The sequence below is a fragment of the Nocardia sp. NPDC052001 genome (assembly GCF_040680615.1).
Classification (GTDB): Bacteria; Actinomycetota; Actinomycetes; order Mycobacteriales; family Mycobacteriaceae; genus Nocardia.
On sequence record NZ_JBFAXC010000012.1, the window covers coordinates 57,672 to 115,342 of the forward strand.

At 64.6% G+C, this 57,671-nt stretch carries 54 protein-coding genes (2 of these 54 cut by a window edge); 38 read left to right on the forward strand and 16 right to left on the reverse strand.

Annotation, left to right across the window (positions count from 1 at the left end; genetic code table 11):
* The 6 genes in view from AB0L82_RS36345 to AB0L82_RS36370 are tightly spaced (at most 26 nt apart) and all read right to left on the reverse strand, a layout consistent with a single transcriptional unit that may run on beyond the window.
* On the reverse strand, positions 1–1,213 hold the 5' portion of the coding sequence (locus AB0L82_RS36345) for a radical SAM protein (RefSeq protein ID WP_364647244.1). 254 nt of this gene lie to the left of the window's left edge; 1,213 of the gene's 1,467 nt are visible here — the first part of the coding sequence; its start codon is at positions 1,211–1,213; its stop codon lies beyond the left edge, outside the window.
* On the reverse strand, positions 1,213–2,211 hold the full coding sequence (locus AB0L82_RS36350; RefSeq protein ID WP_364647247.1) for a radical SAM protein: 999 nt from the start codon (positions 2,209–2,211) through the stop codon (positions 1,213–1,215). The genes AB0L82_RS36345 and AB0L82_RS36350 overlap by 1 nt, the downstream gene beginning before the upstream one ends.
* Positions 2,212–2,237: 26 nt before the next feature.
* Complete coding sequence (locus tag AB0L82_RS36355; protein ID WP_364647250.1) at positions 2,238–3,485, reverse strand: FxsB family cyclophane-forming radical SAM/SPASM peptide maturase; 1,248 nt, start codon at positions 3,483–3,485, stop codon at positions 2,238–2,240.
* On the reverse strand, positions 3,482–3,658 hold the full coding sequence (locus AB0L82_RS36360; protein ID WP_364647253.1) for a hypothetical protein: 177 nt from the start codon (positions 3,656–3,658) through the stop codon (positions 3,482–3,484). Before AB0L82_RS36360 ends, AB0L82_RS36355 begins: the two co-directional genes overlap by 4 nt.
* Positions 3,659–3,680: 22 nt before the next feature.
* Complete coding sequence (locus tag AB0L82_RS36365) at positions 3,681–4,928, reverse strand: amidohydrolase family protein (RefSeq protein WP_364647256.1); 1,248 nt, start codon at positions 4,926–4,928, stop codon at positions 3,681–3,683.
* Entirely contained in the window at positions 4,928–5,872 is a 945-nt protein-coding gene (locus AB0L82_RS36370; protein WP_364647258.1) for an LLM class flavin-dependent oxidoreductase, read from the reverse strand. The genes AB0L82_RS36365 and AB0L82_RS36370 overlap by 1 nt, the downstream gene beginning before the upstream one ends.
* Before the next feature lie 565 nt (positions 5,873–6,437).
* Here AB0L82_RS36370 and AB0L82_RS36375 point away from each other — a divergent pair.
* From AB0L82_RS36375 to AB0L82_RS36385, 3 genes are all read left to right on the forward strand, one after another.
* Positions 6,438–6,803, forward strand: coding sequence for a hypothetical protein (locus AB0L82_RS36375; protein ID WP_364647261.1), 366 nt, complete (start codon positions 6,438–6,440; stop codon positions 6,801–6,803).
* Between the two features lie 8 nt (positions 6,804–6,811).
* Entirely contained in the window at positions 6,812–9,517 is a 2,706-nt protein-coding gene (locus AB0L82_RS36380; protein WP_364647264.1) for a tetratricopeptide repeat protein, read from the forward strand.
* Positions 9,518–9,650: 133 nt separating this feature from the next.
* Positions 9,651–10,238 carry a hypothetical protein gene (locus AB0L82_RS36385; RefSeq protein ID WP_364647267.1) on the forward strand — a complete coding sequence of 196 codons (588 nt, stop codon included), beginning with the start codon at positions 9,651–9,653 and terminating at the stop codon, positions 10,236–10,238.
* A gap of 363 nt (positions 10,239–10,601) precedes the next feature.
* Here the strand turns inward: AB0L82_RS36385 and AB0L82_RS36390 are convergent, their stop codons facing one another.
* The gene (locus AB0L82_RS36390; protein ID WP_364647270.1) at positions 10,602–11,429 is read right to left on the reverse strand and encodes a TIGR02391 family protein; all 828 of its coding nucleotides are present in this window, start codon (positions 11,427–11,429) and stop codon (positions 10,602–10,604) included.
* A gap of 437 nt (positions 11,430–11,866) precedes the next feature.
* Positions 11,867–12,442, reverse strand: a complete 576-nt coding sequence (locus AB0L82_RS36395) for an NUDIX hydrolase (RefSeq protein ID WP_364647273.1) — start codon at positions 12,440–12,442, stop codon at positions 11,867–11,869.
* A 103-nt stretch (positions 12,443–12,545) separates the two neighbouring features.
* Between AB0L82_RS36395 and AB0L82_RS36400 the strand changes: the two genes are divergently transcribed.
* From AB0L82_RS36400 to AB0L82_RS36440, 9 genes are all read left to right on the forward strand, one after another.
* A complete protein-coding gene (locus AB0L82_RS36400) occupies positions 12,546–12,752 on the forward strand; it encodes a hypothetical protein (RefSeq protein WP_364647276.1) in 207 nt (68 codons plus the stop codon).
* A 40-nt stretch (positions 12,753–12,792) separates the two neighbouring features.
* Entirely contained in the window at positions 12,793–13,050 is a 258-nt protein-coding gene (locus tag AB0L82_RS36405; RefSeq protein WP_364647279.1) for a hypothetical protein, read from the forward strand.
* Positions 13,051–13,966: 916 nt separating this feature from the next.
* Positions 13,967–15,010 (forward strand): hypothetical protein, encoded by a 1,044-nt coding sequence (locus AB0L82_RS36410; protein ID WP_364647282.1) that lies wholly within the window; start codon positions 13,967–13,969, stop codon positions 15,008–15,010.
* Positions 14,998–15,756 carry a class II glutamine amidotransferase gene (locus tag AB0L82_RS36415; RefSeq protein ID WP_364647285.1) on the forward strand — a complete coding sequence of 253 codons (759 nt, stop codon included), beginning with the start codon at positions 14,998–15,000 and terminating at the stop codon, positions 15,754–15,756. The genes AB0L82_RS36410 and AB0L82_RS36415 overlap by 13 nt, the downstream gene beginning before the upstream one ends.
* Positions 15,757–16,229: 473 nt before the next feature.
* On the forward strand, positions 16,230–17,246 hold the full coding sequence (locus AB0L82_RS36420) for an amidoligase family protein (protein WP_364647288.1): 1,017 nt from the start codon (positions 16,230–16,232) through the stop codon (positions 17,244–17,246).
* Positions 17,234–18,004, forward strand: a complete 771-nt coding sequence (locus tag AB0L82_RS36425; RefSeq protein WP_364647291.1) for a hypothetical protein — start codon at positions 17,234–17,236, stop codon at positions 18,002–18,004. Before AB0L82_RS36420 ends, AB0L82_RS36425 begins: the two co-directional genes overlap by 13 nt.
* A 157-nt stretch (positions 18,005–18,161) precedes the next feature.
* Complete coding sequence (locus tag AB0L82_RS36430) at positions 18,162–18,647, forward strand: hypothetical protein (RefSeq protein WP_364647294.1); 486 nt, start codon at positions 18,162–18,164, stop codon at positions 18,645–18,647.
* Entirely contained in the window at positions 18,641–18,901 is a 261-nt protein-coding gene (locus AB0L82_RS36435; RefSeq protein ID WP_364647297.1) for a hypothetical protein, read from the forward strand. Before AB0L82_RS36430 ends, AB0L82_RS36435 begins: the two co-directional genes overlap by 7 nt.
* Before the next feature lie 211 nt (positions 18,902–19,112).
* Positions 19,113–19,772 (forward strand): hypothetical protein, encoded by a 660-nt coding sequence (locus AB0L82_RS36440; protein WP_364647300.1) that lies wholly within the window; start codon positions 19,113–19,115, stop codon positions 19,770–19,772.
* A gap of 78 nt (positions 19,773–19,850) precedes the next feature.
* On the opposite strand, the gene AB0L82_RS36445 is transcribed toward AB0L82_RS36440, so the two are convergent.
* Positions 19,851–20,429: a hypothetical protein gene (locus tag AB0L82_RS36445; protein WP_364647303.1), complete on the reverse strand. Its 579-nt coding sequence runs from the start codon at positions 20,427–20,429 to the stop codon at positions 19,851–19,853.
* Between the two features lie 283 nt (positions 20,430–20,712).
* Here AB0L82_RS36445 and AB0L82_RS36450 point away from each other — a divergent pair, with 283 nt between their 5' ends.
* From AB0L82_RS36450 to AB0L82_RS36480, 7 genes are all read left to right on the forward strand, one after another.
* Positions 20,713–21,825 carry a DUF4192 domain-containing protein gene (locus AB0L82_RS36450; protein WP_364647306.1) on the forward strand — a complete coding sequence of 371 codons (1,113 nt, stop codon included), beginning with the start codon at positions 20,713–20,715 and terminating at the stop codon, positions 21,823–21,825.
* A 64-nt stretch (positions 21,826–21,889) separates the two neighbouring features.
* Positions 21,890–22,375, forward strand: a complete 486-nt coding sequence (locus tag AB0L82_RS36455; RefSeq protein WP_364647309.1) for a single-stranded DNA-binding protein — start codon at positions 21,890–21,892, stop codon at positions 22,373–22,375.
* Between the two features lie 347 nt (positions 22,376–22,722).
* Positions 22,723–24,147, forward strand: coding sequence for a hypothetical protein (locus AB0L82_RS36460; RefSeq protein ID WP_364647312.1), 1,425 nt, complete (start codon positions 22,723–22,725; stop codon positions 24,145–24,147).
* 83 nt (positions 24,148–24,230) lie between these two features.
* Positions 24,231–24,395, forward strand: a complete 165-nt coding sequence (locus AB0L82_RS36465) for a hypothetical protein (protein ID WP_364647315.1) — start codon at positions 24,231–24,233, stop codon at positions 24,393–24,395.
* A gap of 307 nt (positions 24,396–24,702) precedes the next feature.
* A complete protein-coding gene (gene mobF, locus AB0L82_RS36470; RefSeq protein ID WP_364647318.1) occupies positions 24,703–30,237 on the forward strand; it encodes a MobF family relaxase in 5,535 nt (1,844 codons plus the stop codon).
* Positions 30,238–30,306: 69 nt separating this feature from the next.
* Positions 30,307–30,513: a hypothetical protein gene (locus tag AB0L82_RS36475; RefSeq protein ID WP_364647321.1), complete on the forward strand. Its 207-nt coding sequence runs from the start codon at positions 30,307–30,309 to the stop codon at positions 30,511–30,513.
* Between the two features lie 88 nt (positions 30,514–30,601).
* A complete protein-coding gene (locus tag AB0L82_RS36480) occupies positions 30,602–31,021 on the forward strand; it encodes a hypothetical protein (protein ID WP_364647324.1) in 420 nt (139 codons plus the stop codon).
* Positions 31,022–31,054: 33 nt separating this feature from the next.
* Here the strand turns inward: AB0L82_RS36480 and AB0L82_RS36485 are convergent, their stop codons facing one another.
* The 4 genes from AB0L82_RS36485 to aroQ all read right to left on the reverse strand — a co-directional run bounded on the left by AB0L82_RS36485 (position 31,055) and on the right by aroQ (position 34,883).
* The gene (locus AB0L82_RS36485; RefSeq protein WP_364647326.1) at positions 31,055–31,402 is read right to left on the reverse strand and encodes an Lsr2 family protein; all 348 of its coding nucleotides are present in this window, start codon (positions 31,400–31,402) and stop codon (positions 31,055–31,057) included.
* 305 nt (positions 31,403–31,707) lie between these two features.
* Entirely contained in the window at positions 31,708–32,517 is an 810-nt protein-coding gene (locus AB0L82_RS36490; protein ID WP_364647329.1) for a class I SAM-dependent methyltransferase, read from the reverse strand.
* 188 nt (positions 32,518–32,705) lie between these two features.
* Positions 32,706–33,638, reverse strand: coding sequence for an Ig-like domain-containing protein (locus AB0L82_RS36495; protein WP_364647332.1), 933 nt, complete (start codon positions 33,636–33,638; stop codon positions 32,706–32,708).
* A 675-nt stretch (positions 33,639–34,313) separates the two neighbouring features.
* Positions 34,314–34,883, reverse strand: coding sequence for a gamma subclass chorismate mutase AroQ (gene aroQ / locus AB0L82_RS36500; RefSeq protein WP_364647335.1), 570 nt, complete (start codon positions 34,881–34,883; stop codon positions 34,314–34,316).
* Between the two features lie 256 nt (positions 34,884–35,139).
* On the opposite strand from aroQ, the gene AB0L82_RS36505 reads away from it, so the two are divergent.
* Entirely contained in the window at positions 35,140–35,712 is a 573-nt protein-coding gene (locus tag AB0L82_RS36505; protein WP_364647338.1) for a TetR/AcrR family transcriptional regulator, read from the forward strand.
* Here the strand turns inward: AB0L82_RS36505 and AB0L82_RS36510 are convergent.
* Positions 35,673–36,497, reverse strand: coding sequence for a thioesterase family protein (locus tag AB0L82_RS36510; RefSeq protein WP_364647341.1), 825 nt, complete (start codon positions 36,495–36,497; stop codon positions 35,673–35,675). The two genes, AB0L82_RS36505 and AB0L82_RS36510, sit on opposite strands and share 40 nt — an antisense overlap.
* Positions 36,498–36,740: 243 nt before the next feature.
* On the opposite strand from AB0L82_RS36510, the gene AB0L82_RS36515 reads away from it, so the two are divergent.
* The 6 genes from AB0L82_RS36515 (at position 36,741) to AB0L82_RS36540 (ending at position 42,348) form a co-directional block, all read left to right on the forward strand.
* Positions 36,741–37,157, forward strand: coding sequence for a zinc ribbon domain-containing protein (locus AB0L82_RS36515; RefSeq protein WP_364647344.1), 417 nt, complete (start codon positions 36,741–36,743; stop codon positions 37,155–37,157).
* A complete protein-coding gene (locus AB0L82_RS36520; RefSeq protein WP_364647347.1) occupies positions 37,154–38,296 on the forward strand; it encodes a thiolase family protein in 1,143 nt (380 codons plus the stop codon). The genes AB0L82_RS36515 and AB0L82_RS36520 overlap by 4 nt, the downstream gene beginning before the upstream one ends.
* Before the next feature lie 34 nt (positions 38,297–38,330).
* Positions 38,331–39,872 (forward strand): AMP-binding protein, encoded by a 1,542-nt coding sequence (locus AB0L82_RS36525; protein ID WP_364647350.1) that lies wholly within the window; start codon positions 38,331–38,333, stop codon positions 39,870–39,872.
* Complete coding sequence (locus AB0L82_RS36530) at positions 39,865–40,662, forward strand: crotonase/enoyl-CoA hydratase family protein (RefSeq protein WP_364647353.1); 798 nt, start codon at positions 39,865–39,867, stop codon at positions 40,660–40,662. Before AB0L82_RS36525 ends, AB0L82_RS36530 begins: the two co-directional genes overlap by 8 nt.
* Before the next feature lies 1 nt (position 40,663).
* Entirely contained in the window at positions 40,664–41,581 is a 918-nt protein-coding gene (locus AB0L82_RS36535; protein WP_364647356.1) for an SDR family oxidoreductase, read from the forward strand.
* Positions 41,582–41,673: 92 nt separating this feature from the next.
* Positions 41,674–42,348: a TetR/AcrR family transcriptional regulator gene (locus AB0L82_RS36540; RefSeq protein WP_364647359.1), complete on the forward strand. Its 675-nt coding sequence runs from the start codon at positions 41,674–41,676 to the stop codon at positions 42,346–42,348.
* A gap of 89 nt (positions 42,349–42,437) precedes the next feature.
* Here AB0L82_RS36540 and AB0L82_RS36545 read toward each other — a convergent pair whose 3' ends face one another.
* Together AB0L82_RS36545 and AB0L82_RS36550 are read right to left on the reverse strand one after the other, a co-directional pair.
* Entirely contained in the window at positions 42,438–42,824 is a 387-nt protein-coding gene (locus tag AB0L82_RS36545; RefSeq protein ID WP_364647362.1) for a hypothetical protein, read from the reverse strand.
* 122 nt (positions 42,825–42,946) lie between these two features.
* Positions 42,947–43,915 carry an alpha/beta hydrolase family protein gene (locus AB0L82_RS36550; RefSeq protein WP_364647567.1) on the reverse strand — a complete coding sequence of 323 codons (969 nt, stop codon included), beginning with the start codon at positions 43,913–43,915 and terminating at the stop codon, positions 42,947–42,949.
* Positions 43,916–44,318: 403 nt separating this feature from the next.
* Between AB0L82_RS36550 and AB0L82_RS36555 the strand changes: the two genes are divergently transcribed.
* From AB0L82_RS36555 to xdhB, 12 genes are all read left to right on the forward strand, one after another.
* On the forward strand, positions 44,319–45,095 hold the full coding sequence (locus AB0L82_RS36555; protein ID WP_364647365.1) for an SDR family oxidoreductase: 777 nt from the start codon (positions 44,319–44,321) through the stop codon (positions 45,093–45,095).
* Positions 45,096–45,165: 70 nt separating this feature from the next.
* Positions 45,166–45,669: a cupin domain-containing protein gene (locus AB0L82_RS36560; protein ID WP_364647368.1), complete on the forward strand. Its 504-nt coding sequence runs from the start codon at positions 45,166–45,168 to the stop codon at positions 45,667–45,669.
* A 66-nt stretch (positions 45,670–45,735) separates the two neighbouring features.
* The gene (locus AB0L82_RS36565; protein WP_364647371.1) at positions 45,736–46,677 is read left to right on the forward strand and encodes a helix-turn-helix domain-containing protein; all 942 of its coding nucleotides are present in this window, start codon (positions 45,736–45,738) and stop codon (positions 46,675–46,677) included.
* 202 nt (positions 46,678–46,879) lie between these two features.
* Positions 46,880–49,651 (forward strand): LuxR family transcriptional regulator, encoded by a 2,772-nt coding sequence (locus tag AB0L82_RS36570; RefSeq protein WP_364647374.1) that lies wholly within the window; start codon positions 46,880–46,882, stop codon positions 49,649–49,651.
* Positions 49,652–49,741: 90 nt separating this feature from the next.
* Positions 49,742–50,530 (forward strand): alpha/beta hydrolase, encoded by a 789-nt coding sequence (locus tag AB0L82_RS36575; RefSeq protein WP_364647377.1) that lies wholly within the window; start codon positions 49,742–49,744, stop codon positions 50,528–50,530.
* An 8-nt stretch (positions 50,531–50,538) separates the two neighbouring features.
* Positions 50,539–51,330 (forward strand): SDR family oxidoreductase, encoded by a 792-nt coding sequence (locus AB0L82_RS36580; protein ID WP_364647380.1) that lies wholly within the window; start codon positions 50,539–50,541, stop codon positions 51,328–51,330.
* A gap of 203 nt (positions 51,331–51,533) precedes the next feature.
* On the forward strand, positions 51,534–52,358 hold the full coding sequence (locus tag AB0L82_RS36585; RefSeq protein ID WP_364647383.1) for an alpha/beta hydrolase: 825 nt from the start codon (positions 51,534–51,536) through the stop codon (positions 52,356–52,358).
* Positions 52,359–52,482: 124 nt separating this feature from the next.
* A complete protein-coding gene (locus AB0L82_RS36590) occupies positions 52,483–52,923 on the forward strand; it encodes a PPOX class F420-dependent oxidoreductase (protein ID WP_364647386.1) in 441 nt (146 codons plus the stop codon).
* A gap of 190 nt (positions 52,924–53,113) precedes the next feature.
* Positions 53,114–53,707, forward strand: a complete 594-nt coding sequence (locus AB0L82_RS36595) for a TetR/AcrR family transcriptional regulator (RefSeq protein WP_364647389.1) — start codon at positions 53,114–53,116, stop codon at positions 53,705–53,707.
* Positions 53,704–54,129, forward strand: coding sequence for a DUF6640 family protein (locus AB0L82_RS36600; RefSeq protein ID WP_364647392.1), 426 nt, complete (start codon positions 53,704–53,706; stop codon positions 54,127–54,129). Before AB0L82_RS36595 ends, AB0L82_RS36600 begins: the two co-directional genes overlap by 4 nt.
* 363 nt (positions 54,130–54,492) lie before the next feature.
* Complete coding sequence (locus AB0L82_RS36605) at positions 54,493–55,956, forward strand: FAD binding domain-containing protein (RefSeq protein ID WP_364647395.1); 1,464 nt, start codon at positions 54,493–54,495, stop codon at positions 55,954–55,956.
* On the forward strand, positions 55,953–57,671 hold the 5' portion of the coding sequence (gene xdhB / locus AB0L82_RS36610) for a xanthine dehydrogenase molybdopterin binding subunit (protein WP_364647398.1). 711 nt of this gene lie beyond the right edge of the window; 1,719 of the gene's 2,430 nt are visible here — the first part of the coding sequence; the start codon lies at positions 55,953–55,955; its stop codon lies off the right edge, out of view. Before AB0L82_RS36605 ends, xdhB begins: the two co-directional genes overlap by 4 nt.

A 57,671-nucleotide genomic window follows, 5' to 3' on the forward strand; every position in this document is an offset into this window, starting at 1 on the left:
TCTTGCGCTGCAAGACCAACTCCACCGTCTGGGGCGTCACCCGATGCCCACTGCCGGGTTCGACGAATCTCGGACACGCATGTAGCTCGCCACGAGCACTGAGCACGTGCATATTTCGCCCCGAACCGCAGTCGCGTGAGGTACACGACTCCCTCCAGCCACTGGACTCCCCGATCATCCGGCACAGAAATTTCGTCGCCGACTGGTCGAGCATTTCCAATCCATCGTGCGCGGCCCGGCGGACCGAACTCGCCAGGAACGTGGCGATGTCGTGGTTGTCCGCGCCAACGGCGTCCCAACTGGTACTGGCCTCTCCGTGGGCAAGGATCGGCTTGCAGAGGAAGGTTTTCGGGTGCAGGGCGGCAATCTCGTCGAGGACCTCGGCCGCGGCGCGGACGTTGTGGGCGCCCACGGTGACGATCAGGTGATAGTCCAGACCGGCGGCGCGGCAACGCTCGAGTGCCGCAACCACTCTGCGGTGAGTGCCGCGACCACCCCGCGTCGGTCGCGCCACATCGTGAATCGTTGCCGGTCCATCGAGGCTGACGCCCACAATGGCATCGCGTTCAACGAGGAAGGACACCAGATGATCGTTGAGCGTTGTGGCGTTGGTCTGAATCGCGATGCGCAGTGTTTTGTCGGCAGCGGCAGCAGATCGCTCGGCGAAGGCGGCGAGTTCGTAGAACATGGCCGTCGCCGCGGCGATCTCACCGAAATCGAGTATCACGTGCGGTTCTGGCCGGTTCAATGCTGCGACAATCGCCGCCTCGGCGATCTCTCGGTCGATGTCATTGCGGCGCTCCGGTGCCGAGTGACCCAAATAGCAGTAGGTGCACGCCAGGTTGCACCCGGAGTTGAGAATCAGTACCAGACCGTAGTAGGTGCGAGTCTCGTCAATCGCCGACGCCCAGTCCGCGCCCTCGACGACATCGTTGTCATCGACCTCGAGAAGTCCGCGCCGCCAGAAGTCCCGCACCACACCGCGAAACCCAACATCCGCGATATCTGTGCCCAATATGGAGGTGATCTGGTGGCGTTCGGCATCGGAGGCGATGACCCAACCGCCGGTGCGATCCGAGATCGCGAACCAGTAGTCCTCGACCGCACGCCAATGAAGATGCGCTGCGGTGAGCATGCCCGACGTCGGCGGATTGGTGTGCGCCGCGGCGCGCCAGGGCGACAACGGATTTGCGGGGTCGATCCACACCGGCATCAGCGTTCTCCGTTCCCGGTGATCGACAATCGCTCGGCCAGTACTCCGTCGGGGCGGCCCGCCCAGCGAGGTTCCTCGACAAGTTGGAATGGTCTGTCGGGGTCGATACCCGTACACAAAAGTCTGAATTGGCAGCTACGACAAACAGATTCGACGATCGCTTCACCCGCGCGCAGCGTGGTGTGCCAATCGCTGGCGGTGTGTTGAGAACGCACGGTCCCGAGCAGGTGGTCGCGGAGCGGTGGACACGTGAAGATGGCGCCGTCGGGGCCCACAACGACGTTATGACTGACCTCGCTTCGCCCGCGAGGAGTCATCGGCATGTGCGAGGGCCAATCATCGTTCAGTACCGGGCCCATCTGCCCGACGTCCAAACCCAGCCGGGAACGCACATCGGCCAGGCGTGCGGTCACCGCCGCCCATTGTTCGGGGGTGAGGCTGGTCAGTCCGCCGTGTCTGGCCCGCCCGAGCGCGGCGACCGGGAACACGGTCCACACCGACGCACCGAGACCGAGCACCAAGGCCACCATGTCGTCGAACTCGTCGAGGTTGTCACGGTGCAAAACTGTGTGCACGCCGGTGACTGCGCCACCGGCCGCGCGCAGCGCTTCCAGTCGCGAGTAGGTAGCGCGGAACGTCCCCCGCCCTCGGATGATGTCATGGGTAGCAGCCGACGCTCCGTCCACACTGACGTGCATCCCGACGTGTGGATGGCGTTGCTGCACTGCGACGAACTCTGCGATCGCGGAGTTTCGGATCAGACCGTTGGTCAACAGTGTGACTCGCGCGATGCGCTGTGCTGCGGCCTCGAGCAGCAGCGGCGCGTCGGCGCGCAACGACGCCTCGCCACCCGAGATGGTCAGTGCCTCAACTCCCTCCGCAGCGATGAGCGCGATGAAGGCGTCCCATTCTGCAGTCGTCAGCTCGCTCGAGACGGGCGAATCCTCTTCTGGCACTGCGCAATGAACGCATTTGAGGTTGCATCGTTCGGTGATCATTATTTGGACATTGGTACCGAAGGCACTCATCTGGTGACTCCGTTCAGAGCGCTCAGGTCCGCATGAAGCCGGGTCTCGATATGGGCAATCAGGGCGTAGAGGTCGGCGCAATAGACGCTCGGGTTCTTGAATCCGCTGCCTGCGCGGTAGCGGTGGGTGTACATCCCGCCACCGCACACATCCCGGAAGCGACAATCGAGACATTGCGCGGCAAGCGCGTCGAGCCCAATCTGGCGAGCGACAACCCCAGGATGAAGAAGTGCCTCATCCAGCGGCGACCCGTTCACCGACAGTGCGGTGGCGGTCGCACCCTCGTAAGCCGTCTTGAGCGTGTCGACCAGTTCTATGGAACCGTTGGTTTCGATGCTCAGCAGTGTCACCGGTCCGTACCCGACCATCTCGAACCCGCCGACACCGCCGAGCAATAGGTTCATGAGGTCGCGAAAGATTCTGACCTGCAACGGTTGTCGAGGTTGCTCGTACCACCGATCGAAAATGGGGATAAGCCAGTCCGCATACGACGTCGCAGAGCGGGCGCCGTACACCGGTGGTGGAGTTGTCCAATTGGCATGGGGCAACAGCAGATCGCAATGCTCCACGTCCAAGGCCACGATCTGCTGGAACGTGGCGAGGGGGTCGTTCCGGAGATCGATTGTGGTGAGTACACCGGAGAACAAGCTCTCGTCCAGACTGCGAAGAGTATCGATACCCCGCATGACCGCGCCGAAACTCGACCGGCCGTCACGGTAGAGGCGGTGCCGGTCGTTGGCTTCACGGTCACCGTCAAGGCTTATCCCCACACGGATCTGGTTGCGTTGTAAGACCTTTGCCATTTCGGCGGTGATGAGGGTGGCGTTGGACTGACATACCAATGACATCTCGCAGTCCTCGGGGAGCGCCGATCTCAAGATGGTGGCGAACTCATCGATGTAGCCAGGGCCGGCCAAGAGCGGTTCACCGCCGTGCAGGGATACCCCCACGCGGGTGAGCGAGTGGCTGGTGGCGTGCTCGGCGATCCGGCGCCCCAACATCGCCACCGTGTCGAGACTCATCAGTTTGGGTTGCGCGCGCCAACTCTGATCGGCGGCGTGATACATGTAGCAGTAATCGCAGTCGAGGTTGCAGCGGCTGGCGATCTTCACGACGAATTCCGTGAACGGGCTCGGCCGCCACCCCTGCGCGAGCATCGCGGGAATGTCGAAGTGCGTTGCCGCCGGCCACTCCTGTGCGGGAGATATCGCCGCCGACAGCGCACCGTCGGGCACCTCGGTCACCACGGGTGAGAGGAATGACTGTTGTAGCTGTGGTGCTGCGAGCGCGACTCGGTATTGTCTTCACGGGCTCGTCGCAAAGCCATGGCCAGCGCCGACTCACTCTCCTGAGCGGCGGCATCTGCCGCCTCGGTCTGAGCGAGGTCGCGCAACGAATCCTGCGATGGTGTGGACATATTCTCTCCTTTGTTGTTGTCGTCAGTACGCGGGTGCCACGTTGGGCGCATCGATCGCAGGACCGCGGCCGCGAGGCAGCAGTGGCGGAATGGTCGCAAGCGGAGAGTTCACGCCCCACTCGGGTCCGAGTCGGTTGAGCAGAGCAGCCACGTCGATGTCGAAGAATCTGGCGGGTGCGTGCACGAGAATGTCGAGCTTCTGCGCATCGGTCAGCTCCGCGTGATCACGGATGGCGACGATCGGATCAGGCCAGGTGCCATCGTGATGCGGCCAGTCGGATGCGAACAGCACCGCATCGGGACCCAAGTATCGGACGGCGTGCGCCAGCTGCGGGTCATTCATGTCACTCGACATCACGCAGTTGCGTTTGAACGCAGATAGGACCGGAGTAGAGCGGCGCGGCGAGACCAACGCCATCTTGGCCAGTGTGGCGTCGAGTCGGCCGAACCAGTGCGGCACCCACCCGATGTCTCCCTCGAAGAACCCGATCCGAAGTCGCGGATGTCGCACAAGCAGGTCGGAATCGAGCACATGCATCGTCGCGAGTTGATTCTGGAACGAGTAACCCATCTGCCACTGCACCCGACCCCTCAGATGCGGATAGATCGACAAGCAGCGGTTGGCCGGATTGATGGCGTGCACGACGAGCGGCACACCGGCCTCGGACAGCAGGCCATGCAAGCGATCCAGTGCCGGATCCGACACCGGAATCTGACGTTTGTTGAAAATCGGGGGCACCATGATGGCACTCGCTCCCGCAGAGATGGCTCGCTCCCCTTCCGCGACCGCGGCAGCTAGATCTTCAGCAGGGACCACCGCACCCCAACGGAGTCTGAGCGGGTCTTCTTCGCAGAATTCGCGAACCCAGTCGTTGTACACGCGGGCGTAGGCGACCTGGATTCGTTCCTCGCGCATATCCGAGAGACCCAGCATCATCGAGGGAAAAAGCACACTCACGGCGATGCCCTGCTCATCCATGAGCTGTAGCCGCCGACGTGGATTCCGCACTCCCTCATCGACTTCGGTGTCGATGTCGATATCGAGCCGACCGCCTTCCTGGACCGCTCCCGGTGTGCTCAGCGTTCCCGTCGACCACTCGATGGCCAGCTCCTGGCCGTCATAGAAGAGCTTCTCGCGGCCGTCGTCGCCGACCTCCCGGCGCCAGATGAGATGCGCGAACTCGGCAGGCATCCGTTCAGCCCACAGCTCGAAGGGCTCAACGACGTGAGCGTCGGCATCGATGATCGGAAGTCTCGTCGAGCGTGACATCAGTGGGCCAATCTCGCGAAGTTGGACTGGGTGGTCGCCTCGGTGACGTCGTTACGAAGCAATTCGAGGGCGGAAGCCCAATCATCAGGCCGTTCAGCGGGGACCAAGATGAACTTGGTGATCCCTGCTTCGGAGTGGTTGTCGAGAACGGCGCGCAGTGCGTCGATGCCGACGGGACACAGTTCGTCAGGGTCATCGAGTGGGTACGCACGCCGTAGCAGCTCGGTCATCGTGTCCGGACGCCGTTCCCGCGCATAGGGAAATAGCAATCCGAAATGTCCGCTGTCGAACTTTCGTCCAATGTGCTTGGCGTGCTTGGTAATCACCTCTATGCCTCGGCGTGTCTGGCGCGGGTCCGCGAAACTTGCCAACCAGCCGTCCCCCAGCCGCGCGGTGCGGCGTAGCTCTACGTCGCTGCGCCCGCCCATCCACAGATCTGTCACTGGTGCGGGCCGACCGTCGGTGACACATATATCGCTCAACTCGAAGAACCTCGAATGGGCGGTGACTCGATGCCCTTGCAGAAGCTGACGGATGACAGGCAGGGCCTCGTCGAACCATGGGCCGCGATCCTGGGGTGACACATTGAATGCCGAGTGCTCAGCACCCTCGGCGATGCCCAACCCGAAGATAGGTAGTAATCGTCCGTCACAGAGTTGAGCCGCCGTCCACAGGGATTTCGCAAGGTCGACCGGACTCCGTCCCGGAACGACGGTGACCGAGGTGCCCAACCGGATTCGCGAGGTGATAGCCGCCGCGAAGGCGAGAGCGGGCAGCGGCGCAGGTGTGGGCCCGGTCAGATGCTCCGACAACCACAGCGAATCCCAGCCGCTGGCTTCAACCGATTCAACACAGCTGGCGAACTCTGCTCGCGAGTTCCACACGGGTCCGAGTCCGAGACCTAAGCCCACTCGAATACGGCGGGTACCAGATTCCTCGCTCACGAGGCCACGCTCCCTCGGAATAGGTAGTAAGCACAAAGAAGTACCACTACCTCACCCATTTTCTCGAGCGCCGTCCAATGTCGTGCCAGTGGCCGATAAGACCGGCCGTGAGATGTACTCCATCGGCGGCAACGAGGAGTTACTTTACCTCCAGTGCACTCTCACTGTCTTTGCAATCACCGAGCCTCTGCGTGGTCGGCGACTAGAAAATGCTGTCGCGCAAGATATTTCGAAGAACCGGTGACGTGCAGCGAGCTAGCGACACTTTTTCCGGTTATCGACCCAACGCATGCCTGGAAACAAACTCGTTGTCCCGCAACAGCATTAGGGATGATGATCAGCTCGGACGAACTCCCATCGCCTTCGAATCCAGACGAACAGTATCCCTTCAACCACCCAATGCTTCCCATTTCCATACCAACTCGTCGGTGGGTAGCGAATTTAGAGTTCAGCGAAAATCCGAAGAATTTTGTAACATGCCAACCTGCCTCTGCCTAGGCTTGACCGGGCGGACGCACACGAACCGCATCCGCGCCGCTGTTGGACAGGTACCAGGGAGGACGTCGTGGTCAGCTCCGCGATAGCACGCATCGCAGCACCAACTGCGGCAACCGCACTCGTCACCACCGCGCTCGCGATCGCGATCAACCTCGCGACGGACGGCGAACACTCCCCCTGGCTGTGGGCAGGTGTCGGCGCACTCACCCTCACCAGCTTCGCTCTGTCGATGTGGCTTCATCACCGCCAGAACGGCTCAGCACCAACGGAACCCGCTCGAGGGCTGGTCTTGACCGACGTCGAAGCGGCTGGCATGGAAACCGGGAACATTCGATCCGAAGCAACCGGCGCCGAAATCCGCAAGAGCACATTTACCCGAGATCTCAAGTTCGGCGATATCACTGCCGGACCCGAGCATCCGCCCACCCCTTAGCCGGCGCGTTGAATTCCGACCACTCCGACGCGCCTGTCCCGCCGGTCAACCAAGCCCTCGCCCTCGACCGCTCGCATGTCCGAGATATCCACGCCCCCACCACAATCAACCAGACCACTCAGCTCATCGCATTATCGCCTCACCTCACACGCGCGAATCGCATCGTCGTGGGCGAGATCCCACAACAGCCCAAATTCTTCATCGACCGCGGCAAGGCTCATGGGCTGCAGGAAGCCATCGCCCGCTCGCGCATCGTCGTGGTAACAGGTATGCGCGGCACCGGCAAAACCCACCTTGCCGCCACTCTCACTCGCGAAGCGGTTGACGCCGGCAATGGACTGGTCGGATGGATCAACACCGAAACCATCGACACCGCCCGTACCGGACTCACCGAAATCGCCCAACTATTGGGAATAGTTGACACTGAACAAGATTCGGTCGCCGCAACACGGCGACTCAAGGATCACCTGTCCGGGAGCGGCGCACACGGACTCCTGGTGTTCGACAACGCCACCGACCCCGACGCGGTCCGCGCCCTGCTTCCTACGGCTGGAGCTGTCAAAGTGATCATCACGACGACCGACCGGTCCTTCAGCGATATGGGCGAATCGATTGACCTGGACGGGTACACAGACGCTGAAGCCGTCCAATTCCTCCACGCCGCAACCGGATTGACCGATGAAGTCGGCGCACTGCAGGTCGCGGACGCCCTCGGCCAGCTGCCCCTCGCTCTGTCCGCTGCCGCCGCAACGATCACCGGCCGCAGACTCGACTACACCCGCTACCTCACACTTCTACAGAAAAAGCGACTACCTGATGCCTTGGCTCGCAGAGCCGGTCACGATCACCCACGTACGGTCGTGCAAGCGGTCCTGCTGTCGCTGGACACCACTATCGCCACCACGGAGCCTGAACTCGACGCCGCTATCAAAAACCTCATCGGACTGATGGCCATGCTGTCGCCAGCAGGTGTACAGCGGGAGATTCTCACTGACGTAGGCGATCGTGTGGACGAAGCCCTGGAATGTTGTGTCAACGGGTCTATTCTCAACTGGTCAGACCGTGGCGATGCCGTACTCATGCACCGGCTCGTGGCCCGAGTGATCCGCGAACAAGCCCAGTCTGACAACACCATCGGCGGACTTGTAACGCGCGCGGTCGACGCCATCGTGCCGCGTTTGGCATCGCGCGAACACACCTGGGCGACCCGAGATAGCACTTTCCACCTGATCGATCAGATCGACGCAATCGCTAAAACTGGACTGGCGGAATCCGGCACTGAAGCAGCTACCGAAGCAATACTGCTGACACGCGTCCGGGCGGCATGGCTACTGCGTCAATTCGCCGAAATCACCCGATCAATCACGCTCATAGAACCCGCTGTCACCGACTGCGAACGCATTCTTGGACCTGAACACCCCAACACCCTAGGGGCCCGCAGCAACCTCGCCCACGCGTACCAGTCCGCAGGCCGACTCGACAAAGCTATCCCTTTACACGAATCCGCTCTAGCCAATGGTGAACTTATTCTCGGGCCTGACGATCCCGAGACTCTCGGGTTTCGCAATAATTTAGCAAACGCCTACCAGTCCGCCGGTCGGCTGGACGAAGCGATCCCCTTACACGAGTCCGCTGTTGCCGATGGCGAAAGAATTTTCGGACCTCTCCATGCCATTACGCTCGCTGCGAGTAACAGCCTCGCACACGCCTACCTCTCTGCGGGACGACTCGATAAAGCGATCGTCCTCTACGAATCAACGCTGGTGATCCGTCAGCGAATCCTCGGTCCAGACGATCCCGAGACCCTCGCCTCGCGGAACAACCTCGCCAACGCCTACCAGTCCGCAGGCCGACTCAAAGAAGCCATCTCCGCACACGAATCGACCCTCACCGACCGCGAACGAATTCTCGGCCCCGACCACCCGCACACCCTCGCCTCACGGAACAACCTCGCCAACGCCTACCAGTCCGCAGGCCGACTCAAAGAAGCCATCTCCGCACACGAATCGGCTCTTGCCGATGGCGAAAGGCTCTTGGGCCCCGAGGATCCCGAGACCCTTGCCTTCCGCAACAATCTCGCCTACGCCTATCAGTCAGCACGTCGGCTCGGGGAGGCCATCGCGCTTTACGAATCGACATTGGTTGACCGAGAACGGATTCTCGGCGCCGATCACCCCGATACCCTCGCCTCCCGCAACAGCCTCGCCAGCGCCTACGAATCCGCAGGCCGACTCGACGAAGCCATCGCGCTACGCGAATCCACCCTCGTCGACCGCGAACGCATCCTAGGCCCCGACCACCCCCGAACCCTCGCGTCCCGCAACAATCTCGCGTATGCCTACGGATGCGCGGGCCAACTCGACAAATGTGTCCCCTTGTTGGAAGCCACCGTCGCCGATTACATCCGAATACTGAGCCCCGACCATCCGGAAACCCTTGCTGCACGGAGCAATCTCGCCAGCGCGTACCAGGCGGTGGGCAGACTCGACGAGGCCACTGAACTCTACGAATCCACTCTGGTCGACCGCGAACGAATTCTCGGCCCCGACCACCCCGAGACCCTGACATCGCGCGACCTTCTCGCCAGGATTGACAAATCCGACTACCACGACCCGCTCCACACCACCACTCAAGTTCCGAACAGCAACAAATCCTCGACCTGGTATGACAGATGGAGAACCAGACTCCTCAAACGACCAGCACCCCACAAATAGACGCCTTTTATAAAAACAGCACACGAGGACACGAGGACACGCTACATAACCCTTCCCCATAGGGTGAATGTTAGCGATACTCTATGGAGGTTGCCCATACAATGCGAGGTTCTAGCTACGACCGCAAAATGGCATGTACAGCATCGAGGGAACAATGATCAGCGGGGAAATCTACCAACCAACAGCCACGGTTGAAGTGAGACAAGAGCTCGCTACGCTCGCACGGAGAGTCGCCGACGTACGACAGCAAACCCCACTCCAGGTAGATGAGGACGGCATCACTGGCTGGATAATCGACGAGCGCCCAGTCACAATCGGTGAAGATGATTTCGAGCGATGGAACTGGTCTGATGTCGCTATCCTCGGAAGTGATGGAGAGCTCCATGGTGGTCGGCGCGAGCAAACCCAGAACGTTCAATACTCTCAGACCTCGTCGGACATTCTCACGATCAGCGCAATCAACGTCGAAGCCTGGGATCAGTTTTATCAAGAGACCGACAGTAGAGGTGGGCGCAGTTGGCTTCGAAGTGGGACGTACCTCTTTCCACGCCATACCGAGCGCTTGCGCCGCGCACTCCTTATGTTCGAAGAATCGGGTAGCTGGGTAACAGACTATACTTCAACGGTCGAGATAGCACCGCCAGGACCAGAACCCGGCCCTCTATTCAAATTATCGCAGTTTGTGCGGCGCTTCCTTGATGCGCTTTCAACAAGGAATTAACTTCCTCAGCATTCCGCTGTCCTCCAGGCAGGCTACGGATCGCCTCTTTCATTCGTCAACGAAGCCCTCAATCCGTCACCCCCATTTCAGATCTCAAGGTCGAGAGGTTGGAACCTATACCCGAACAACACGAATCAACCAGTCTCACCGACACATACAACCGCCGTCGGCACTCCGGCGACTCTAGGTGTACGCACGATCCGATGCCTCAGCCGACGGATTGTTGGACCCATCCGTGTGGGTCGGGCGCACACGGACCGGAGCAGCAAATCCCTTTAGGATACAATTTGGGAAGTGCAACATCCGCTCAGGCCGACCTTCTTGGAAGCCATTCGGTTGTCACCTATGCCGCAGCAGCCCCACCTACGGGTCGACGCGGTCAAGTACTCGATGCAATGCACTGGCGATGTAGAGCCACTCGACAACCTCATCTTCATCAAACTCGGGATCAGATGGCCTGTGGGCGCGTGGGTTTCGGCCGGCGCGAAAGAGCGCCATCCCAAGGTACATGTACCCCTCCTGCTCACTCACTTCCGTTTGCGTCGCACCTGAGTTGAGAGCGATTAACCGCTTGCGCCCCAGGGTCTCAGAGACAAGAGCTGCGCCATCCTGGTCAGCGAGGTTGCCAAGTCGGCGGAGCCGGGCGCCGATACTCTTGCAGGCTTCCTCGACAGCATCATCGCCGTGGCCAGTTCGCAGTCGGGCAATTGCACCCGCTTTGATCGCAGGATGAAGACCTTGAAGCCTGGTCTCCATCGCCGAGGGTACGGACCCACCAGTGACCGTCGGGTAGTCGATCAGCTTGAGGATGTATTCCTGCATATTCCGAGCAAGGGCGTCGCACGTAGCTTGCACGGGGCCAGATACGTACACCCAGGACGTTTCGCTGCGATGCTTGTTCAAGTACACCGCGAGGTGCCACTCGGATCCATCGTCATCGTTCTTCGAGAATCGCGTTATCGCCAGCTGAGTAACGTCGCGCGCATCCTCTGCGAGAACAATGCGCAGATCGAGAAGAGAGGCATACCGACCGTAAAGTTCATTTATTCCTTCGGCCTTGATCTCTGGGCCGGCGCTGGGCCACTGCGCGGTAACGCGATCCAATTCGCGCTCGATCTGCTCTGCCAGTGGCCAGTTCTGGTGATGGCCGTGCGGTAGATGCGCAGTTGCATAGCATTCACGTCTCGCCACCGAAACTCCCGAAGTTGCCAGCACGCCTGTGCACGTGCGCATCTCACTACTCGAACCAAGCAGCCTGATCCTACTTCGCGTTAGCCAGCCGAAGATGCTTCTTTTCGCACAGCCAGCAACCGTTACTTGCGTGGCACCGCCGCTACTGCTCTCACTCTGCAACGAAGGCCCATGGTATCGATATCGCCAACCAGACAGCTGCCGATCTCGCGCTTCTGGTTGGGGCAGAAGGATTCCGTGCTCACGGGCGCCTAGCCAAGATCCGACGCGACCTGGCCGGGTTGCTCTACGCCGATGGCATCCATGACAGCCTCTACCGAGCTGCCGGCAAACAGCACACGGCTATGAGAAAGGAAACGACAACGCCTGCGCGAGCATCCGGGCCCCTGCTCGAATCCCTATGAGTCACACCGCAACAGAGCGAGGGTGACCCATCACTACATGATCGGCCGCCCCTGCTCACACAACACAGTCGCTCCGTCTCGTGCGCCAGCCAACCCTGCAGCGAGGCGATCGAGCAGCAAAGGTTTCACCAGAGCTGCGGCCTCATCCAAGGTATGGAAGGACGCCGAGAGAATCTCTCCGTCTCGCAGCCTCATTCGCGCAGACGAGTCGTCCGGAAGCACGCCTCCGTCGAAAACGAAAACTACTCCTTCGGGCCTGGAGTCTTGCGGGCGAACGTAATCCACGACAAGCAGCCGCCCCAGCGGGATCAGCAGTCCCAGCTCCTCGCCAACCTCGCGCTGAGCTGCCGCCCATGGTGACTCATCGGCTTCCACAGCACCACCGGGAATCTCCCAGTTCGGCTTGTACGACGGTTCGACCAGTAGCACTCGGCCTGCACTGTCACGGAACAGGACTCCCGCCGCCATCCGCTTGCGGGCCAATCTCGCCACGTAATCCGCGACAGGCAAATCCTCAGCCGCGGAACTGCCGGAATCAGGCCGGGTCACCTGAGCCACCTTAACGACGCTGCTACACCCACGCGCGGCGATCGCGGCGTTCAGCGTCACGAACACGCCGTGACAAGGCCTACTGGTGTCTCCACCCCATGAAAGGAACAGAGTGACCACTTCACCGACAAAGTATGATATGAACGGTGATACAGTCTATATCATGGCCACCAAGCAGATCTCCATCACTGTCGACGAGCAGATCGTCGCTGCCATCGAACGCATCTCGGGCGGCAACAGATCAGCGGGATTCGAGCACGCCGCGCGGGTGTACCTGCTCACCTCGCAAGCCAAGGCGATGACCAGTGAAGAAGATCAGCAGCTCGCCGACTTCGATGCGACCTGCGAGCAGTGGCGCGCCAGTGCATAGAGGTGACGTCTACAAAATCAGCACGGTGACAGGTCGAGCGATGAACGCACTCGTAGTGTCCGACATCGACGTAGCCGAGCCGATCGGATACGTCTTCATCACCCCGATCGTCGAATCGCCCGGTACGCGCCAGCATGTCACCGCACCGATCTCCGCAGTGGAGAACGGATCCGCGGTCGTATGGCGTACCCAGTCCGTACCCTTGGCCAACCTGGAAAAGGGCGAACTGGCAGGCCAGGCCACCGACAGCGAGATGGCCGAGGTTGATTCGCTGCTCAAGGCTTTGTTCGGGCTCTAGCGACAGGACCCCGCGAGATGAACGAGCCCTGACCGGCACGGTCGGGGCTCGACCACTCAAGGGGTCAACCCTTTCCTATCCGAATTCTGTAGCAGCGCAACAGGTCTGAGATGCGCTGATCGGCAACCTACGCCTCGTAGGTTATCCGGATCCACTCCGCCTTCAACGGGCTCCTGAGGCTCGTCTTCCCAGTTGCCCTATCGAATGGGGCGCCGGCGCATGCTCGCTGACATCATTTGCCCGTCGCATGCGGCCTTCACCCTCACCGCAATCCTGAGACGACACTGGTCCAGTCGGCTGTGACGTCGTTGCACGGTCTTCGAATCGATTGGTAGCCCCACTCGCCACCACCGAGGTTCGAACCCGAGGATGCGTTGCATGCGAAACATGCACTCTGGCGAAGTAATTGCCAACAATGTGCGTATCCGCGGCAGGTAGAGGGTTGTCCGATACCTGCCCGTTCGATAGTCAATCTTGGACTACACGGGCATGCCACAGCAGGGACGGCCGCCCAAAGAACCCGCCTGAGCGTCGGCACATAGACAGAGTCCGCACATCACGTCGTGTCCGCTGTGTTGTCGATGTCGAACAGGCCATCCGTGGGCTCGCGCAGATCGCCACACCCTGCCCTGGTCCCTACTCAGCTGAAGCCACCTGAGTCTCAGCGCTCCCTCTCCACACTCCCCTCATTCGCCGTGACGGAATCGCTTCCGTCACGGCGATTTTCGTCTCCACCCTCATCGAAAGGCGATCCACCATGCCCGAAATCGATTGGCCCGCAGCCCCATGCGCGATCTGCGACTCGGCCGTCGGCGATGACCACGCACAAATGCTGGACTCCGAGAGAATCTGCCCCTCATGCGCGGCCCGACTACCGCGCTGCGACCGATGCCGCGGACCGAGTCGGCGACTGGCAGTGACCATCGAACTCGGACGACTCTGCCCGCGATGCGCCGCCGGATGGCGGGAATGCGCGCGCTGCCGCTACCACTCCCCGGCGACCTGGCCCACCGACACCACCGACTATGTCTGCCCACAGTGTGTGGACCGGTTCTACGATCACTGCGCCGTCTGCAGTGTCTACACCGCCGAGAGCCGATATGTCTCGGGCGGTACGCGGGTGTGCTCACGATGCGTGCCGCGCTACGCCTCCTGCGAGCACTGCGGCACGCTGTTACCCCGCTACACCGACTGCGACAGCTGCGACGCGGGTGGGCGCATCTGGAACTACAACTACAAGCCCGACCCCCGATTCTTCGGCACCGGACCGGTCTTCCTCGGCCTGGAGCTGGAAATCGTTGTGCCGGAACACCATTACCAGCTCGGTGCGCAGACCGTCACCGACCACGTGCGTGAGCTGGCCTATCTCAAGCATGACTCGTCGATCGAGCCATTGGGGTTCGAGCTGGTCACCCATCCCATGGACTACGGGTTCGCGATCGAGCACTTCCCGTGGCCGCTGCTCGAGCAGCTGAGCGCATTGGGGTGCTACTCCGATCACACGGTCGGGATCCACGTGCACCTCTCGCGCGCTGGCTTCGATTCTCCTGCCCATATCTATCGCTGGGCCAAACTGATCTACCGCAACGAATCCCACACCGTCGCCCTGGCCCGGCGGCGATCGCCGTTTGCGCAGTTCTCCGCCACCGCGCGTGAGCGCGTCAAGCACACAGCCAAGGACGATGTGCGGCGCTTCGGGCTGAATCGATACCAGGCGATCAATCCGCATCCACGCGCCAGCCTGGAATTGCGGGTATTCGCCGGATCCCTTGACCGTCAGCAGGTGCAAGCCGCGCTCGCCTTCGCCGCGGCCACCGTCGAATACACCCGCGGACTCGATTCCGCTGCGGTCATCCAGCACAGCGGCTGGGACTGGCATCGATTCACCGCCTGGGTGCGCCAGCATCCGGAATACGCACCGCTGCAGGCCGAGCTGGAGGCGCTCACATGTGCCTGCTGACCTTCCTGCCCGGCGGGGTAGCACCTGATCTGAGCGCACTGCGCAACGGTGCCCGGGCCAACCGGGACGGCCACGGATTCGCCGTAGTCACCGAGTCCGCCATTCTGGTCGGGCGCGGTATGGACGCGGGAGTCGTGCTCGACAATTTCGCGGAAGTCCGCGCTCGCCATCGGGGCGGGCCCGCGTTGTTTCACAGCCGCTATGGCACCCACGGCGCGGTCAGCATCGATAACTGCCATCCGTTCCGCCTGGGCGGTGATCGGCGAACAGTGTTGGCGCACAACGGTGTACTGCCCCGGCGCGTGCAGCCCGCACCCTACAACCCACGCTCGGATACCCGCATCGCCGCCGAAACCTATCTGGCGCGCATGCCGTTCGGATCCTTCGACACCCCGCGCGGCCGACGCGATCTGGAAGCCTGGCTCGGAGCCAGCAAGATGGTCGTGCTCACCATCGACCCGGTATTCGAGCAGAACGCGTATGTGTTCAATGAATCCGCCGGGATCTGGGACGACGGCATCTGGTACTCCAACCGCGGCTATCGCCCCGATCCGGACTCGGCACTGCTCGGCTCGCGCGCCTGGCTGTACGTCTGCGAGGCGTGCGATGAGGTCGACTTCAGCCGGCGCGGCCGCTATTGCGGCCGATGCGGCTGGTGCTTCCACTGCGCCAACCACTTCCCCCACTGCGACTGCGACGCCGGTCTGAACCCACCGGTGCCCGCGCTGGGCCGCAGCGGCCACTAGCCGGCCGAGCCTCACCGGCACCGGCGACCACGGTGCCTGATCGACCTACCCACCGCCGATTCCTCACGGGGCGAACACGCCCGCACGCGACAGGCGCGTTCGGCCCGATTCCCCACCCGCACAACATATTCGGCTCACGGGGATGTCCCGCGAGCCCCGCCGCGCTGCGCCGAACACCCGCGCGGTCTGCATATCACCTCACCTCCCCTGTTGTCCGCCCACCGATAGCGGGTCCCGACCCCTTTCCTCATCAGAAAGGCATACCCATGCCCACATCCAGATCCGGATCCAGATCGACTGCGGCACAGGTCCTCTGCGAGTTATGCGCAGCCCACGTCCCCGAGCCCCCACCTGCACGCAGTGGCCAGCTTGTGTGCTCGGCCTGCGAGGACCGACCGCTCTGCCAGGGCTGCGGCGAACACACCCGCGAAACACACAGCACCGTCGATGATCGATCACTGTGCCGCCAGTGCGTGCGGGCATGGTTCGAATGCGAACAGTGCCAGCGCTACACCCCCACCGGCACTCCCACCATCGATGACGGCATGGCATGTGATCGCTGCGCCGATCTGCGCTACTGGCGCTGCTCGGACTGCCGCCTGCTGGCCCGCTCGGTGCGCCACGTCGACAACGGCGAGCAGGTCTGCGTCGACTGCGAGGACGACTACCGCGAATGCGCGGAATGCGATCACCTCACCAGCGGCGGAACCTACTGCTCACACTGCGATATCGACGACCACGACGACCGCGTCTTCGACCACTCCTACAAACCCGACCCCGTATTCCACGGCACGGGCCCGGTCTATCTGGGACTCGAACTCGAACTCAAGACCTCCGGTCACGCACTGGAAGACTGCGTCGATGCCGCACTGAGCCAGCTGCGCGGCCTGGGCTATCTCAAAGAAGACAGATCCATCGGCTACGGCAACGGATTCGAACTCGTCACCCACCCGATGAGCTACGACTGGGCCCTCGAGCACTTCCCGTGGCCGGTGCTGCGGGAAATGCGCAGCCGCGGAGCCTATATCGACGACGGCGTCGGAATCCACGTACATGTCTCCCGCGAAGGATTCACCTCCCCCGCCCATGTGTATCGATGGATGAAATTCATCTACCGCAACGAATCCTGGGCCACCCGCCTGGCGCGGCGCAGCAGCGATGAATGGGCCAGCTTCGACCCCGATATGCGCGCCGAAATCGCCCACTTCGCCAAAGGCGACCGCTTCGGCTACGGGCGCTACCACGCGATCAACGTCTGCCCGCGCGACACCTTGGAAGTGCGCATCTTCGCCAGTTCCCTGGACCCGCAACAGGTTCAGGCCGCCTTGGCCTTCGTGGCCGCCTCGGTCGAGTACACCCGCACCCTCACCTCGGGCGATGTGGCCAGACGCCGCGGCTGGGAATGGACCGCCTTCGTCACCTGGGTGCGCCGGCACCCGATCTACCTGCCACTGCTGGCGGAAATGGAGGCCCTGCAATGTGCATCCTGAGCTTCTACAAGCCCGGCATCGCCCCGGACCTGGACGCGCTACGCGATGGCGCGGCAGCCAATCCACACGGGCACGGCTACGCGGTCGTGGCCGATGACCACATCGTGGTCGGCCGGGGACTCGACGTCGACGCGGTGATCACCGAATTCGCCGCCACCCGAGCGCTCTTCGCCGACCAACCGGCCCTGTTCCACTCCCGCCTGGCCACCCACGGGATCATCAACGAACAGAACTGCCACCCCTTCGCCGTCGGTGGCGATGCGCGAACAGTCTTAGCGCACAACGGAATTCTGCCCGAAATCGTGCACCCACAGCTCGACGACCCGCGCTCGGACACCCGCGTCGCCGCCGAGGACTTCCTCCCCCACGAGCCGTTCGGGCCGCTGGACTCCTGGGCCGGGCGCGCACGACTCGAAGCCTGGCTCGCCGGGGACAAGATGGTGCTGCTGACAGTCGACCCGCGCTACAAACACTCCGCGTATCTGTTCAACGAACACCACGGCTACTGGTCCCACGAGGGCATCTGGTACTCCAACCTCTCCCACCTGTGGCGCCAAACCCCGAACCCAGCCCGCCCCGGCGAGTACTTCACCGACTACTGCGACTGCTGCGGCCACATCGATGACGAACGCCTCGGACCGCACTGCACCGCCTGCGGCTTCTGCGACCACTGCTGGCGCGAATTCCCGCACTGCGAATGCGAATTCCTCACCGGCACCGACCGATACGGCGACCTGAGCTTCTCCGACGTCGCCTGAACTCCACCACACAGCTGCGCCGCGCGTCACCGCGGCGGCATCCCGACAGAGAAGGACCACCACTCATGACTCCCTCCCTGCGCTACGCCATTCATCAACTCACCCCGCGGTTGTCGGCGCACCGACCTACCGTGCGTCAGGCCCGGGGAGCGGCGAGGTGAACGCCCACGTTGCCCGGTTGCGTGTGGACCCTCGTCACCGTGGCACCGCACCCGCGCCACCCGCAACCGAGGTCGTGGTCATCGGCTACCGCGCACGCTTCGCCACCGCTCCACCCGCCGGCTCAGCGGTGAAGTCCTTCACCGACATCACCCCGACCACCGCCGCCGCCTCCCCAGTGCCCTGCATGGCACTGGTATCGATCGAACCTGCCACCCAGATCGTGCGCCTGCGCGACGACGGCACCAGCGAAATCAGCTGGGAGGAACACGATTTGGGTCACCTAGGTGTCACGGGCATCCGATGGTGCCTCATGCCCGTCGAGCTGTCGTCCACCGGCCGGTTCGTCATCGCCGACGGAGTCTGGGCCGCCGGGGGCTACGAGGCGATCCTGGCCCGATCCACGATCGGGAACGCTCCCACCGCACCGATCGTCGTACCCGTACACAACCTCAACCCGCGCACTGGGCGTTACCGATGGTGATCCGTGACGCGACCTCGCTGATCGCCTGGATCGAATCGGCGCTGCCGGCGGTCGATCCAGACGCGTTCGGCCCATGGCTCGCGCAATCGCCCACTGCTGGCGCGCTGGTTGCGATGGTCCATATTCGCGTCGAGTCCGCATCACTGCCCGCACGCGTGATCAGCGTGGCCTTGGCCGCACGCCCCACCACCCGCAGAACCATGAATTCCGATACGTTATCAACGAATTTGTCCCGTCTCGCGCTCGAGGAATGACCGTCAGGCCCTGCATACCGGTCCGTCACCGAACATCAGCGAGGCCGTGCGCGATGACCACGGCGAATTGCTTGCATGACAGACACATTCAACGGGCGCGTGGGTCGACGCCGAGGGCAGGTTCGGGCGGCATCGACGGCGCGGTGTCAGCCTGTCACAGGCGGCGACACAGCGACACCCATGATCTCAGGCGGAAGTTTAGGCTCCCGCCATGAGCATGGCCGGAACCGAGAAAAGCCGAACGGGGAACCGACGAGTGCGATCATGGCTCGGCAAGTATCTTTGGCTTGTCTGCACCACCGTGGCCTGTCTGGCGATACTCGTCTCGGCGAGCGATCCGGCCAGCGCCGCGCCGATGTCGTTGTCGCCGTTGTTCATCCTCGGCGGGACATTCGTGGCGCTCGTGGTGTGGTGCGTGATCATCGTCTACTCGATCCTGGCAGTGCGATCCCGGCGACTGCGGGTCGACCTCGGCCCCCTGGCAGCTCCGGCGGTGATGATCGCGCTCACGGCCGTCGTGTGGAGCGCGGACCTCCCGATGGCTGTGCGCTGGCACCTTTCGGCGCGGGCGTTCGATGATGCGGCACAGCGGGTCGGTGCCGGAGTCGATCCACGCAGTTTCGACGGTGAGCGCCTCGGCCTGTATCGCGTTCGCAGTGTGGAGCGCCTCGAGGACGGCATATACGTCAGTACTGGCCCCATGGCGTACCACTGCTCGATGGGAAGTGGGTTTGCCAAGCTCTCCGACCACCGACCCGCAACAGGCGCATCCCATCACCTCAGCGGCGACTGGTATTGGTTCTGTTTCACCAGCGCGGGGATTACCGTGCCCGACCACCCCATCGGAAAAACGAGCGGAAACGGCAATTGATCGTGAATCCCGCACCTCCACCACAACTCTCATCTTTTCACTGAGCGCGATTCGGAAGCTCCGCGATTCGATGCGCGATCAACTCCGTGACTCCTTCTCGTCGGTGCCGCGAGAGGTCGGCTCGGTCCGGGGCGTGCGGAGCGGTGGCAGGTCTACGGTGCTGTCCGCATGTGTGTTTCGAGATGCCACCTCAACGGTGCGCGTCATGCCGATCGTGTCCGCCGGCGCAGATGCTCTCGCGCCCGGTGACCGGGCTGCGCCGGTTGCTCGATAGTCAGCGAGCAGTTGGCGCACGCGGGCACGGGTGATCTCGAGTAGATCGGCGACGTCGGCATCGGTGTGCACCTGAGCCCGGATAGCCGCCGCAGCGGCGGCCTGGTCGCGTTCATGAGCTGCGACTTCGGTTGCCGCATCGGCGATCACGCTTTCGATTTGCTCGCGTAGGCGCGCCACCTCACCATCGCGACGCTGCTCGATGCGCACGATCGCGTTCCACGAGTCGAGGTACTCCCCCACCGCGGCGGTGATGGTCTTTTCCCGCTCGGCCTCGGCGGCACGCCGCGCGAGGCTGCGCTGACGTGAGCGTTGCAGGCGCGCAATGAGTTCCGGTGAACTATTGCGCCCGCGCGAGCGGCGCGGGGGCATGTCTTCGGTCATGACGAGTTGCTCCTGACGCGGTGCGACAACCGGTCAGTCCCTCGCACACACCACGATACCGGCCGGGCATCGCCCAATTCCGGCCTCGCATCAGTCCACGTCGCATTTCCGGTGCGCCCCCGCACCCTCAGCGCTCGATGCGCACGACGGCAGCGGCGCGGACCTCGCCGTGATCGCCCACCGCGCACGCGCGCGCAACGCACCTGCGCATTCCGTGCCGACCCGCACGCTCGCACCTCACTTCGGCTCTGCCCGAGTCACTTCCCACTTCAGGAGGCTTGCCATGCCTGTATCCATACACATTCACGATCCCGCCGACCTCATCGCGGTGGTGCCCGCCATGCTCGGCTTCACCCCGGTCCGCTCACTCGTGCTGCTGTTCGTCACACACCACCCCGAGGTCGAGGGCAGCACTGTGGTCCAGTTCCTCGTCCGGATGGAGTCACCCCTGCAGGACCATCGCCTATCCGATGACGATATCGCGCAGTACGCCGCAGATATGTGCGCCCGCATGGACGCCCATGCCGTACTGGCGGTCCTGGTGGACGATCGCCTCTCGCGGCCCACCCACGCCGATGCCGCCGACGCGCGATGCCGCTCAGCGCTGCAGACCCTGCGGACCCAATTGCAGTCGGTAGAGCGCGCATTGGCCGGAGCATGGTGCACGAGCGCCCTCGCCGCGCACACCGAATGGTGGAGCGAGGCCACACCCGAGCAGTACGGATATCTGCCCGACCCCACGGCCTCCCGCATCGCCGCCGAATACACCGCCGCGGGCCGTCCGATCCACGCAACGCGCACCGACCTCATCGAACTCCTCGACGTCGATCACGCGTTGCGGCACAAAGTCACCGACGCTCTCGATGACGCGGCCGCGCAGGCCCATCGACGATTCGTGCGCGCGGTGCAGATCGGCGATCCGAGCGCCTATTCCCGCCAAGCGCTCTGGCAGGTGATGCAGACCATCGCGCACACCTCCACCCTCGAGGTGCCCACCCCACGGGCACTCGCCGACGTCGCTGTGGCACTGCGCGATCCAGTGGTCCGCGAAGCCATGTTCGGCGTCGCCGACGGCGAGCATGCGCATCGCGCCCACCAGCTGTGGACCATCCTGACCCGGGCACTGCCCGATCCCGACCGCGCCGAAGCCGCCATGCTGCTGGCCTTCAGCGCCTACCTGCACGGCGATGGCGCGCTCGCCGGAATCGCCCTGGACACCGCACTGGCCTCGGATCCCGATCACCGCATGGCGCAATTGCTCGACCTCGCGCTCTCGACGGCTATGCCACCGCATCGCCTGCGCCGACTGTGCGAGGCGGGAATCGAGTCCGCCACCGAACTGCGCATCGATATCGGTGTCGCAGCACACGACTCACCCATCGACGAGAACCCCTGACTGCCGTCCATAGCCGACACCTCGACACCACAGCGGTTCCGCACCACACCCGAAGGAGCCTTCCATGACCCCGGGCTACACCGTCATCGGAAATCTCACCGGCGACCCCGAACTCCGGTTCACCCCCGCGGGCGAGGCGGTCGCGAATTTCACCGTCGCCTCCACACCCCGCTACTTCGACCGCACCACCGGGCAATGGCGCGACGGCGACGCACTGTTCCTGCGCTGCTCGATCTGGCGCCACGCCGCGGAGAACGTCGCCGAGAGTCTGCGCCGCGGCGCACGCGTCATCGCCTCGGGCCGACTCAGGCAGCGCACCTATCAGACCCGCGAGGGCGATAAGCGCTCGGTCATCGAACTCGACGTCATCGAAGTCGGCCCGTCACTGCTCAACGCCACCGCGACCGTACGGCGAAACGCCCCCACCCACGGCGCGGGATTCGGTCCGCACACCGACGCGAGCAACGGATTTCGTGGGCACGCCGAGCATGACGACACCGCGCGCACCACCGCACCGGCCGCCGCCGACCCGACCGAACCCACCTTCTGACCTCTCCCCGACCCTCGCTCGCCGCATCGGCAGGGAAAGGGTCGCCGTGATGGCTGGTCCGCACGACCAGCCATCACGAGGGCTACCGGTCCGACCGCGCCACGCCGCACAGCCCACGCCCGGCGCAATCGAATATCGGTGCGCGCGAGCGTGTTCAGCAACCCGCCGATCACCGATGCGCGCGCACCGATAGTCGCTCCCGCACGCCCAGCGTGTTCTGCGCCCGCGCCGCGCGCCCGGCCCGGTCGCACGCCCTCGGCTGGTCGCACCGACCAGCCCGCCATCCCGGCTGTCGAGTTGCTCACGCGCCGGATGCGCGCCGATTCATCGCCCAGACAGGACAATCCGTGACCGAACACAGCGCCTTCCTCGACGCCATCGCCACGCTCGAGATCACCTTCACCACCGACCGCCGCGCCGCACGCCGCGCATTCCCCGCCGCGCTCGCCCTGGCCACCCCCGACGAGCGCGCCTTCCTCGACCAGCTGGTGCACACCTTCACCCAGTACCCGTTCGCCACAGCACTCAAAAGCCTTGCCGCGCAATATCCGAACCAGCCACAACGCCTGAGAGCCCTGATCCCCGACACCGATCCCGGCCTGTACCTGCGAGACCGTGCCGACCGGCTCGCCGAGATGCAGGCCCGTGCCGCCCGCAACAACACCAGCATCGACGACGAATACGCCGCACAGCACGCACAATTGCCCACCGCCGAACTCGCGCGCACCCCGATGCGCCAGTGGCGCAACCCGCCCGCGCGCACCTACCTCGCACCCAGCCGCGACACCGACGCGTCCCGCCGAACTGCCGAGCAAATCAAATACCGCGCCGCACAACGCGGCAAACGCCGACCCGTCGACACCGAACCCGAGATCCTGACCCAGTACTGCCTGCAGCACCTCTACACCGACACCGTCGACCACGAACTCACCACCGCCCGCACCGCCGAACAGCGCGCCCGCGACCGCGGACTGCTGCGCGCGCCCGGAACCAGCACGTGGACACCACGCTTCCCGGGCGACAAACCACCACTCGACAGCGACCACGCACGCACACTCTGGAATCACACCTACGTGCACTACGTCGCCGAGCAATACCAGCACGCCCTGGCCCTGGACGGCACACCAGCCATCAGCGACGACGTAGCCCTCGCGCGCGCGGCCGCCCGCACCACCCTGCGCGACTACACCGACCGGCGCACCGCACTTCCATTCCAGGGCAACGACCTGGACTACGACCACCACGCCATGACCCCCGCACGCGGATGGCGTTGCGTGTGCTGCTTCATCGAACGCAGCGATACCGACCAACACCTCATCCACACCCGCGCAGGACAATTCCGCAGCGACGACGGCCTATGCGACATATGCCGCAGTGACGACCGCCCCGGCCTGCCACCACTGCCCGCCGGATTCACCGCGCGCGACCTCGCCCGCGCCTACTGCGGATACTTCGCGCGCGTCTACCCGCACGCCGCGCGCGGTCTACTCGCCGACGTACGCCGCCGAGCACCACGGTGGCTGATCGCCCTCATCGACGAATTCCTGACCACCGCACACCTTCCCGGCGGCGACGAGCCCGACCCGCAACCCCCGCTCGCACCGGCGCAGCGCCCGCCACGACAGCCCGGCACCGTCCTGGGCGCGGGGCAACGCACCGGCCGCTGCGACGCCTGCACCCGAATCACCGCCGTCAATACCGACAGCCTCTGCACGCAGTGCCTGGTCTGGATCGGCGTGGGCACACCCACCGCACGCCAGCGCGCCGCCTGATCGTCCACCCCCAAGTTCTCCAGTCCGCCGTGGAGCCACTTCCTGCGGCGGACTGGGCCCCACCCCTCATCGAAAGGTCACCCATGCCCACTGCACGCGCGATTCTGCGGTACACCGCGATTTACCTCGGCATTTTCGTCGCGTTCTACCTTGCCGGATACGCAATGCTTCATATCCTGCCCGTCGACCTGAATCCATCGATCCAGATCACCTGCCCCTCCGGCGATCCCGTCCTCCATCAGGCGTGAACACGCCCGCAACGAACTGACATAGGCAGGTAACCGAACCACCGGCTACCTGCCTACCACCACCAAACATTCAGCCCACCGAATCATCCGCACATTCATCAACACCCGCACCCAACTCCACCGATGTACATCCTCCGCCCGCTCCCCTCTTTCCTCATCGCCGCAATCAGACCTCTTGCATATCGGGGCACAGTTCCGTAACGACCAGCAACAACGACACAATTGGCAATTCCAGTACCAGCTGTGACCGTAGACGTTCACTGCCGCATAGGGTTTCGATGAACGAGTGACAGCGACACTGCACAAAGTGTTGGCTGGCAACAGTTATCTGTATTACCTACGGCAGGTCGCCACTGACGATTCCACAAACCGCGGCCCCGGCACGCTCGCCGACTACTACTCGGTGCGAGGCGAGTCACCTGGCAAATGGCACGGCAGCGGCCTGGCCGCACTGGGCCTCGAGACCGGGGACCTGGTCACCGAAGCACAAATGAAGCGCCTATTCGGCGAAGGACGCCACCCCGACGCCGATGCCATCGAGACCGCGGTCATCGACCGCGAGATCACCGCCGGCGCCAAACCCGAAGACGCGCTACGCGCGGCAGACCACGCCACCCGCTTGGGGCGTCCATACCGCTTGTACCAGGGCGGCAACGAATTTCGCGAACGGTGCGCGGCAGCCTATGCCCTGCACAACGCCGATCATGGCCTGCCTCGATCCGCAGCGATCGACGACGACGCACGAGCCGGCATCCGCAGCCGCGTCGCCATCTCGATGTTCACCGAGATGATCGGGCGAGCGCCCCTGGATGCACGGGAGTTATCGGGATGGGTGGCCCGAAACTCCCGCCCGCAATCGGCCGCAGTCGCCGGATTCGACATCACCTTCAGCCCCGTCAAGAGCGTGTCAGCGCTCTGGGCTATCGCACCGAAGCCGGTCTCCGACGCAATCTTCGCCGCACACAACAAGGCAATCGACGATGCGGTCCCCTGGCTGGAAAAGCACGCGATCTTCTCCCGGTTGGGAGCCAACGGGGTACGGCAGGTCAATGTCGAGGGGATCGTCGCCGCACGGTTCGATCACCGCGAATCACGCTGCGGCGACCCCGATTTGCACACGCACCTAGTGATTGCGAACCGAGTACGTACGCTCGATGACCGCTGGCTCACCCTCGATGCGACAGTGATCTATCGGCTGATGGTGACTGTGAGCGAGATCTACAACTCCCGCGTGGAACACCACCTCGAATACGACCTCGCTCTTTCCTTCGACGAACGACCAGGAACCGATCCGTCGAAGCGATCAATCCGCGAAATTGCCCGCATGCCAGTGAGATTGATCGATCACTGGTCCCGACGCGATGCCGCGATCACCACGCGCCTCGATATGCTCGCGGCCAAGTTCGAGCGGGAGGTCGGGCGTGAGCCGATGCCGAAGGAGATGTTCGTGCTCGCGGAGCGCGCCACCCTCGAAACACGACCCGCCCGGCACAGATCGCGGTCCCGGGCCGAACAACGTGCGGACTGGAGCAAACAAGCCGAAACGGCGCTCGGCTCGCAGGAGCTGCTGTCGAAAACGGTGTCGACGATCCTGTCTCACAGGCGTGCACCACCCCGCGATCTGACCTCCACAGAGAGAGCGCATATCGCTCGTCGCATTGTCGCGACGGTGTCCGAGGAGCGGTCGAGCTGGCAATGGCATCACGTTCGCGCCGAAGCCGAACGGCAAACACGCGGGCTATTGAGCCGAGACCAGTGGGCCACCACTGTCGAAGCCGTTGTGACCGAAGCACTCTCACCAATCCATGTGGTCGCACGCGGCGATCCGGATGTCACCATGGAACCGGCCCTCGCCGACATTCCACCGCTGTATCAGCGCATAGATCGCACCAGCGTCTACACCGACGTCGGCACGCAGACCTACACGACAGCCCAGCGGCTGGGCACCACCGAGCAGTTGATCGAGCTGTCACTGCGGCTCGGCGCCCACACTCTCACCGACGAGACCGTCGATACCGCGGTCCGTGCCTATCACCGCGACCCGGCCAACTCCGGTCGTCGACTCAACTCCGGACAGATTGCGGTCATCACCGATTTCGCCCGATCGCCATGGTTCATCACGACCACGAACGCACCCGCCGGCGCCGGCAAGACCACCGCGATGCGCGTGCTGGCCGATGCCTGGCGCGCCGATGGCGGCACCATCCTGGGTCTGGCACCCACGGCGGCCGCAGCCGCCGTGCTCGGCGAAGCCATCCACGCGCGCGCCGAGACCGCCGACAAACTCCTCGATGTTCTCCATAAACACTCACCCACGGCGGCGATCTCGGCCGATCGACCGCTTCCACCGTCATTGCCCCAGTGGATGCTCGAGATCGATCAACACACCCTGGTCATCCTCGATGAACACGTGCGCCTCGGCGATGACAAGCGATTCGATCTGTTCAAGTTCCTCCTCACTCGCCAGGCCGCGGTGCGTTGCCTCGGCGATGATCATCAACTACCCGCCATCGAAGCAGGGGGCTCGGCAGCCGATACCGCCGATGCCGCGCGCTCGTCGACCATGACGCAGGTCGTTCGCTTCGCCTCCACCACCGAGGCCTCGGCCAGTCTCGCCCTGCGGGAGGGTGATCCGAGCGCTCTCGGGTTCTATCTCGACCACCGGCGAGTGCGAGCGGGATCATCGGGCGCGGTGCGCGAGCAGGCCTATGCCGGATGGATCGCCGACCGGCTCACCGACCGTGACACCGTGATGCTCGCAGCCACCAACAACATGGTCACCGCCCTCAACGAGCAGGCTCGCGCCGACCGAATCGCCCGCTCCGACAACGCGGTTGGCGCCGAGACCACACTTGCGGACGGGTTGCGCGCATCGGTCGGTGACATCGTCAGCACCCGCCGCAACAATCCGAGACTTCGCCTAGGCCAACGAGACTGGGTACGCAATGGCTATCGGTGGACAGTCACAGCTGTTGGACCCGATGGTGACCTCACCGCCACCCACCTGCGTTCCGGTGGCCGCGCGGGCGAAACTACCGTGCTGCCAGCGGAATACGTGCGCGAACATGTTCGGCTCGGATACGCGATGACGATCGACTCCGCGCAGGGAATCACCGCCGATACCTGCCATGTCGTACTCGCCGGGAGCGAATCTCGCAACCAGCTCTACGTCGCGCTCACCCGGGGCGCGAGCGCCAACTACGCATACGTCACCACCGCCATCGACGGCAGCGAAGCTACCTTCTGGACCGAACCCGGGCTGTTCCCCCGTACCGCGGTCGAAGTCCTACAGCGGGTGCTCGCCCGTGACAGCACCAACGCTTCGGCGTACACCGAACTGCGCGAGGTGCTCGATCCGCATCGGCGTCTGGGGCGCGCCATCGATACCTACCACGATGCCTTGGCGCTCGCCGCCGAGAATGCTTTGGGGGCAGCGGGTTTGATCGCCATCGACGCCTGCGCCGAACGGGCGTGGCCAGGACTTACCGATGCTCCCGCCTACCCGGCGTTGCGGGAAGTCCTGTCCTTGATCGCATTGTCGGGAGGCGATCCCGGCGACGCGTTGACCAATGCGCTCGCCGCACGGGAATTGATCACTGCGGCCGACCCCGCCGCGGTACTGCACTGGCGCCTCGACACCTTGCACACCTATCCGCGCGAAATCCAACCACTGCCCTGGCTGCGTTCTCTGCCGAGGAATCTGCCAGAAGGTTTGGTGGGCAACCATCTTCGAGCCCGAGCACGCCTGATCATCGGCCTCGCCGAAACGATCCGAACCAGCGCTCGAACGTGGACACCCGCCACAGCGCCGGTCTGGGCACGCCCACTGCTCGGCAAGGACGCGCTATTGGGCGACCTCGCGGTCTGGCGAGCGGGAAGACATATCGTCGATACCGACCTACGACCCACCGGCCCAACCGCTTTCACCATTCGCGAGCAGGACCATCAGCGACGGTTGGATACACGGGTCGCCAACGTCCTTGGTGACCCGCATAGCCCAGTCGTCGTGTGGTCGCCGGTGGTCGAGCAACTCGAGGCGCGCCTCCTCGATGACCCGTGGTGGCCGCAGCTCGCGGACAAGCTCGACGCCGCCGCCCGCGCCGGCCTCGATATCGAGGTCTTGCTGACGCACGCCGCAACCGAACGGCCCCTGCCCGACGATATGCCCGCTGCGGCATTGTGGTTCCGGCTCGGCCTCGACCCCTCAGCCCTGCAAGGCACCACCACTGCCAAGCACCTGTGCCCGGACTGGATCACTCACCTGTACCGGCTACTGGGCACCGAGTTCACCGACACAATCCTCGCCGACCCTTCATGGCCACGACTGGTCGCCGCAGTCGATCACGGTACCGAGGCGGGATGGCAAGCGCACGAACTGCTCACCACCGCCCACGAATTGATCACCGCCTCGGCACACGATGATCCGGGGCCACCACCGGACCAGTACGCGACCGCTCTCGCATGGCGGATCGAAGCCCTCCTACATCCCGTAACGCCGTCGCCAGCCGTCGACTCACCTTTCGAAAACCACAGCACAGCACCCGATTCGGACGACTTCATGACCCACGAGGATCGCCACAACACTGCACCGGCCACCGACGAACCGCGCTCCTTCGTGCGTCCCGATACCAGCGAGGAGCTCTCCGAGGACCTTCTCACTATTGCCGGACTGGTCCACACGGGCCAGCTCGCGGCGGCCAAGGAGGCACTGGTCCGGGCGTCGCACTCGGCAACCGCCGAGGAACTCGATGTGCTCCATCGCGTCGCGACCACGCTCTACCGGTACAGCTTCCCTGTCGCCCAGGCTCGCCTGCGGTGGGCCGCCCAGCAGTTTCCCCAGCACCGCGCACTCATCGAGGCCGCCACGCCCGAGACCGATCCACACACCTACGGCCCGGATCTCGATAGCTACCAATCGAATACCGTCACCGATAGCCGCTACGCAGCACGCGACCACGAACCGCGGTTCGCCGACACGCCACCGCGCCCCCGTCCCAGCGATATCGAAATCGCCGCCGCACAGGCAACTGCGGAATATCTCGACACACGCGCGGACATCGATGTCGAACCAGAACATCTACCGCTCCCGGACGGCGCACCCCACCGCTACTCCACCTCGCATCCACGCGATCCGCGCCCGAGCCACCATCCGCTGGACTACGACCTTGCCGCCGTGCCCGATACCCGCGGATTCGGTTGCGTGCACTGCGGTCTCGAACGCGCCGTCGTCGACTCCATCTCGCGCCCCGGCCGCCGCACTGACGATGGACTGTGCGGTACATGCCGTGAAAACGGTGCCACCGCCATTCCCGATCATGAACCGCACGAGCAAATTTCGGCCCGCTGCGCACACATCGCCGAGACTTACCCGGTGTCAGCCGCGTTGACGATGCTGCGCCGCGACTGGCGCGGCACGCTCAACCCGGACATCCGCGAGCAGATCCACAACTGGGTTACACGACACCTGACCGATCAAGATCAGCGCCCCCACGCCAAAACTACGGAGGGAGTTGACTCCGCGAACCCGCTCCACTCACTGACCGACGACGAGCTGGTTCGCCGCGTCGAGCACATCGCCCGCCGCCTCGCACTGGCCGATGACGAAATGCTGCTCTACGGGCCTGCGCACTCCCAGCCAGATGCTTCCACGACCACCGCCACCGGCTGGCTCACTGGCGAGTTGGAGCAACTCGAGCATGAGCAGCAGCGGCGTGCCGTCCTCACCGCAAGGAAGGCCGAGGGGCACCTCCGCGACTACTCTCCGAGCCACGAATCAGACTGTCCTGTAACCGACATCGGTCAAGCCGTGGTCGACCCCACTGCTCCAGGACAGGGTCTGTAACAACGACCGATTACGCATCGATCACGCGATCACGGTTTGATATCCAGCACTTTTGGGCACCCCCAAGACATGATCATCACCCCGCGTAATCGAACAACGACTACGAGGACAGATCTGGCCTCGGTTACCCTCACCGTGCTCACCTGCGCGGTCTTCTTCCTCGGTTTGACCGCCCTCACCGGCTCGTTCTCCACCGCCGCGACCGGCGCCATCGGGTTGTGCGGCGCGGTTGTGCTGGCGATGAAAATGATGGCCCTGCCGAACGACTCGATGTAACTCCGCGGCAGAGACGCTTCGAAATACAAGCATCCCTAGGGCATTTGCCCGATGTCGGCCGCGGTTGGATTCTCCTAGCGTTGACCGCATGTCAGTCACGTTGAATCCATCGATCATCGGCCAAGCCGAGAAGGTGCATACCGCGATCCTCGAGGTCGCCCTGGCGAACACCGGGCTGGATGAGAAGCAGTGGATCATCCTCAACCAGGCCATTGCCATCGACCCGGTCGATACCGCCGAACTCCGCACCCGCGTCGTCACCGCGACAAAGCGCACTCCTGCCGAAATCGACTCGGCCATAACGCGTTTGAACGAACGTGCCCTACTGGACGACGCCAAGCCGACAGCGGCCGGCCGAGCCCTGGTGGCCGATATCCGCGCAGGCATCGCACCTGCGCTGGATCGGGCCTACGGCCAAGTGTCGTTGAAGGACAGCGCAATCGCGGCCCAGGCACTGGCCACCATCACCGCCGCACTCTCGCAAGAGCTGAGCAAGATAACGGCGTGATGGCACTGCCTTCGTGAATCACCAGTGGTGGAATTACTTCTCGACCTTGTTGTACGCGTCCAGGATCTCGGTCGAGACGCGACCGCGCGTGGACACCTCGAAACCGTTCTGGCGAGCCCAATCTCGGATCGCCCGGCTCTGCTCACGATCGATCGCGGGGCGCGCCTTCGGAGCAGCCGCGGCGGCGCTCTTCGCGCGGCCCCGGCCGAGCTTGCGCGCGTACGGAGTCCACTGCTCGAAGACCTCGCGCAGTTTGGCAGCGTTGGCCGCCGACAGGTCGATCTCGAAATCGACGCCCTCAACGGCGAACAACACCGTCTCCTCCGCGATGGAGTCGCCGTCGAAATCATCCACCATTTCGACGATCACCTTGCGTGCCATGAACAACCAGCCCTTCGTGTCGAACCCGATGCAGTAGAGGCAAATCCTAATGGAGTCGGGGTGTTGGTTCGCCCGTCGGGTGAACGGTACCGAGGACCACGGCCGCCTGCGCGGGTCAGGTGACGGCCGGTGTGAGCTGGAATGGATACCAGAGGTCGCCGAGGTGGCGGATGTCGGATTCGCCGAGGGCGGTGACGTCCTGATCCGCCCGGAACTTCGACCCGGTACCCGCGGGGTGCGGAGCAGATCGGTGGCCATCGGCGCACCTCGATTGGTTCGGCAATGCGTGCCAACCAATATTCCGCCTAATCGTCGGTGCGGGTGGCGGTCAAGAGTTCCAAAGTGACGGGTTCGATGAACTGCCCGGTTGGCTCCAAATCGAGCAGGGCGTTGGTGAGTGCGTCTTCGAACGCGGTCTGACGGTCACCGAGCAGGTGGCGCAGCGGCAGGGAAGTTGAGTACAGATAGCCGATGATCTGTTCTATGGTCCATGGCCGCGGGAAGTCGTAGACGTGGCGATTCACGTGCGGGAAGGGCGAATTGGCCAGTATCTGTTCATGGCGAACGAACAGATCGGCGGTCGGAATGGGTCGCTCGTCTTGACCATTGGGGAGGAAACGCCGTTGGACATCTTCGATGGTGCGCTGCCAGATGGTGATCGGGCGGATCAGGAAGGCGTCGCTGGCGATGACCAGAATGCCGTTGTCCTCGACCATCTCGTCGAGGGCGGTCAGAACGCGGGCGCGATCCATCCAATGGAATGAGCGGCCCATGGTGACCAGTCGGAAGCGGCCGAGTCGGCCGGGCAGGTCTGATGAGGAGCCATGTGCCCAGGTCACATTCGAGATCCCGCGTGCGTGCGCCTGTCGCGCAGCCTCGGTGAGCATCTCGGGTTCGGGGTCCACGCCGACCGCGTCGGCGACGTGGGCCGCAAGCTCGAGCGTCAGCTGGCCGGTGCCGCAGCCCAGGTCGAGTAGGCGGCCGGTACCGTCGAGATTCGCCCGCCGGATCACCTCGTCGAGGAAGACCTGCGGATAGCCCGGCCGGAACCGCGCGTAATGCCATGCCGTGCCGGCGAATAGGCCATCGGTCGAGTTGCCGGGACGATCGGTCATGGCCACCTCCCCCTCCTGAACAACGCCGCCTATTCCCTCGGGCACATGACCGGCAACGGTCACCGATCCCAACGGTACTGGCGTTCAGGGTGATTCGTCTGCCTGTCCGGGTCGCCCCGGCCGTCTCGGCGACCACTTCGCAGGTGATCGCCGAGACGAGAGACCCGAGTCCGCAGGGGGGAACGAGATCAGAACGAGCCGGTGCTCGGCTTCTGAGTGGTCGGCGGGGTTGTGGTGGTGGTCGGCGGGGTGGTTGTGGTCGTCGGCGGGGCCGTGGTGGTGGTCGGAGGCGGTGTCGTGGTCGGGACCGGCTCGTCGATGACGGTGATCACCTTGGTGGTGGTCGAACCCGCGACATTGGTGCGACCGGAGAAGGTCGCGCCAATCGTGTACGAGCCCGCGGCATTCGGGGTCCATACGGTTGCCGCCTTGCCGTCAGCACCGACCGGAGCGTCGGCGACAACGGTGTCTCCGACCTTGAACTGGACGGTGCCGCCCGGCGCGGCCGGGGACACGCTCGCCTCGAGCGTGATGGCCTTACCGGTCTTCGCGCCACTGACATCGGTGATCGTGGTGGTCGAGACGGCATCAGCGGCAACGGTGATGCTCGGTCCCTTATCGGCGTAGGTGCCACTACCGAGCGAGCCGCCGTAGTTCATCGAGGTCGACAGCGGGGTGGCGCGGGCACAGTTGGCCCCCACGGTGTACTGCACTTCGAAGGTCTGCGATTTCGGGTTGATGTTCGGATACACCGGATACTTCGTGATGCCGAATTCCGCGCGCACCCAGTCCGGGGACGAAGTGTCCAGGGAGACTTGGTCTCCGCCCATCTTCGCCGAACCCGCGACGGGGGTCAGGCAGGCCGGGTGCAGGTCCTTGATGTTGTAGATGTACTCCACCGGAATCCCGGTGCGTTCGAATTTGGTTGTGACGGTGACAGTGTCGCCCGGGACCGGGTTGGTGTTGGACACCGTGCGGGTGAACTTGCTGTTGCCGTCACTCCAGGTGATCGTCCCAGGCGCGGCCGAGGCCGTACCCGGAATCAACGCGACCGCGAACCCGGCTGCCACCGCGAACGCCGCGAGCGATCCGCCCACCTGCTTCATTCTCTTATCCACCATCATGTACTCCCACGCACGTCAGGTGCCTCAATGCACCCGAGTTGGCGAGATTAGATCACGGTCGAGCCCTCCCGGAACGCAGTTTTGAAATGATAGTGATTCAAATTAGGATTCGCCGCCCGCTACCGCACAGCCACACGCCACCGGTGATTCGGACCCCACCGATCACGCGTTGAACACGCCCCAGACACAGCGGGATTCCGAATTGCGAGGTTGCGCGCGTTTCGTCCGAATTTCGGATTCAACCTCTGACATTCTGTGCCACTATGGCCGACCCCGTGGCAGTGGGCGAAGAACTGAGGTGCGACGTGGAGATCCCACGTGCGGGGTCAACCGGACAGGCCTGGTGGCAGGCCACCAATACCGGCACCCCCGCTCAGATCGCGGCCGCGTTGACCGAGCTCACCACCCGCGTGACGCGCGACCTCGAAACCCGCTCGAACAGCGGCGATACCGACTATCGCTGGTGCTGTTGCCTGGTGTCCCGTGCGGACCGATCGGTCATCGCCGGGTTCCGCGGCCACACGACCACCGCTCAGATTCCCGGCATTCTGGCCATGATGTCCCAGAAGGTCATGGCCATGTCCGCCACCGGCTTTCGATCGGCGTCAGAGCGCGGAACCGATTCAACGCGTGGCACTGATGGTCAGGATCAACGTCCAAAACGTCAGCGATTCACCCCACCGGACACAGCGGCAGTGTGGCGCGAAATAGAGCCGCCTGATGCAGTGGATCCATTGGTCGAACAGCCAATGTCGCCATGACACTGCGGATTACGAGCGCACCGCAGCCCGGCCCGGTCAGCGCGGGCCGACGATCGGCCATCTGATCGATGATCTCGACGTTCGTCCGGTCGATCTCGGGCCGGACCGCGGTCAAGTCGACCGCGACGGTCGGGGCCGACCTCTGATCGAGATTCCACCGCAGGATGAGCCCGCGCTGCACAATCTTGCTGGCATCGATCTGCCCGGCGAACACCTGATCAACCCACCGCTCGGACAACCCCGACTTCGCACCGAGCGCAGCCATCCCGCTGTACACCACCGCTTCGCGGTCAGGATCGTCGATGACCGGGTCCTGCCGCGTCGCCCTGGCCGTCTCCCATTTCGCCGCGGCGACGGCATCGGCCAGTTCGATGCGATCGGCGATGGCCGTCACGAGAGCATCCAGCGAACCAGGTTCGGGAGGTGCGGCGACGCTGACCGGAGCCAGGATCACCGGGATCCCGAGAAAGAGAACCGCCATCACCGCACTCCTGAACCGCATATCTCTCCTAAGCCTGATCGATCGGGGGGTATCGCCCGCACGGAATCGCTATGGGCCGCGCAAAGTGTGTCCGAATGGCCTGCTCGATAGTAATCAGCGACCGACACGGGACCGATGGACAGACGCGACCGAAGCCCGCTCAGCACCAATTATGGTGGGTGCTGTGCCAGGTGATCGAGTGCGAAGGTCTGTGATGCCGCCGCATGTCGACAGGCGGTCGGCGGCGGTACCGGCGGTGACCAAAGACGATGTGCGCGATGCCGCGTTGACGTTGTTCGCCGAGCGCGGGTATCACGGGACGTCGCTCAAGGATGTGGCCGGGGCGCTGGGACTGCGGACCCCGAGTTTGTACGCGCATATCGATTCCAAGCAGTCGCTGCTCGTCGACATCGTGCTGCACACCATCGAGCAGGTGGTCGCCGATTTCGAGGAAGTGCTTGCCGCGGAACGGGATCCGGTCGAGCGGGTACGAGCCGCGACGCGGGTGTATGCCGCGCACCACGCGACCCATCGGCGGGAGGCGTTGGTGGTGAACCACGAGACCGTGCATCTGGAGGAGCCCGATCTCACTGTGGCACAGCAGATGCGGCGCGATCACGAGCATGCTTTCCGGCAGGTGATCGCCGACGGTAAGCGCGCCGGGGTGTTCACCGTCGCCTCCCCCAAGCTCGCGTCTTTCGCGATCCTGGAGATGTGCGTGTCCATCGCGCGCTGGTTCAACGACGACGGTGAGGTCACCGCCGACGCTGTGGCGGAACAGTACTCGGACTACGCGCTCGCGCTGGTCGGAGCTTCCACGGTGAGCTGATCGACCTCACGGGGGCGCACGGTCAGCGTCTGCTGGGCGATGCCCACCGGTCCATCGAGATCGTGCAGAACCGAGCTGGTCACGCCTTGCCCGTCGCGTCCGAAGACGACAGTGGTGTCGAGCCCGACCCAACGTCCGACCGGCTGCCGGTAGAGGTGAATCGTCAAATCCAGGTTCGGAAACAGCCATTTCGAGGGTTCCTGCCGCACGGCGATGCCGTTGGCCGTATCGACCAGGCCCACGTAGGCCGCCAATTCCGACACCGGTTCGCCCGCGAGCAACTCGACGTTCGCGGACACCCAGGCGGTCGTGCGGCCCGGTTGCGGAATTCCGATCGGGCGCATATCGATCGATGCGATGTATCCGCCGTCCCACACCTGGGACAGCGGCCATTCGGCCAGTGTGTCCGGTGCCGGGAGCCGCGACGGTTCACCACCGGCGACCGCATCGGTGTCCTGGACGCAGGCGAACCAGGCGCGGGCGGTCACCGTATCGCGGCCGTCGATCACGGCGGTGGCCTGCACCAATTCGATCGTGCGGCCCGATCGGAGGATGTCGACCCGAATATCGAAGGGCGAGAACGCGATCGGGCCGAGGATGTCGATGGTGATCCGGCTCGCCAGCAGGGCGGGCCGATCTCGCCTGGATCGTTCGGCTTCGATTTCGTGCACCAGCAATCCGACCAGCGGACTCACATGCTGTTCGGTGGCAGACCACGCACCGCCGGTATGCGGGGTGGGCGCGAACCGATGCGGCCCCAACCGCTGGAAGTAGGCGCGCGTCATCGGTCGCCTCGCGCGATCGATGACGCCGTGATCAGAGCCTTCTGCAAGTTCATCGATTCTCCGCCGGTGTGACGCGCAGGTCGGCTCGCAAGCCGAGCCCGACAACTAACTAATGAGCGTTAGTTATCAGACCTTAGGAGCTTCGAACGCACCCCGTCAACCGAGGTCGAGGCCTCTGTTCATTTCGCGGACCCGGTGCTAGCTTCAGTTGCTGAACGCTTAACAAGTAACTTGGAGGTCGCGATGCGCACCGCTATCCATCCCCGGCTCTATGACCCCGCACCGGATGACCCCGTGCTCAATGGCGGGGAATGCGCTCGCTGTGGTCGTGTCTACTTCCCGCCCATTGGGCTCGGCTGCGAAAACTGCGGCGCGCCGGCGGAATCACTCACATCGGTCGCATTAGCCACCGACGGTGTCGTGTTCGCCATCGCCGAGGTGAACGTCAACGCACAAGGCACGTCGCCTTTTTCGGTCGTGGAGGTCGTGCTGGATGCGGGACCACTGATTCGGGCGGCTGTGCATCCCGCATCGCCGCCGCTGCAGATCGACGACCGAGTACGCGCGCGGTGGCATGCGGTCAAGCGAAGCGATGCCGGAGCGGATCTGGTGGAACCGGCATTCATCAAGTCCACGTTCATATTTGGAGAGTCGGAGTGACTGCCGAGGGCGCACCGCGTCCAGCCTGGGTGATCGGGGTGGGCCTGCACCCCTATCAGAAGCTCGGCGGCACCCCCTATACCGAGTTGGGGGTCACAGCGATTCGTGCGGCGCTAGCCGATGCGGGCATCGAGTGGAATCAGGTGCAGACCGCGTACACCGGGACAGCGAGCACCTCGATGGCGTTGTCGCGCTTGATGTATCGGCATCTGGGCGCGACCGGGATCCCGATGGTTCAGATCGAGAATGCGTCCGCGTCCGGGTCCAGTGCGTTCCGGCAGGCGTATCTCGATATCGCCTACGGCGTGCACGATGTCGCCATCGCGGTCGGGGTGGACAAACCATTGAGCTTCTCGTCTCCGGCGCGTGTGGCAGGTGTCGACGATCTGGTGGGCAGCCGGATTCTGCCGGTCACGCATTTCGCCCTGTTGGCCTCGCGCTACATGTACGAGACCGGGGCAACGCCGGAACACCTGGCACGGGTGGCGGTCAAGAACAGCCGCAACGCCGTTCACAATCCGAATGCCCAGCGACCACGAGCCCGCACGCTCGCGGAAGTGCTGACACCGCCCGCGCTCAGCGGTGTGCTGACCCGCCTGCAATGCTGTCCGGTCGGGGAGGGCGCGGCGGCCGCGCTCATCGTCTCCGATCGCGCGATCGATGAACTCGGCCTGGATCGCGATCGCGCCGTTCGGATCAGAGCATCGGCACTGAGATCCGAAACCTACTATGGCACAGTTAATTTCGATGCCGCACTGACCTCCGAGACCACTGCCGAAGCACTGTCCGCCGCCGGTGTGGCAGTCGAGGACGTGGATCTGGTCGAACTGCACGACGCCTTCACCATCGAGGAATTGGTGTACCTGGAGGCGATGTGCATCTGCCCGCCGGGGCACGCCGGGCCCGCTGTGGCGGCGGGTGAGTTCGATATCGGCGGCCGCGTCGCGGTCAACACCTCGGGTGGGCTGCTGTCCATGGGCCACCCCATCGGACCGACCGGAATCGGTCAGATCGCGGAGTTGACCACCCAGCTCCGCGGCGAAGCCGGTCTGCGCCAGCATCGCGATGCCCGTATCGGTCTGGCCCACATGGTGGGTTTGGGCGCGGTTTGCGCGGTGCACATTCTCTCGCGCGATTGATGCGCGCGGCATATCCATCACACAGGGGACAACGATGACCCAACCCGACCATGGCACTCCCGAATACTGGGCCGCGCACCGACCGGATCAGCCCGCGGTAATCAGCGGCTCCACCGTCCTGACCTATCGACAATGGAACGAGGCCGCTGATCGCGTCGCGGAAGGGCTTGCCCGCCAAGGGCTTCGCCCCGGTGATCGGCTCGGCATGCGGTTCCGGCTCGCACCCGAATGGTTCGTGATCCAGCGGGCACTGCAAAAGCTCGGCGTAGCCCAGGTGGCGGTCAATTGGCGACTGACCCCCGAGGAAACGCTGTACATCCTGCGCGACAGCGACGCGAAAGGGTTGGCATGCAACGATATCGACGTCACCGGGTGGGCCGGGCACGATATCGGACTGCTGATCACCGTCGCACAGACGTCCGAAGCCGCCGGGGTGCGATATGAGGATCTGCTCGAAACCGACAATACCCCAGCTCGTTTCGGTCCGGTCCAGCCGCTGCTGGTGATGTACACCTCGGGTACCACCGGACGACCGCGCGGTGTGCCGCCGACGAACCCCGCCGAATCGCCCGATCCGGCGCGCCTCTTCCGATACGCGCTCTCGGTGGCCGGAACCCCGCCGCAGCACGATGGTGTCATCGCCTTGCTGACCATGCCCGTGCATCACGGTGCGGGACCGCAGATTTCGGCGCGCACCGCCGCCCACGGCGGCACGATCGTGAGCCTGGACCCCTTCGACGCCGAACAGGCCCTGCGCCTGATCCATGAGCATCGAATCGAGTCGTGGGTCGGTGTTCCCACCATGCTCCAGCGGGTTCAGAAGCTGCCCGAGCAGGTGTTCGCACGGTACGACCTAACCTGCCTGCGCCAGATCGGCTTGGGAGCGGCACCCGTTCCCCAATCGCTCAAACGGTGGGTCGTCGAGCGATTCGGCGACGGGGTGCTGTGGGAGAGCTACGGAGCCAGCGAGCCCGGAATGATCAGCTACACGCCACCGGAATTCCAGCTGAGCAAACCCGGCACGAGCGGTCGACCCTACGACGGGGTCGAGATCGCGATTGTGGACCGGAACTGGGAACGACTGCCCACCGGACAGGTCGGTGAGATCGCGGTCAGCACTCCAATCGTGTTGCGCCACTACCTCGGTGGACCCGATCTCGGGCAGGACGTGATCAAGGACGGCTTCTATCGCACCGGCGATGTTGGCTACCTCGACGAGGACGGCTTCGTGTACATCACCGACCGGATCAAGGACATGATCGTGGCGGGCGGGGTCAATATCTATCCGGCCGAGATCGAGAAGGCGCTCGCCTCGCATCCGGAGATCGTGGAGGCCGCGGTCATCGGCATTCCCGACGACGACTTCGGAGAGAAACCCCTGGCCTACATCATCACCACGCCCGGGACGAAGCCGACCGAGGACGAACTCCTCGAACACCTGGCAGGTCAGCTCGCGCGCTACAAACGGCCCCGCGAGTTCGTCATGGTCGATGATCTGCCGCGCAATCCGGTCGGAAAAGTGCTCAAAAACGAACTGCGGCAACCATATTGGGAAGGACGCCACCGCAATGTCTGATACCCCGCCCAGCGGATCAGTGACCTCGGAGCTCATCGTGACCGAAGTCGTCGACCAACACATTCTGGTCATCACCATCAATCGGCCGCATCGCCGCAATGCTTTCGACGGAGCCACCGCCCATGCCCTCGAGACCGTCATCGACGAGTACGACGCCGATGACTCGCTGCGATGCGCGGTCCTGACCGGTTCGGACATCGTCTTTTCCGCGGGGCAGGACCTCATCGCGGCCGCGGAGGGCGATATGGGCGTGACCGAACGACGCGGCCCGTTCGGAATCATGGCGCAGCCGCCGGCCAAACCCATCATCGCCGCGGTGGAAGGTCACGCGCTCGCCGGCGGGCTCGAACTCTGCCTGGCATGCGATCTGATCGTCTCCTCCCGCACCGCCACCATGGGCTTGCCCGAGGCCGCCCGCTCGCTGGTAGCCCTGGGCGGCGGCTGCTTCCGCCTCCCCCGACGCATCCCCTATCACCTCGCCATGGAACTGATTCTCACCGGAAAGATTTGGCCCGCACCGCGATTCGCCGAGCTGGGACTGATCAACCGGATCACCGAGCCCGGCCGGGCACTGGCGGGAGCACTGGAGCTCGCGGGTGAGATCTGCGCCGCCGGTCCGCTCGCGGTGCGTGCGAGCAAACAGATCGCCGCGCGTTCCCAGGACTGGACAGATGCGCAAGCCTGGGATCGACAGCTGAAATACGTTGCCACCCTGCATGATTCGGAGGACCTGCGCGAGGGTTTGCTCGCCTTCGCCCAGAAGCGTCCGCCGGTATGGAAAGGACGCTGACATGTTCGTGGAACCCACTCTCACCAGCAGCCTGCTCGACGGGCAGGTCGCCATCGTCACCGGCGGATCGCGCGGTATCGGCGGGGCCACCGCGATACAGCTGGCCGCCAACGGGGCCAGCGTCGTCATCGCCGACGTGGACAAATCCAAGGCCGATGCCACGGCCGCCGCGATCAACGAGCGGTACGGATCCGACAGCGCCACCGCGTTCGTCGCGGATCTGGTGTCCCCGGGCGCCTGCGACGACCTGGTCGACCACGCCCTGCACTACTACGGCGACCTCGACATCGTGGTCAACAACGCGGGCTACGCCTGGGACAGCCGCGTGCACGCCATGACCGACGAGCAATTCCAGGCGATGCTCGACATCCATCTGGTCGTCCCGTTCCGACTGGCGCGCGCCTGTGCGCCGGTATTCCGTGCGGCCGCGCAGGCCGATAATGCCAATGGCGTTGTGCGGCATCGCAAGACGGTGATGGTCTCCTCCATGGCCGGTCTGATCGGCTTGGACGGTGCGGCCAACTACGCCGCCGCCAAGGCCGGAATGCTCGGCCTGGTGCGCACTCTCGCGCAGGAGTGGGGCTCGATGCGGGTGAATGTGAATGCCGTGGCGTTCGGTGTCATCCAAACCCGTTTCGGGCTACCGCAATCCGAGCGCGAGGTGATCCACACCGGCGGGCGCACCATCCAGGTCGGCATGCCCGCCAAACAGGCGCAGCGGATGGGCATCACCGTCGACCCGGATTCACCGCCCACCGAGGCGGAGATCTACGCCGCCAAACCCATGCCGTTCGTCTCGCTGGGTCGGACCGGAACGATCTCCGAAGCAGCCGATGCCATTTTCTGGCTCTGCTCACCGCTGTCGAACTATGTGACCGGACAGGTCGTACCCGTGAACGGCGGCACCCGCCTGGCGTGATCGAGACCTGCGGGCTCGCACGGGGTATCGCGAAGTGTGTGCCCGCAGGTCATCTATTCTTGCCGAACGTTCAACAAGAGAAGGGGTGCTGTATGCCAGGTCGCTCACGACGTTCGACAGCGGAGATCTCCGGCGAACCCACCGCCGCGCCGGTACGCCGCACCCAGCAGGAACGCACCGCCCAAGCCGGGCAGGCCCTGCTCGACGCCGCCGAGATCCTTTTTTCCCAACGCGGAGTCGACCAAACCTCCCTGGCCGATGTCGGCCAACTCGCGGGTTATAGCCGCGGCCTGGCCAACCATCACTTCGGCACCAAAGCCGCCCTCGTCGACGCCCTCGCCGAACGCATCCAATCGCGATTCGTCGCCGATATCGACTTCACCACCATCGAGCAATCCGATGCCGACATGGTCGAAATCCTCGCCGACCTGGTCCAGGACTACCTCGAAGCCATTGTCCGATACGCCGACACCAGCCGCGCCTTCTTCGTCATGTGGGGAGCAGCCATCCCTTCCGAAGCCGCCCTGGGCCCCATCTTCGCCGCCGACGACGCCCGCTTCCGCCACGGCGCCGAAACCCTGCTGCGCGCGGGCCGAACCAATGGCACCGTCGCCCCGGACATCGACCCCGCCGCCGCGGCCGTCGCGGTCATCGGCATGGTCCGCGGCATCGCGGCCCAATACCTCATCGCCCCTGACGCATTCGATTTGCCCGCGGCGACACACGCCTGCCGAACCTTCGTGAAGCGAACGCTCACAGCACCATAGGGCGTTGCGGCATTGTCGAAGCCTGGTCGGACGCGGTGTGAATCCTCCCGCCTATGGCGCCGGCCACCTCAGAGTGGACCGGCCGCGCCTCAGGCTGTCATCGGGCGCGGCAGCAGCAACGCGCCCGCTCGCACCAGCATCACGTGCAGGACAGAGTGTTCAGGCAGGACCAGGTATCGGGGCCGAATGTGCCGCCAGCGTGAGCGTGGGGGCTGTTCACTCGTGAGGGCGAGGTGGCCGTTGGTGGTCAGCACGGTGACGCAGTCGGGTCCGCAGCCTTGTCGACGGCCACGGCAACCCTCCAGACCCCATCCGATCACCGAGACCGATTGCGCCCCATCGGGTGTGCTCGGCCGGGAATGCTCGGCGGGCCGGATTCCGGCGCGGGCGAGCTGGTCGACGAATTCGGTGATCCGAATACTGGACCCGTCCAGCTCCGGACGCGGGTCTCGCTGCGTTGCGAATCGGTCTGGCATGGTGCCTCTTTCGACGAGCCACCACAGATGTGGCTACCCTAAGAGATTTTCCATCAATGGCCCCGGCGAAACCCGCTATTCCAGAGATCTGGCGGAGATGTGGTTGCACGCGGCGGTTTCGATCACCCGACGGCAGTCAGAGCCTTGTCGAAGATCGGCCAGGAGCGGTGCAGGTCTTCCTGCCAGTAGCCCCAGGAGTGGGTGCCGGTGGTGCGCATATCGAAGGTGGCGGGAATTCCGAGCTGGGAGAACCGTTCTCGCAGTTCCCTGGTGCACATATTCATGATCGCCTCGAGGGGAGCGCCGAAGAGCAACTGCCAGGTCAGGTGTAGAACGTCGCCGTGGGTGCCTTCGGGGGTGTCCAGATCCCCGGGGACGCCGCTACCGCTGGAGACGTAGATCGCGGTGCCGCGCAGGCGGTCTGCGTGCAGGTAGGCGTCGTTGGCCGCCCACCTCGTATCGTCGGGCGGGCCCCACATGTTGAGGGCGTTGCCGCGCTGGCGGGCTACCACCGCGGTGACGAAGGCTTGGCCCATGGGATCGCTGGTGCGCACGCAGCCGCTGTACGAGCCGATGGCCCGGAATCGGCCGGGTGCGGCCAGGGCGAGTTGGAAGACCGATGTTCCGGCCATTGAGATGCCCGCGATCGCGTTGGCTCCGCTGCCGTGCAGTGCCGAATCGATGATCGGTGGCAGCTCCGCGGTGAGGAAGGTCGTCCAGCGGGGGCGGCCGAGCATCGGGTCATCGAATGCCCAGTCGGTGAAGTAACTTCCGCCACCGCCGATCGGGATCACGACATTGACCTGTTTGCCGCGGAAGAACTCGGCCACATCGGTTTCGTCGTACCAGCTGCCCTCGGTACCGCCGTTGGCCCCATTGAGCAGGTACAGGGTCGGCGCGGGAGCGTTCGGGTCGGCCGCGCGCAACACGCGGCTGCGGATGACGGTGTTCATGGCGGCGGAGTACACGAACATATCGCTGACGCGGTCGTGCACGGGTTGGATGCGGTCCAGTCGCGAACCATCGGGCGCGCGCACCGGTTCCGAGGGCTCGGCATGACCGATCGCCGCGCTGAGCACACACAGCAGCAACGCCAAGCACGTCGCGATCGCTCGGTATCTGATTGTGCGCCAGCGGGATTCGATCGAATACCCCGTATCGATGAGAACGCCGGACGCGACCATGACTGACCCTCGATTCCTACCGCTGAGCACCCTGCGCCCGCGCCGCACCAAGACGCCGGGCGATATCAGGATTTCGAGTGAACGACATGCGATAGCCCTCTGACCAGCACGGCCGCGAAAGTCTGTGATCATTCCCAAGTCTGCGCACCGGTGACCGGATGGTCTCCCAATGCGTCGTGGCGGGCATTATCCCGCGATTTCCGTCAGGGGCGGCGATTCGAAATCGCCTGTGCCGAAATCATTGACCGGGGCAAATAGTGCGTGCTGAAGTCGTCCGGCCACCCCGGGAACCGACGTCCGAAAGGCTTCCATGACCGAGCCCTCCCCCACCGGTGACCGCCGCGTCGCGATCGTCACCGGTGCTGCGTCCGGCATCGGCCGCGCCACCGCTCAGCTGTTCGCCGAACGCGGGGAACATGTTGTTGCCGTGGATATTTCGCCGCGGGGATTGACTGACTTGGGCGAGAACATCGTGACCCTGTCCGGCGACGTCTCGGGCGAGGAGGTGAACCGGGCGGCGGTCGAGACGGCGCTCGACCGCTTCGGCCGCATCGATACCGTCGTGCTCAATGCCGGAACGGGCGGCACCCCGCCGCTGGAGTCACCCGGCGCGATTGATCGAGCCGATCACATCTTCGGGGTCAACCTGCGCGGGCCGATACTCGGTCTGCGCGCTGCGATTCCGGCACTGCGCAGATCTCGGGGATCGGCGGTCTTCACCGCATCGGTCGCAGGTCTGCGCGGCGATCCGGGGAACTGGGCCTACAACGCGTCCAAAGCGGCTTTGATCAATCTGGTCCGGGCGTTCGCGGTCGACTATGCGGCACAGGGGATTCGGGTCAACGCCCTCGCTCCCGGACTCACCCGCACCGGCATTACCGCCAACGTGCATCAGGATCCGGCCCTGCTGGCCGCGATAGAACGCCGGATCCCGCTCGGTCGATTCGCCGAACCGCGCGAGCAGGCCGAGGCGATCTGGTTCCTGGCCTCCCCCGCCGCCGGTTACATCACCGGCACCACCCTCGTGGTCGACGGCGGGGTCGACGCCAACCTCGGCGTCCTGCCGCTGCCGGGTCAGTCGTTCTGACCGGAGCGGGCATATCAACTCGAAAAGCGTCGAATAGACTTCGATCCCAACCGATCAGAGGGGCATGGACGTGACAGTGGATGCACCGCAGCCGAATTCACCCGATGAAGGCAACTGGCGGGACAACGGGGTACGCGTGGTCAAATCGAATCAACTCGATACGAACACACCGCAGACTCCGGGCATGAATCGGGCGGCGGCGATCGATGCCGCTCGCGTCGGCGCGCAGAAGCTCTGGGCCGGTACGGTCACCATCCACCCCGATGCCAAGACCGGCGCGCATCACCATGGCGAATTGGAAAGCGTCATCTATATCGTGCGCGGGCGCGCCCGGATGCGCTGGGGCGAGCACCTCGAATTCGTCGCCGAAGCCGAGCCCGGCGATTTCATCTTCGTTCCGCCATTTGTCCCGCATCAGGAAATCAATGCCAGCTCCGAGGAACCGCTGGAATGCGTGCTGGTGCGCAGCGATAGCGAAGCGGTCGTGGTCAATCTCGATATCGACGCGGCAGAGCAGCCGAGCACTGTGCTCTGGGTGGATCCCATCCATCAATCCCCGGTAAGTGAAGGTTGAGCCCGAATCCTGGCTAGGCTGTCTCACGGACTCGCATCTCTACTGCGGGTCCGCGGGAGGTGCGGCGTGGTCGTTGTGTTGGATACCGGTCTACTTCCGGCGAGTGAGCGGATCGAGGCCGCACAGGACCTTTTGTCCGACACCGAGATTCCGTCGATCAATCGGCTCGGGTCGGTGGCCGGTCAGCTGTGGCACCGGTTCACCGTATGGGATCTGGGCGAGGGCGTGCACGCCACACAGGTCGTCGGTACCGGTCTGAGTGTGCTGCGCGGCGATAAACAGCTGCGCGTGGCCGCACCCGAACGCGTCGGGCTCGGGGTCCAGTTGACCGGGTCCGGCACTTTTTCGCATTGCGGCGCGGATCAGGTCATCGAGGTCGGCGAACTCTCGCTCACCGACGGCACCAGTGTCTCGGACTATTCATCGAGCGGTATCGGCGGCTCCAAGGTGCTGATCTTCGACTACGACCAGCTCGCGCTGCCCATCGAAACCGTCCGCAGCGCGGCTCCCCGACTCAAATCGAGTCCGCTGTACGGATTGGTCTCCGCGCATATCGCCGCACTCGGCGAAGAGGGTGATATCGAACCCGGGCCCGCCCGAATCATGCTCAAATCGGCGACCACCCAATTGGTTCGGGCGCTGATCACCACCGCGGCCGCCGACCCGCGACAGCATGCGGACCTGCATGACACCCTGTATTTGCGGATAGCCGCCTATGTGGAACAGCATCTCGGTGACCCCGGTCTGAACGCCGAGCAGATCGCGCGGGCGCACAATATCTCGGTCCGGCATTTGTACAATGTCTGGTCCGCGCGGGGAATCCCGTTGAGCCAGTGGATCATCGGCGCTCGGCTCAAGGGCGCGCGGGCCGATCTCGCTCGGCAGGGTCGTACCGTACCGATCGCGGTGGTAGGGCGCAGATGGGGTTTCACCAACCCGGCGCATTTCGCTCGCCGCTTCCGCGACGCCTACGGCATGTCACCACGAGAGTGGCAGCAGAGCCAGTAACCGGCAGGCCCCTTGACGGATCTGCCTGATTCGGCACGGCACTGTGCTGTGCGTGCACGATCGGCGCGCTGGTGATTCACCTCGGCTCCGCGCCGCCCTAGCGTGACATCCGGACGACACGACGTGTTGGAAGCACGAGGACAGTCCGGCACCCGCGGAAGCCGGACTCGGGTGGATCGACTCTCGAGCTCAGGCGGCGCTGATGACCGATATCGTGGACCAAGCGCCCGCGCCGACCCGCGCGCCGTTGGTCGGAAGAGCGGCGGAATGCCTTGTGCTGGAAGCTTTCACGAACAAGGTGCGGGCGGGGCTGAGTGAAGCGCTGGTACTGGCCGGAGCGCCCGGAATCGGCAAGACCCGTTTGCTCGACCATATCGCCGATTCCGCCCACGACCTGCTGGTGTTGCGAACCTCGGGCATCGAGTCCGAATCGCCCCTGGGATTCGCGGCGCTGCACCGCCTGGTGCGACCGTTCCTCGACCGCCGCGAACGCCTGCCCGAGCCGCAAAAAGCCGCGCTGGGTGCGGCTTTCGGACTCGTCGCGGGCCCGGCACCCGATCGCTTCCTGGTGAGTCTGGCGACGCTGAGCCTGTTCGCGGAGCTGGCGAGCGAGCGTCCCCTGCTCTGCCTCATCGATGACGCGCAATGGCTCGATCGTGAATCCCGTGAGGCATTGACCTTCGTCGCACGCCGACTGCACGCCGAAGGTGTCGGAATGCTGTTCGCGGTGCGCGAATTGGCTTCGGACAGTGCGCTTTTCGAAGGGCTGCCGGGGCACGTTCTGGCCGGACTCCCCGGCCCGGCCGCGCGGGAATTGCTGGCCCGCATCGCACCGCGCTTCCTCAACGACGACGTCGCCCGGACGCTGACCGAACAAACCGACGGCAACCCGCTCGCCTTGATGGCCCTGGTGTCCTCGCTGACCACCGAACAATTAGGCGGCACAGCGGCATTGCCCGAACCGCTGCCCATCGGCTCGCGCCTGGCCGCATGTTTCCTCGAGCGCATTGAAGCGCTCACCAAACGCACCCGGGATCTGCTGCTGCTCGCCTCGATCAGCCCGATCCGCGATGAGGCTCTGCTGTGGCGTGCGGCGGCGCTGCTCGGATTGTCCGAGGACGACGCCGACCCCGCCGTAGAGGCCGGAGTGCTGTTGCGCGGCAACGGTTTCGCGTTCTCCCATCCGCTGATTCGTTCCGCCGTGTACGCGGCCGCGCATCCGGGTGGTTTGCGGCGCGCGCATCAGGCGATCTCCGCGGCCTGCGATCCGGACCACGACCCCGACCTGCGCGCCTGGCATCTGGCCGCGGCCACGGCGGGTGCCGATGAGGCGGTCGCGCGAGATCTGGAGAATTCCGCGCAGCGCGCCCGAGCCCGCGGCGGCTATGCGGCCGAAGCGGTGTTACTGGCGCGCGCGGCCGAGTTGACTCCCGCGGTATCACGGCGTGATGAGCGGAGATTGGTTGCGGCCCAGGTGTATCTGATGTGCGGTGATCCGCAATCGGCACAGCGCCTGCTGCGCGAATCGCACCCGGCCAGCCGGGTGCCGGCGATGCGAGGACGCGCGCGCTGGCTCGAAGCGGCGATCGAGACTTACTTCTGCCGATTCGAAGATCAGCCCGCGCTGCTGCTGGCCGCCGCGGCGGAGTTGGATCCCGGCGACGGTGATCTGGCCTGGCTCATGCTCTCCCAGGCGTTGAGCGCGGCGATGCTGTCCAGGGAAGTCACCGTGGGGACCACGCTGACGGAGGTCGCCCGCGCGACGCTCGACGCGTTCGAAAGGCGAGCCGCGTCATCAGCGCATGACCTGTGCATCGTCGCCCTGGCCACCCGGATCAGCGAGGGGTACGCCGCCGCGGTCCCCCGGTGGCGTACCGCGCTGGCGGCCCTGCGCGACGGGGAACTCGGCGAACAGGGCATGCCGTTGGCGGTTTTCGCTCATTTCGCGAGCGATGAGCTGTGGGACGACAATGCCAGGCAGGCCCTGTTCGCCCGGCTGCGGAACTTCGACCGGGACAACGGCGCACTCGTCGGACTGCGAGTCGTCCTGGAATGCCAGGCGACCGACGCGCTGCGATCGGGTCGGCGTGAGGAGGCCGCGAGCTATCTGTCCGAGTCCCATGAGTTGCTCACGGTGATCGGACTGCCGGAGGAGAACTACATGCAGCGGCTGGAGCTGCTGGTGTGGAGTGGCGCGGAAGCGCAGGCCCGCGCGCTGGCGTCGAGTGTGGAGGGAGCGGACTTCCCGTCGCGGGCCATGCAGGCGGCGGTGGCCGCGCGCGGCATGATCGTGCTCGAGTTGAGTCTGGGGAACTATCGCGCGGCGCTGGAGCGGGCGCGGTGTCTCTATGACGACGATGTGCCCGGGCACAGCAATCTGGTGCTCGCGGATATGGTCGAGGCGGGGGTTCGCGCGCAGGAGAACGCGCTGGCGGCGCTGGCCCTGGCCAGACTCGATACGCAGGCGCGGGCCAGCGGAACGCCTTGGGCGCTGGGGTCTTTGGCACGGGCGCGGGCATTGCTCGCGGACGATGACACCGCGGCGGCTCTGTATCGGGAGGCGATCGATCGGCTCGGGCAGACCACGGTCGTCGTCGATCTCGCCCGCACCCATCTGCTGTACGGCGAATGGCTGCGCCGGCGCAAACAGCGACTCGAAGCCCGGGTCCAGCTGCGGCTTGCCTACGACATGTTCTGCACGGCACGCGCCCCGCTCTTCGCCGAGCGGGCCCGTGCCGAACTCGCCGCCACCGGTGAACGTGTGCATCGAAGAACGCTGGCACCCGACCCACAGCTCACCCCGCAGGAAACCCAGATCGCCGCATTGGCGGCCGAAGGCGCGACCAATACCGAGATCGCGGCGCGGCTCTATATCAGCACCTCCACCGTCGAATACCACCTCACGAAGATCTTCCGGAAGCTCTCGGTGACCTCGCGCAGGCAACTTCGTTCGACGCTGGGGTCGGGAGACTAGAAAAACACTGGGGGGTTTCTCCGATTCGCCGGGTGGTGCGCGCGAGGTCTCATGAACGGGTCAACTCCACCGACCTCGCAGGGAGACATCGTGACTCCGGTTCTTTTCATCCACGGACTCTGGCTGCACTCGACATCGTGGCAACCCTGGCTCGGCCTGTTCGGCGAACAGGGGTACCAGGTCTCCGCGCCGGGTTGGCCCGGTGAACTCGACACCGTCGAGGCAGCGCGGGCCACACCCGAGGGCGTGGCGGGTTATGGCATCGATGACGTGGTCGAGCACTATGCCGCGATCATCGCCGAGCTGCCCGAGCTGCCGATCCTGATCGGGCATTCCTTCGGCGGCATGGTCGCCCAGAAACTGCTCGGGCAGGACCGTGCCCGAGCCGCCATCGCCATCGATGCCGCACAGATCAAAGGTGTACTGCCGCTGCCACTTTCGGCGCTGCGCTCGACCACGCCGGTGTTCAAGAACCCCGCCAACCGGAACCGGGCGGTATCGCTGACCTCCGAAGAGTTCCGGTACGCGTTCGGAAACGCGATTCCGGCCGAAGAATCCGACGAACTGTACGAGCGGTGGGCGGTGCCCGCTCCGGGCAAACCGCTCTTCGAAGCGGCAGCAGCCAATTTCAACCCGCATTCCGCGGCGAAGGTCGACACCGCCAACGAAGCGCGCGGCCCACTGCTGCTGATCACCGGCGGCAAGGACCACACCGTTCCCGAGGCCGTCACCAGGGCGACACTGAAGCAGTACCGGCATTCCGACGCGGTCACCGACTTCCTGGAGTTCCCGGATCGCGGGCATTCGCTGGTCGTCGATCACGGATGGCGCGAAGTCGCCGACGCCTGCCTGTCCTGGTTGAAGAGCCAGGAGCTCTGAGCACCGCGATGTTCGACCTGAACCTCGCGGGCAAAGTTGCCGTCGTGACCGGAGCAGGCCGGGGCATCGGCCTGAGCGTGGTGAAAGCACTTGCCGCCGAGGGTGTTTCAGTAGTCGCCGGATCACGCACCGGGAGCCCGGACCTGACCGAACTGGCCACCCGCGAGGGCGTGCGAACACCGTTGATCGATCTCAGCACCGCCGACGGGCCCCAGCAATTGATCGATGAGGCGGTGAGCGCATTCGGCGGAATCGACATCGTGGTCAATAATGTCGGCGCTGTCATCCCCCGCGTACAGGGTTTCCTCGCCGTCACCGACGAGGACTGGCTGTGGTCCCTGACCACGAACCTGCTCGTCGCGGTCCGCACGGCCCGCGCCGCACTGCCATACCTGATCCAGCGCGATAGCACCTCCATCGTGACGATCAGTTCGGTCAACGCGACCCTGCCCGACCCCGGCGTCATCGACTACTCCGCCGCCAAAGCCGCCCTGTCGAACTTCAGCAAATCATTGTCGAAAGAGTTTGGACCACAAGGTGTTCGCGCGAACACCATCTCACCGGGACCCGTCACCACAGCGCTGTGGCTCGGCGATCAGGGCGTCGCCGCCGTAGTCAGTGCCGCAGCCGCAGCCGATCCCGACGAGGTGGTCCGCCAGGCCGCCGCCAAGAGCGTCACAGGCCGCTTCACCCATCCCCAGGAGGTCGCCGACCTGGTGCTGCTGCTGGCCAGCGACCGAACCGCCAATGTCACCGGCGCCGATTTCCGGATCGACGGCGGACTCATCGAAACACTCTGAATCCGCTTCACCCGGACGACCGGCCCGGTGAGCGCCCTCTGAGCCCATGGCGGAAAGTGCGGTATTCGTGGCGCGTAAAGTGGGGCGCATACTCCTGCACACGCGCAGACTTGTCCCGCGCCACTAATTCAGAAGCTCTGTGTTCCAACAGTTTCCAGCTGTCACCGCGACACATCGAGTATCCGACGAAGAAGGAGTCTCACATGCCTTTCATTACCACGCCGGACGGCGTCGATATCTTCTACAAGGACTGGGGCACTGGTCAGCCCATCGTCTTCAGCCACGGCTGGCCGCTGTCCTCGGACGACTGGGACGCGCAGCTGATGTTCTTCCTGTCCCACGGGTTCCGGGTGGTGGCCCATGACCGGCGCGGACACGGCCGCTCGGCGCAGGTTGCCGACGGCCACGATATGGACCACTACGCCGACGACCTGGCTGCGGTCGTCAACCACCTCGATCTGTCCAACGCCGTGCACATCGGTCATTCCACCGGCGGCGGCGAAGTCGTCCGCTACCTCTCGCGCCACGGCCAGGACCGCGCCGCCAAGGCCGTGCTGATCAGTGCGGTGCCGCCGATCATGGTCAAGACCGCCGATAACCCGGGCGGGCTGGACAAGTCGGTGTTCGACGGCATTCAGGAACAGGTCGCCACCAACCGGGCGGACTTCTTCCGCACGTTCGCCGAAGGACCGTTCTACGGCTACAACCGTCCCGGCGCGCAGCCGTCGGAGGGAATCATCGCCAACTGGTGGCGTCAGGGCATGGCGGGCGGGGCCAAGGCGCACTATGACGGTGTCGTCGCGTTCTCCCAGACCGACTTCACCGAAGAACTCACCAAGATCACCATCCCCACCCTGGTGCTGCACGGTGAGGACGATCAGGTGGTCCCGATCCAGGACGCCGCCATCCGCTCGGCCGAACTGCTGCCCAACAGCACGCTCAAGACCTACCCGGGCTTCCCGCACGGCATGCCGACCACCGAGGCCGCGACCATCAACGCCGACCTGCTCGCCTTCATCCAGTCCTGAGCAGCCCCGGCATCAGCCGATGCCCTCGACCGCCCAGCCGCCCAGCAGTAGGGGGCGGCTGGGCGTTGGTCTGTTCGGCACCTGTGCGGCCCAGTTCGGTCGCGAGACGGAATACTCGGATGGCATGACCTTCACGGATGCTGAAATCGACTATCTCCGATCGCAACCGTTGGCTCGCCTCGCGACCCGCGCCACCGACGGACAGCCCGATGTCGTCCCGGTAGCTCTCGAGTTCGACGGCACCCACTTCTGGGTGGGTGGCGCTTCGACCTTCCTCCACACACGCAAATCGCGCAATATCGCCGACGGCAACGCCGAGGTAGCACTCGTGATCGACGACCTGGTCTCACTCGACCCGTTCATCGCGCGCGGCCTGCGCATCTACGGACTCGCCGAACCGCCCGTAGCACGCACGGGCATGGTCGGACCCGGCTACTACGTGCGGATCACTCCCACCCAGTCCTGGAGCTGGAATCTGGACGGTGCGCCGGCGGGTGACCAATGGTACGAAACCCGCCACACTCGCCATGACGGTGACGTACGCGGAGATCCTCGAATCAGCTGACGGCCATTACCGCCAGCCGACCCCGTAGTCGTCCCCGAGCTCGCGTTCGCGCTGCTGCCCGGCGACATCGACACCGCCGTGCCACTGACCAGGGACGACATCGGACCCAAGGATCGCCCTTTCCACATCCACCACACTTCGATACAGTTTGTCTCGAAACTTCGAAACAAACTGTCTCACAGGAGGTGTGGTGCGACCACCGGATCCACGTACGGTGCGCAGTCGCGATGCCGCGCTCGCATCGGCCCGGGACCTGTTGATCGAGCAGGGTGCGGCCGGCCTGACTCATGCCGCCGTCGCGGCACGCAGCGGGATCAGCCGCGCCACGCTGTACCGGCTGTGGCCGGAGCCGACCGATCTGGTGCGCGCCACCATCACCCTGCACATCACCCTCGCCCGGTCTCAGCCGACCGGTGACCTGCGCGCGGACCTGCTGACCGCACTGGCCACAGCACGGGAGATGCTGCACGAACCGGCCAGCGAGCAGGCGATGCGCGTGATGATCGAAAAGGCCGGTGCCGACCCGAAATTCGCGGAGGTCAAGGAGTCGCTGTACCGCTCGGGCACCCACATGGTGCGCACGATCCTGTCCGATGCCATCGCCCGCGCCGAACTGCCGCACGACCTCGATATCGACCTCGCCGTCGATCAACTGCACGGTCCGCTCTTCTTCCGCAGGCTCGTCGCCAACCGAACCTTCGACCTCGACTACGTACACACGGTCGTCGAGGACTTCCTGCGCCGTCACCACGCGAAAACAACGCACTCACAAGGAATCCCGTGACAACTCTCACCGTCGCCCGCGTCCTCGCCATCCTCGTCGCGGTCGTCACCACGTTCGGCGCACTGCTCGCCGACTTCGTCATCCCCGCCACCGCCGCCCAACACATGCGCAACGACAGATGGCCACCGCACGCGAAATTCCACGACGCCCAATACATCGTCATGTCGATCCTGCTCGGCGTCCTCGCACTGGCACTGCTCACAACATCCGCGAGCAACGCACAATTCGCCGTAGTCACGGCCTGCGCGATGCTCGCCACCCCGTGGCTGGGCCTACTCGGCGCACTACTGTTCCCCCGCACCGCCATACACGATCCCGAATTCCACAACAGACCCATCGTCGGACTGCACCCCCAGGTGCTCTTGTCCGCGATCCTGCTTGTCGTGCTGCTCGTCGCCGCCCTACTCGCCGCCCGAAGCTGACGACCGCGCGTTCGTACGATCATCCAGTCGGAGTGTTCCCGGCGGATCCGATTTCTGTCCTCCCCGATAAATCATGTGATGACAGGGTGTTTCGCGTTGACCGGCACGCCGGGCCGACGTACTTTCACTGCATACCCGCACCGGAAGCCTGAGAGGAGGCGAGGATGGTTGCTCGTTCCGATCTTCGTCGCCTTGCTCATCGGGCAGCCTGGGTGCCCGGTCGCGTCGCGCACGGGATTTGATAACCGCTTTCGTCCTGTCCTGATTCGCGCTCGCCTCGCGATCGCGCACTCGAAAAAGAAAGCGGCCTAAAATGGCGATTCCAGATATGCACACGTCCGGGTACGGCAGGGGCGGCGTGAGATGGTAGCCGCACACATCACTATAAACGGTGTCGGCGCATCGCTTTCGGTTGCGACAGCGCACACCAGCCTTTTGGATTTCCTGCGTGATCGCGGGCTCACCGGAGCCAAAGAAGGCTGCGCGGAGGGGGAATGCGGTGCGTGCTCGGTGCTGGTGGCCCGGCCCGGCGTTACCGTGCTCACCGAATGGGTCGCGGTCAATGCGTGCCTGATTCCCGCGGCGGCTCTGGACGGTCAGGAGGTCGTCACTGCGGAGGGGCTCGGATCGGTGTCCGCGCCGCATCCGGTACAGCGCGAGATGGCGGTGCGCGGTGGATCCCAATGTGGTTATTGCACTCCGGGATTCGTCTGCAGTATGGCCGCGGAGTATTACCGGCCCGACCGGACGCCCGAGTCCTGCGACGGGCACGGTGAGCACGGGCCCTGCGACGGGCACGGTGAGCACGGGCCGAACGGATTCGACCTGCACGCGCTGAGTGGAAACCTGTGCCGCTGTACCGGTTACCGGCCCATTCGCGACGCCGCGTACGCCGTCGGCACACCCGCCGTCGACGACCCGCTCGCGCATCGCCGCACCGAACCGTCGCCGGAACCTGTTCCGACCGTGCTGCACGAGCACGGAAACACCTTCGTGCGCCCGGCGAATCTGACCGAGGCCCTGCGGCTGCTGCGCGAACATCCGGAGGCCGTGGTTGTGGCGGGATGCACCGACTGGGGTGTGGAGGTCAATATCCGTGCGCGCCGCGCGGAATACGTGCTCGCGGTCGACCGACTACCCGAATTACGTGGTCTGCGTATCGAATCCGATCACATCGACATCGGCGCCGCACTCACGCTCACCGAAATCGAACGCCGCCTGGCGGGGCGGGTGCCGCTGCTCGCGGAACTGTTCCCGCAGTTCGCTTCCCGGCTCATCCGCAACAGCGCCACCCTCGGCGGCAATCTGGGCACCGCATCGCCGATCGGCGACGCCCCGCCGGTGCTGCTGGCCTTGGACGCGACCCTGGTACTGGTCGATTCGGACGCCGAACGTGAAGTGGCACTGGCCGATTACTTCACCGGCTACCGGCAGACACTCCGGCGACCGGACGAATTGATCCGCGGTATCCGCATCCCGCTGCCGCTGTCACCGCTGACCGCGTTCCACAAGATCGCCAAACGGCGCTTCGACGATATCTCCAGTGTCGCGGTCGCTTTCGCCCTCGATATCGACGACGGTGTGGTCCGCACCGCACGCATCGGCCTAGGCGGAGTGGCCGCGACACCGCTGCGTGCTCTGAAAACCGAAGCGGCGCTTACCGATCAGCCGTGGACCGAGGAGACCGTCGCCGCCGCGGCACGGGTGCTGTGTACCGAGGGCACCCCGCAGGACGATCACCGCGCCAGCGCGAACTACCGCACCTCGATGCTCGGCCAAAGCCTGCGCAAACTTTTCGCCGAATCCACCGAGGCGGTGCCGTCATGAGCACGCTGTCACAGCGACCCGAGAATCCGAGCGTCGGCGCGGCCATACCGCACGAGGCCGCCGCACTGCACGTCACCGGAACAGCGCTCTACACAGACGATTTGGTGTATCGCACCAAAGATGTGCTGCACGCGTATCCGGTACAGGTCATGCGGGCACACGCGCGCATCCGCGCACTGCGCACCGAACCCGCGCTCACCGTGCCGGGCGTGGTTCGAGTCCTCACCGCCGCCGATGTCCCCGGCGTCAACGACGCGGGCGTCAAGCACGACGAGCCGCTGTTCCCCACCGATGAGATCTGCTTCTACGGGCACGCGGTGTGCTGGGTACTCGGTGAGACGCTCGAAGCCGCCCGGCGCGGCGCGGCGGCCGTCGAGGTCGATCTCGATCCGCTGCCCGCGCTCATCACCATCGCCGAGGCGGTGGCGGCCGACAGCTTCCAGGGCGCACGGCCGGTCGTGCGGACCGGGGACACCGACGCCGGATTCGCCGCGTCGGCGCACGTGTTCAGCGGCGAGTTCCAGTTCGCCGATCAGGAGCACTTCTACCTGGAAACCCATGCGGCACTTGCCCATATCGACGAGGGCGGGCAGGTGTTCGTGCAGAGCAGCACCCAGCATCCGTCCGAGACCCAGGAGATCGTGGCGCATGTGCTCGGACTGCGCAGTTCCGAGGTGACCGTGCAATGTCTGCGCATGGGTGGCGGTTTCGGCGGTAAGGAGATGCAACCGCACGGTTTCGCGGCCGTCGCGGCCTTGGGTGCTCAGCTCACCGGACGGCCGGTTCGATTGCGGCTCAACCGAACTCAGGATATGACCATGTCCGGTAAGCGGCACGGCTTCCACGCCGCGTGGCGCGTCGGCTTCGACGCCGACGGACGGCTGCTCGCGCTCGATGCCACGCTGACCGCCGACGGCGGCTGGAGTCTGGATCTGTCCGAACCGGTGCTGGCCCGCGCGCTCTGCCATATCGACAACATCTACTGGATTCCCAACGCGCGCATCAGCGGTCGCATCGCCAAGACGAACAAGACCTCCAATACCGCCTTCCGCGGTTTCGGTGGTCCGCAGGGCATGATCGTCATGGAGGACATTCTCGGACGCTGCGCTCCGCTGCTGGGTCTGGATCCATTGGAGTTGCGGCAGCGCAACTTCTATCGAGCCGGACGGCACACCCCGTACGGCCAGCCGGTGCGCCATCCCGAACGCATCGCCGCGACCTGGGATCAGGTGATCGAGAACGGCGATGTTCGCGAGCGGCAGCGCGAGATCGCGGCATTCAACGCCGCGCACCCCCATACCAAGCGGGGACTCGCGCTCACCGGTGTGAAGTTCGGTATCTCGTTCAACCTGACCGCGTTCAATCAGGCCGGTGCGCTGGTGCTGATCTATAAGGACGGCTCGGTGCTGATCAATCACGGCGGCACCGAGATGGGTCAGGGCCTGCACACCAAGATGCTGCAGGTGGCCGCGACCACGCTCGGCATTCAGCTGCACAAGGTTCGGCTCGCGCCCACGCGAACGGACAAGGTGCCCAACACATCCGCCACGGCCGCCAGCTCCGGCGCGGATCTCAATGGCGCTGCGGTGAAGGACGCGTGCGAGCAGCTGCGCGGGCGGCTGGTGGAGGTTGCCGCGTCGCGATTCGGAGTTGAGCCAGCCCAGGTGCGGATCGTGGACGGGGTGGCTCGCGCACTCGGGTCCGACGAACCGGGA

Excerpts from the sequence above, each read along its gene's own strand:
- AB0L82_RS36350 (WP_364647247.1), bottom strand. The coding sequence starts at position 2,211 with ATGATCACCGAACGATGCAACCTCAAATGCGTTCATTGCGCAGTGCCA.
- AB0L82_RS36360 (WP_364647253.1), bottom strand. The coding sequence starts at position 3,658 with ATGTCCACACCATCGCAGGATTCGTTGCGCGACCTCGCTCAGACCGAG.
- AB0L82_RS36365 (WP_364647256.1), bottom strand. The coding sequence starts at position 4,928 with ATGTCACGCTCGACGAGACTTCCGATCATCGATGCCGACGCTCACGTC.
- AB0L82_RS36385 (WP_364647267.1), top strand. The coding sequence starts at position 9,651 with ATGTACAGCATCGAGGGAACAATGATCAGCGGGGAAATCTACCAACCA.
- AB0L82_RS36400 (WP_364647276.1), top strand. The coding sequence starts at position 12,546 with ATGGCCACCAAGCAGATCTCCATCACTGTCGACGAGCAGATCGTCGCT.
- AB0L82_RS36405 (WP_364647279.1), top strand. The coding sequence starts at position 12,793 with ATGAACGCACTCGTAGTGTCCGACATCGACGTAGCCGAGCCGATCGGA.
- AB0L82_RS36415 (WP_364647285.1), top strand. The coding sequence starts at position 14,998 with ATGTGCCTGCTGACCTTCCTGCCCGGCGGGGTAGCACCTGATCTGAGC.
- AB0L82_RS36425 (WP_364647291.1), top strand. The coding sequence starts at position 17,234 with ATGTGCATCCTGAGCTTCTACAAGCCCGGCATCGCCCCGGACCTGGAC.
- AB0L82_RS36435 (WP_364647297.1), top strand. The coding sequence starts at position 18,641 with ATGGTGATCCGTGACGCGACCTCGCTGATCGCCTGGATCGAATCGGCG.
- AB0L82_RS36440 (WP_364647300.1), top strand. The coding sequence starts at position 19,113 with ATGAGCATGGCCGGAACCGAGAAAAGCCGAACGGGGAACCGACGAGTG.
- AB0L82_RS36445 (WP_364647303.1), bottom strand. The coding sequence starts at position 20,429 with ATGACCGAAGACATGCCCCCGCGCCGCTCGCGCGGGCGCAATAGTTCA.
- AB0L82_RS36450 (WP_364647306.1), top strand. The coding sequence starts at position 20,713 with ATGCCTGTATCCATACACATTCACGATCCCGCCGACCTCATCGCGGTG.
- AB0L82_RS36455 (WP_364647309.1), top strand. The coding sequence starts at position 21,890 with ATGACCCCGGGCTACACCGTCATCGGAAATCTCACCGGCGACCCCGAA.
- AB0L82_RS36465 (WP_364647315.1), top strand. The coding sequence starts at position 24,231 with ATGCCCACTGCACGCGCGATTCTGCGGTACACCGCGATTTACCTCGGC.
- AB0L82_RS36475 (WP_364647321.1), top strand. The coding sequence starts at position 30,307 with ATGATCATCACCCCGCGTAATCGAACAACGACTACGAGGACAGATCTG.
- AB0L82_RS36480 (WP_364647324.1), top strand. The coding sequence starts at position 30,602 with ATGTCAGTCACGTTGAATCCATCGATCATCGGCCAAGCCGAGAAGGTG.
- AB0L82_RS36485 (WP_364647326.1), bottom strand. The coding sequence starts at position 31,402 with ATGGCACGCAAGGTGATCGTCGAAATGGTGGATGATTTCGACGGCGAC.
- AB0L82_RS36490 (WP_364647329.1), bottom strand. The coding sequence starts at position 32,517 with ATGACCGATCGTCCCGGCAACTCGACCGATGGCCTATTCGCCGGCACG.
- AB0L82_RS36495 (WP_364647332.1), bottom strand. The coding sequence starts at position 33,638 with ATGGTGGATAAGAGAATGAAGCAGGTGGGCGGATCGCTCGCGGCGTTC.
- aroQ (WP_364647335.1), bottom strand. The coding sequence starts at position 34,883 with ATGGCGGTTCTCTTTCTCGGGATCCCGGTGATCCTGGCTCCGGTCAGC.
- AB0L82_RS36510 (WP_364647341.1), bottom strand. The coding sequence starts at position 36,497 with ATGACGCGCGCCTACTTCCAGCGGTTGGGGCCGCATCGGTTCGCGCCC.
- AB0L82_RS36515 (WP_364647344.1), top strand. The coding sequence starts at position 36,741 with ATGCGCACCGCTATCCATCCCCGGCTCTATGACCCCGCACCGGATGAC.
- AB0L82_RS36525 (WP_364647350.1), top strand. The coding sequence starts at position 38,331 with ATGACCCAACCCGACCATGGCACTCCCGAATACTGGGCCGCGCACCGA.
- AB0L82_RS36530 (WP_364647353.1), top strand. The coding sequence starts at position 39,865 with ATGTCTGATACCCCGCCCAGCGGATCAGTGACCTCGGAGCTCATCGTG.
- AB0L82_RS36535 (WP_364647356.1), top strand. The coding sequence starts at position 40,664 with ATGTTCGTGGAACCCACTCTCACCAGCAGCCTGCTCGACGGGCAGGTC.
- AB0L82_RS36540 (WP_364647359.1), top strand. The coding sequence starts at position 41,674 with ATGCCAGGTCGCTCACGACGTTCGACAGCGGAGATCTCCGGCGAACCC.
- AB0L82_RS36545 (WP_364647362.1), bottom strand. The coding sequence starts at position 42,824 with ATGCCAGACCGATTCGCAACGCAGCGAGACCCGCGTCCGGAGCTGGAC.
- AB0L82_RS36555 (WP_364647365.1), top strand. The coding sequence starts at position 44,319 with ATGACCGAGCCCTCCCCCACCGGTGACCGCCGCGTCGCGATCGTCACC.
- AB0L82_RS36570 (WP_364647374.1), top strand. The coding sequence starts at position 46,880 with ATGACCGATATCGTGGACCAAGCGCCCGCGCCGACCCGCGCGCCGTTG.
- AB0L82_RS36580 (WP_364647380.1), top strand. The coding sequence starts at position 50,539 with ATGTTCGACCTGAACCTCGCGGGCAAAGTTGCCGTCGTGACCGGAGCA.
- AB0L82_RS36585 (WP_364647383.1), top strand. The coding sequence starts at position 51,534 with ATGCCTTTCATTACCACGCCGGACGGCGTCGATATCTTCTACAAGGAC.
- AB0L82_RS36590 (WP_364647386.1), top strand. The coding sequence starts at position 52,483 with ATGACCTTCACGGATGCTGAAATCGACTATCTCCGATCGCAACCGTTG.
- AB0L82_RS36605 (WP_364647395.1), top strand. The coding sequence starts at position 54,493 with ATGGTAGCCGCACACATCACTATAAACGGTGTCGGCGCATCGCTTTCG.